Source organism: Nocardia sp. NPDC003979 (assembly GCF_053605015.1).
On the sequence record NZ_JBSGIJ010000009.1, the window covers coordinates 1 to 54,808 of the forward strand.

Genomic DNA, 54,808 nt, shown 5'->3' on the forward strand with positions numbered 1-54,808 from the left:
CTTTTTTGGTTTTTTTTTTGTGCGCTCGGGCGCGCTCGCGCGCGGCCCCTGGGGGGCCGCGCGAACAGCGCTCGAGACTCGCGCCTGCGGCGCATGCGCTTCGAGCGCTGTTCGCGCGGCCGGGCCGCTTCGCCGCTTCGCGGCGGACCCTCCTCGAGGTCGGGTCGTGCGGGGTTGGGAATGCTGTCATGGCGGACTTAAGTGGTGCCGTGCGGCTGGGAAGGCAATAGGTGGCGGACTCGAGTAGTGCCACGCGGGCTGGGAGTGCAATAGGTGGCGGACTCGGGTGGTGCCGTGTGGCCAGGAGCCCGGTAGGTGGCGGACTCGCGAAGTGCCACGCGGGCTGAGAGTGCAATAGGTGGCGGATTCGAGAAGTGCCACCGGGGGGATGGGAGTGCAGTAGGCGGTGGACTTGAGTAGTGCCACGGGGGATGGGAGTGCGGTAGGTGGCGGACTCGGGTGGTGCCGGCGGGCGACGCGCCGGGGGGTGGGGTGAACATGGGCACTCTGGGGGTCGGGGGTGGTGGGGATGCTTGATCATGAAGGTGGCGAGGGCGATTCGGGGTGAGCCGAATTTGTCGGTGGTCTCGCTTAGGGTCGCAGATGTACTCGGCCCGGCACGACGACGGAGTGAGGGTGTGTGAATCGGCTACGGGATCAATATGAGGCCTTGCTGCTCGATCTGGACGGGACGCTGTACCGCGGGCCCGAAGTGATCGATGGCGCACCCGAAGCGCTTGTGCCGCAGGGTGATTCGGCGCAGCGGTTGGTGTATGTGACCAATAACGCGGCGCGTGGGCCCGCGAAGGTCGCGGGGCATCTGGCCGAATTGGGGTATCCGGCGGCTGCCGAGGATGTGGTGACTAGTGCGCAGGCGGCCGCGCGCATGCTCGGTCAGCGGCTGTCGGCGGGTGCGGAGGTGCTGGTTGTCGGCACCGATGATCTCGCGGCCGAGGTCGAGGCGGTCGGGCTGAAGCCGGTTCGCCGGTTCGCGGACGTGCCGCCCGCGGCTGTGGTGCAGGGGCATTCGCCGACCACCGCGTGGCCCGATCTTGCCGAGGCTGCCTACGCCTTGCGTGCGGGGGTGCTGTGGGTGGCTGCCAATACCGACCGGACGCTGCCGAACGAACGGGGGCTCGCGCCCGGCAACGGTTCGATGGTAGCCGCGCTGCGGACCGCGTCCGATCGCGAACCGCTGGTGGCGGGCAAACCCTACGCGCCGCTGATGGAAGACGCCGTCGAGCGGGCGGGGACCCGAAACGCGCTGGTCGTCGGGGACCGGCTCGACACCGACATCGAGGGTGCGAACGGTCTCGGCCTCGATTCGCTGCTGGTGTTGACCGGGGTGAGCACCCTCGACGAGGTGGCCGCCGCGTCGCCCGCACAGGTTCCCACCTACATCGCGCAGTCCCTCGACGCTCTCAACGCCGAGATCGTGCCGGGAGTGGTCGCGCCCGCCGATGTCGCGGATCTGTTGCGGCAGCACCCGGGCAGGGCGGTACGGGTGCGCGCGGTCGATTCGGAAATCCGATAGCGTTGACGTCACGATGAGTACTCCGAGTTCGCCGCCGCCCGGCGCGTCACCGCAACCCCGACCAGGGATCCCGATGCCCGGCAGTCACCTGCCGGGCGCTCAGGCGCATCACGTACCGGCCGACCCGAACCGGATCAGAACCCAGGTCGACGAGTTGCTCGCCGAACTCGGCGAGCGACCCACACCGGGACCGGCGGAGAACACCGAGACCGGGGCCGACATCACCCGCCGCGCGCGCATCCTCGAGCAGGCGCACGAGGTGCTGGTGGACGCCCTGGCGACCGTGGACAAGATCTGAGGTGGCCAGGCGAGCGCGGGTGGATGCCGAACTGGTTCGCCGCGGATTGGCCCGATCGCGGGAACACGCGGTCGAACTGATCGGCGCGGGCCGGGTCTTGATCGCCGGGACTGTCGCGGTGAAGCCGGCTACCGCCGTGGAGGCCGGCACGCCGTTGATCGTGCGGGAGGAACCCGACGAGGTGTCGTGGGCGTCGCGTGGCGCCCACAAGCTGCTGGGTGCCCTCGAGGCGTTCGAGCCGCAGGGGCTCGAGGTCGCCGGTAAGCGGTGCCTGGACGCGGGTGCCTCGACGGGCGGGTTCACCGACGTGCTGCTGAGCAAGGGCGCGCGGGAGGTCGTCGCGGTCGATGTCGGCTACGGACAGCTGATCTGGCGTCTGCAGAACGACGAACGCGTGCGCGTGTTCGACCGTACCAACGTGCGCGGAATCACACCTGAAACCATCGGCGGCACAGTCGAATTGGTCGTCGGCGATCTGTCGTTCATCTCCCTGGGACTGGTGCTGCCCGCGCTGGCGGCCTGCGTGAGCGACGGCGCCGATCTGCTGCCGATGGTGAAGCCGCAATTCGAAGTCGGTAAGGAACGGGTCGGTTCCGGCGGCGTGGTCCGTGACCCGGCGCTGCGGAGCGAAGTGGTGTGCGAGGTCGCGGCGGCGGCGGGCGCGCTCGGTCTGCGCACCCTCGGTGTGGTCGCCAGCCCACTGCCGGGACCGTCGGGCAATGTCGAATATTTTCTGTGGTTGCGCCAGGTCGGACCGTTCGACTACGACGCAGAACAGGTGGCGGCGCTGGTCGCCCAGGCTGTGGAGGAGGGGCCGCAGTGAGTTCGCGTGAGAGCGGCCGCGAAATTCTGCTCGTCGCCCATCCGGGACGTGCGGAGATCATCGAAACGGCGCACCGGGTGGCGAAGATCTTCGCCGCGGCGGGCATCTGCCTGCGCGTGCTGGCCGACGAGGCCGACAGCACCCGGTTCGAGGACGAGCCGGGGGGATACCCGGTGCGCGTCGTCCCGCACAGCCCGTCGGCGGCCAAGGGTTGCGAGATGGTACTCGCGCTCGGCGGCGACGGAACGTTCCTGCGCGCCGCCGAACTCGGCAGGCCGACCGGTGTGCCGGTGCTTGGCATCAACCTGGGCCGCATCGGTTTCCTCACCGAGGCAGAGGCCGAACACCTCGACGAAGCACTCGCCCAGGTGGTCGACCGCGACTACCGGGTCGAGGACCGGCTGACCATCGATGTCACCGTCCGGGTGGACGATGTCGTCACCGAACGTGGTTGGGCGCTGAACGAGGCGAGCATCGAGAACGCACAGCGCATGGGCGTGCTCGAAGTGGTGCTCGAAGTGGATGGGCGCCCGGTATCGGCCTTCGGCTGCGACGGGATTCTCATCGCCACCCCCACCGGTTCGACCGCGTACGCCTTCTCGGCGGGTGGTCCGGTGGTGTGGCCGGAGCTCGAGGCCATGCTGGTGATTCCCAGCAACGCACACGCGCTGTTCGCCCGGCCGCTGGTGACGAGCCCGGAATCGTTGATCGCCGTGGAAGCGGTGGCGACCGGTCACGACGCGATCGTCTTCCTGGACGGGCGGCGCACGCTCGCCTTGCCACGCGGCGGCCGTGCCGAGGTGGTGCGCGGCGAACGACCGGTGCGGTGGGTGCGGCTGGATTCCGCGCCCTTCGCCGACCGGATGGTGCGCAAGTTCCAGCTGCCGGTCACGGGCTGGCGGGGTAGACAGCGAACGGGGAAGGACACCGATGCTGACCGAGATCAGGATTGACGGACTCGGCGTCATCTCGACGGCCACCGCGCAATTCCATGAGGGTCTGACTGTACTCACCGGCGAGACCGGTGCCGGTAAGACGATGGTCGTCACCAGCCTGCACCTGCTCAGCGGCGCCCGCGCGGACGCGGGCCGGGTACGGGTCGGTGCGTCGAAAGCGGTGGTCGAAGGCCGTTTCGTCGTCGACGACGTGAACGACGCGGCCCGCGCCGCGATCGGCGAGGTACTGGAATCGGCCGGTGCCGAGGCCGACGAGGACGGCAGCGTGATCGCCGTGCGCACCGTCAACAGCGATGGGCGTTCCCGAGCCCACCTGGGTGGTCGCGGTGTGCCCGCGGCGGTGCTCGGCGAGTTCACCTCCCGTCTGCTGACCGTGCACGGACAGAACGATCAGCTGCGCCTGCAGCGTCCCGAACAGCAACTCGCCGCGCTCGACCAGTTCGCGGGCGACGGCGTGGCGTCGTTGCTGCGCAAGTACCAGGTGCACCGCCGCACCTGGCTCGACGCGCGCACCGAACTCCTCGAACGCACCGCCCGCAGCCGCGAACTCGCCCTGGAAGCCGACCGGCTCAAGCATTCGCTCGCCGAAATCGACGGCATCGCCCCCGAACCCGGTGAGGACACCCGGTTGGTCGCCGAGATCCGCAGGCTCAGCGACCTCGACTCACTGCGTGAAGCCGCTGCAGGCGCACACGAGGCGCTGTCCGGGCCCGCCGATTCCAGCGCCGACGGCGGCGGGGTGCTCGACCTGCTCGGTGGGGCGCGCGCCCGCCTCGACTCGGCCGACGACCCCGCCCTGACCGCACTCGCTCCGCGCCTCGGTGAGGCGATCGCGGTGGTCGTGGATGTGACGACCGAACTCAGCGGCTACCTGTCCGAACTGCCCTCGGACCCCAGCGCCCTGGACACGATGCTCAACCGCCAGGCCGAACTGAAATCACTCACCCGCAAATACGCCCCCGACATCGACGGCGTGATCGCCTGGGCCGACGAATCCCGCGCCCGCCTCGACTCCCTCGACGTGTCCGAGGAAGCGCTGGCCAAACTGGCTGCCGAGGTCGAGACCGCCGCGGGCAAGGTGCGCGAGGCCGCCCGCAAACTCAGCGCCGCCCGAACGAAGGCCGCGTCCAAACTGGCCGCCGCGGTGAGCACCGAACTCGGTGGGCTGGCAATGGGCAAGGCGCGCTTGGAAGTTCAGGTCCGGCCGCTGCGGGCCAGTGCCCAGGACTCCGCGCCCCTCGACGTCGACGGGACGACCCTGCACGCGGGGTCCAACGGCATCGACGAGGTGGAATTCCGGCTGTCGGCGCACTCGGGCGCACAGTCGTTACCGCTGAGCAAGAGCGCGTCCGGTGGTGAGCTCTCGCGCGTGATGCTCGCGCTGGAAGTGGTGCTGGCCGGCTCGGACCACGGCGCGACCATGGTGTTCGACGAGGTCGACGCGGGCGTCGGCGGTCGGGCCGCGGTGGAGATCGGCAAGCGCCTCGCCCGCCTGGCCCGCACCCATCAGGTGATCGTCGTGACCCACCTACCGCAGGTCGCGGCCTTCGCCGACACCCACCTGGTGGTGAACAAGTCCGACGACGGAAAAGGCAAGGTGGACAGCGGAGTTCGCACCCTCACCGACGAGGAACGCGTGGTGGAACTGGCCCGCATGCTGGCCGGCCTCGACGACACCGAGACCGGCCGGGCACACGCGGAGGAACTGCTGGAGACCGCTCGATCAGAGCGAAGCGTCTCGCTCTGATCAGCGCAGCGCCTTGCGGATGCCGCCGATGAGCTGGTTGGTCAGCTGGCGCAGGCCGAACTCCATGGCCTTGGCCGGGACGGGCAGCGACGGCTCGGATTCCATGGTGTAGACCACGCGGGTGCCGCCCTCGGCGGTGTCGGCGAAGGTGATGATGCCGACGTGGCGCTTGACCGGCGCACCCTTGACGATCTTGTACTCCATGCGCTCGCCGGGGACCAGCGCGGTGATCTCCTCGGTGACGCCGAGCTTGCCGAAGCCGAGCAGGTGCTGGGCGCCGACACCGGTGACGGCGTCGCCCTGCTTGACGAGCTTGACCTGGATAGGCAGGTGGGGGCTCACGCTTTCCCGCTCACTGAAGAGGCGGTAGACGATGTCGCGTGGGGCGTCGAGAACCGTCTCGACAGTGCTGCTCGGCATTGTTTTCTGCTCCTGATCGAAGTATCTGTGACAGGGAGCATACGGGTATCGGGGCGGTCGGTGACTCGGCGCGCCTCCACCAAAGGTTGAGGGTTTGGCTTCATCATCGGGCTCATGAAGATGCCGGCGTTGTTGTCACGGAACACCGAAACGCTGCCCGGTGTCGCCGGGATCGCGCGGGTGGATCGCAATACCCGGCGATTGCTCGGCCGGGTCGGTGCGGGGGATGTCGCGGTCTTGGACGAGACCGATCTGGATCGCCATACCGCCGACCGGCTGGTCGAGGCGGGCGTCGTGGCGGTGATCAACACGTCGCCGTCGATTTCGGGTCGCTATCCGAACCTCGGTCCGGAGGTGCTGGTCGCCAACGGGATCTTGCTCATGGACGCGGTCTCCTCGGATGCGTTCGGCAAGATCAAGGACGGTGCGAAGATCCGCATCGATGCGGGTGTGGTCTATGCCGACAAGCTGACCAAGAAGGAACCCGAGGTTCTGGTCGAGGGCATCGAGTTCGACGAGTCGACGATCGCCGACCGGATGATCGAGGCCCGCAACGGGCTGGCCGATCACCTCGACGCCTTCGCGGGCAACACCACCGAGTTCGTGCGCACCGAGAGTGCGCTGCTGATCGACGGTATCGGCGTGCCCGATATCGAACTGGATCTGCGCAACCGGCATGTGGTCGTGATCGCGGACGGGCCGGGACATCTCGAGGAGTTGCAGCGGCTCAAGCCGTTCATCAAGGAGTACGCGCCGATCCTGATCGGGGTGGGTCGCGGTGCGGATACGTTGCGCAAGCTCAAGTACAAGCCGGATCTGATCGTCGGCGATCCGGACGAGATCAGCACGCCCACCTTGCGTTCCGGCGCGGAGATGATCCTGCCCGCCGACACCGACGGCCATGCCCGTGGGCTGGAACGCATCCAGGACCTAGGTATCGGCGCGACGACGTTCCCCTCGTCGGGGTCACCGACCGATCTGGCGTTGATGCTCGCCGATCACCACGGCGCGTCGCTGATCGTGCTGGCCGGTGCGCACGCGTCGCTGGAGGACTTCTTCGACCGTGGCCGCCGCGACAGCAATCCGGCGACGTTCCTGACCCGGTTGAAGGTCGGCGCGAAGCTGGTGGACGCGAACGCGGTGTCGACGTTGTACCGGCACCGGTCGACCGGTGCGGCGCTGGCGTTCGTGGTGCTGGCGGCGCTGGTGGCGGTGGTCGTGGTGATTCTGGCTTCGCAGAGCGGGTCCGAGGTGTTCGATGTGGCCGCCGGGTATTGGGACCGGCTCGTCGAGTGGGTGCGGGGCCAGTTGTGATCTCACTGCGTCAGCACGCGATATCGATCGCGGCGATCTTCCTGGCTCTCGCTATCGGGGTGGTTCTCGGTTCGCAGACGGTGGCCGCCGATCTGCTGTCGGGTCTGCGTTCGGACAAGGATGATCTCGGCAGCCAGGTCGAGGCATTGAGTGCCGAGAACGCCCAGCTCACCAGTCGTCTGGATGCGACGGACGGGTTCATCGCCGGCGCGTCGGGCCGCATTCTGGCAGGCACCTTGGCCGACCGGCGCGTGCTGGTGTTCACCACTCCCGACGCCGATCCCGCCGATGTCGACGGCGTGCGCAAGGCACTCGAAACGGCGGGCGCCTCGGTGACCGGCCGGCTCGCACTCACCGACGCTTTCGTCGACAGCGGTGAGGGTGATCGCCTGCGATCGGCGCTGACCAATGTCGTCCCCGCGGGCGCGCAGCTGCGCACCGGCGCCGTCGACCAGGGCAGCATGGCGGGCGACCTGCTCGGCCTGACCCTGTTCACCGACCCCGCGACCAACAATCCCCGCGCCACACCCCAGGAACAGGCCCTGCTCCTGGAAACTCTGCGCGGCGGCGGCTTCCTCGCCTACGGCGACACACCGGCCGATCCCGCCCAGATGGCCGTCGTCGTCACCGGCGACGGCATCGCCGACGACTCCGGCCAGGGCGCGACCATCGCCCGCTTCACCGGCGCTGTCCGCGCCCGCACCGCCGCCACCGTCCTGGCAGGCCGCCCCGGCGCCGCCGAAGGCAACGCCCCCATCGCCCACGTCCGCGCCCAGGCCCCCCTCGCCACCACCGTCACCACCGTCGACAACATCGATCGCGAAACAGGCCGCGTGACAACAGCCCTCGCCCTCCCCGAACAACTCAACGGCGTAGCCGGCCGTTACGGAACAGGCCCGTCAGCAACCTCCTTGACCCTCGTAGCCATGCCCCGCTGACTGAGACTCTCACCACCACAAAAGGCGAGATCCCGCGCCAGCGATCCCAACAAAACCGCTGATCTGGCAAGCACATGGGTAACTCACCGGGTACGGGCTAAGTCCTCCCCACCCAACCGCAAGCGGCCGACGCGACAGTTAACCCACCTCGGTTGCGCTTGAAGTTCCGGGGAGGCGGTACTGTGGTGGTCCGTGGGTCATCAACGGAATCAGGCTCGAAATGCCACCAAGCACATCTTCGTGAGCGGTGGCGTCGCCTCCTCTTTGGGTAAGGGTCTCACCGCTTCCAGCCTCGGTCAGTTGCTGACCGCGCGCGGTATGCGGGTGACGATGCAGAAGCTCGACCCGTATCTGAACGTCGATCCGGGCACCATGAACCCGTTCCAGCACGGTGAGGTGTTCGTCACCGAGGACGGCGCCGAGACCGATCTGGATGTCGGCCATTACGAGCGTTTCCTCGATCGCGATCTGTCCGGTGCGGCGAATGTGACGACCGGTCAGATCTATTCGACCGTGATCGCCAAGGAGCGGCGCGGCGAATACCTGGGTGACACCGTGCAGGTGATCCCGCACATCACCGACGAGATCAAGAACCGCATCATGGCGATGACCGGGCCGGATCTGCAGGGTCATGTGCCGGATGTGGTGATCACCGAGATCGGTGGCACCGTCGGTGACATCGAGTCGCAGCCGTTCCTCGAGGCGGCGCGCCAGATCCGTCACGATGTGGGCCGCGACAACGTGTTCTTCCTGCATGTGTCGCTGGTGCCGTACCTGGCGCCCTCGGGTGAGCTCAAGACCAAGCCGACGCAGCATTCGGTGGCGGCGCTGCGCAATATCGGTATCCAGCCCGACGCGCTGATCCTGCGCTGTGACCGTGAGGTGCCGCAGGGTCTGAAGAACAAGATCGCGCTGATGTGCGACGTGGACGTCGAGGCGTGCATCTCCACGCCGGACGCGCCGTCGATCTACGACATCCCGAAGGTGCTGCACAGTGAGGGCCTGGACGCCTACGTCGTGCGCAAGCTGGGGCTGCCGTTCCGCGATGTCGACTGGACGGTGTGGGGCGACCTGCTCGAGCGGGTGCACTCGCCGCGCGAGACCGTCGAGGTGGCGCTGGTCGGCAAGTACGTCGATCTGCCCGATGCCTACCTGTCGGTGACCGAGGCGCTGCGTGCGGGCGGCTTCGCGCATCGTTCGAAGGTGCAGATCCGCTGGGTGCCCTCCGACGAGTGTGAGACCGAGGCGGGCGCGCAGGCCGCGTTGCGTGACGTGGACGCGGTGCTGATCCCCGGCGGTTTCGGTATCCGCGGCATCGAGGGCAAGCTCGGCGCCATCAGCTATGCGCGCAGGCGCGGTATCCCGCTGCTCGGCCTGTGTCTCGGCCTGCAGTGTGTGGTGATCGAGGCGGCCCGTTCGGTGGGCATCGCGGACGCGAACTCCGCGGAGTTCGAGCCCGACACCGAGAACCCCGTGATCTCGACCATGGCCGACCAGGAAGACGTGGTCGCCGGTGAGGCCGATCTGGGCGGCACCATGCGTCTGGGCGCCTACCCGGCCACCCTGCAGAAGGGTTCGGTCGTGGCGCAGGCCTACGGCAGTGAGCACGTGTCCGAGCGGCACCGGCATCGCTTCGAGGTGAACAACGCCTACCGCGACGCGATCGCCAAGAGCGGTCTGGTGTTCTCGGGCACCTCGCCCGACGGGCACCTGGTGGAGTTCGTGGAGTACCCCGCCTCGGTTCACCCGTTCTTCGTCGCGACCCAGGCGCACCCGGAGCTCAAGAGCCGTCCGACCCGGCCGCATCCGCTGTTCGCCGCGCTGATTCACGCCGCGTTGAAATACAAACTGGCCGAACGCCTTCCCGTAGACTTTCCGGAGGAAGAGCTCGCGGAGCAGGCCGCGGAACTCTGAATCGGTGGCAAGGCGGCGATGAGCGAACCCGGTAAGCACGACTTCGAGACGGTATCGAGCCGGGTGCTCTACAGCGGCGCGATCGTGGCCTTGCGCCAAGACCAGGTGGCGATGCCCGACGGGCGGGTCGCCGAGCGTGAGGTCATCGAGCATCACGGTGCGGTGGCGGTCCTCGCGCTCGACGACGAGGGACGGGTGGTGCTCATCCGTCAGTACCGCCATCCCATCCGCACCCGGTTGCTCGAACTGCCCGCCGGGCTGCTCGATATCGACGGCGAGGACCCGCTCACCGCGGCCAAGCGTGAGCTGGCCGAGGAGACGGGCCTGGCCGCCGCCGAGTGGTCGGTGCTGGTGGATGTGGCGTTGTCGCCGGGGTTCACCGATGAGGCGCTGCGCGTGTTCTTCGCGACCGGGCTCACCGAGACCGACCGCCCGGACCCCGAGCACGAGGAAGCCGACCTGGAACTGGTGCGGATGCCGCTCGACGAGGCGGTGCGTGCGGCGTTGGCTGGTGAGATCGTGAACGCCACTGCCGTGGCGGGCGTGCTCGCGTACGCCTCGGCCCAGGCGAACGGGTTGACCCTGCGTTCGGCCGACGCACCGTGGCCCGGTCAGCCGACGGCGTTCCTGCGACGCAAAGCAGCCGAGGCGCGAACCGACGCCCGGTCGTGACGTGACACGGCGTCGCGGTCGCGGATGAGTGTGCTGGCGCGGGAGATCGATGCCTACCTCGACCATCTTGCGGTCGAGCGCGGCGCCGCGCGCAACACGCTCGGCGCCTATCGGCGTGACCTGGCCCGCTACCAGGCTTTTCTCACCACCCGTTGCGTCGACTCTCTGCGGGACGTGGCCCAAGGCGACGTCGCGGAATTCACGATGACGTTGCGGGCGGGCGGCGAAGACCATCCGCCGCTGGCCGCCGGGTCCGTCGCCAGGGCGCTGATCGCGGTGCGCGGGCTCCACCGGTTCGCGGCCGCCGAGGGCATCACCGACACCGATGTGGCTCACGCAGTGAAACCACCAGCACCGGGTCGGCGGTTGCCGAAAGCCCTACCGTACGACCAGGTTCTGCGCTTGCTCGAGGCAGCGGGCGGCGAGGGCGGAGCCGACGACGGCGGACCGCGCGGCCTGCGGGACCGGGCATTGCTGGAACTGCTGTACTCCACCGGCGCACGCATCTCGGAGATGGTCGGCCTCGACGTCGACGACATCGACACCGAACAGCGGTGCGTCGTGCTGCGCGGCAAAGGTGGCAAACAGCGCCTCGTGCCCATCGGCAGGCCCGCGCTCGCCGCCGTCGACGCCTACCTCGTGCGCGGCAGACCTTCGCTCGCCGCGAACGGAAAGGGAAGCGGCGGCGCCCTTTTCCTCAACAACCGGGGCGGCAGGCTGTCACGGCAGAGCGCCTGGCAGGTGTTGCAGACCGCCGCCGAACGCGCGGGCATCGGCGCGACGGTGTCGCCGCACACATTGCGACACTCCTTCGCCACCCACCTGCTCGACGGCGGCGCCGATGTGCGCGTGGTGCAGGAGCTGCTCGGGCACGCCTCGGTGACGACCACCCAGATCTACACCCTCGTGACGGTGAGCACCCTGCGGGAGGTGTGGGCCACCGCGCACCCCCGTGCCCGCTGAACTCCCCACTTCGGGCGAACCGGGTATCGTGCGAACACGCCCGGCGTTGCCATGCCGTACCTGCGCGGTCCGAGCGGTAGCGTCTACCCGGAGCTGGACCGTACGAAAGTGAGGTGGGTGGCGAACCGGCCTCGCTACCCTCGACAGGGGTTACCGGCAAGGAAACGTATAAGGAGCAGCGGATCGTGACGACAGCGGAAACACCGTGGGACGGTGGGCCGGAACAGGTCACCGAGGCCGTCGAGATCGGCCCGACGGGCCGCCCGCTGCGCCTGGTACCCGAACCACCGCAGGTCAAGCAGCACGGCGACGCGCTCGTCGTGGCCATGTGCAACCAGAAGGGCGGGGTGGGCAAGACCACCTCGACCATCAATCTCGGTGCGGCACTGGCCGAATACGGGCGCCGCGTGCTGCTGGTCGACCTCGACCCGCAGGGTGCGCTGTCGGCCGGTCTCGGGGTCGCCCATCACGATCTCGACCTCACCGTGCACAACCTGCTGATCGGCGGCAAGGCCTCGGTCGACGACGTGCTGCAGACCACCAAGGTCGACGGCATGGACCTGCTACCCAGCAACATCGACCTCTCGGCCGCCGAGATCCAGCTGGTCAACGAGGTGGGCCGCGAACAGTCCCTCGGCCGGGCGCTGGCCGCAGTGCGTGATCGCTACGACTACATCCTCATCGACTGCCAGCCCTCGCTCGGACTGCTCACCGTCAACGCGCTCGCCTGCTCCGACGGAGTCATCATCCCGATGGAATGCGAGTACTTCTCGCTGCGCGGGCTCGCCCTGCTCAACGACACCGTGGAGAAGGTGCGCGACCGTCTCAACCCCAGGCTGAGCCTGTACGGCATCGTGGTCACCATGTTCGATGCCCGACTGCTGCATTCGCGTCAGGTGATGTCGCGCGTGGTCGAGGTGTTCGGCGACCTCGTCTACGACACCGCCATCTCGCGCACCGTCCGGTTCCCCGACGCCAGCGTCGCCGGCGAGCCGATCACCACCTGGGCGCCGAAATCGGCGGGCGCGGAAGCGTATCGGGCGATGGCACGCGAGGTCATCCACCGGTCGGGCCGGTGATCGAGGCACAACCTGCGGTGCAAGCAGTACCCGAAGAGGCAGTACCGGCGGAAAACAGCGGATTCCATCTGCGGCTCACCAACTTCGAGGGGCCGTTCGATCTGCTGCTGACGCTGATCAGTTCACGCAAACTCGATGTCACCGAGGTGGCGCTGCACAAGGTCACCGACGAATTCATCGCCTACACCAAGGCATTGACCGCCGAGCTGGCCGAGAACACCAAGCTGCGCGCGGACAAGATTCTCGATCAGACCACCGAATTCCTCGTCGTCGCCGCGACTCTGCTGGACCTGAAAGCCGCGCGGCTGTTGCCGTCGGGGGAGATGACCGACGCCGAGGACCTCGAACTGCTCGAGGCACGCGACCTGCTGTTCGCCCGGCTGCTGCAGTATCGCGCGTTCAAGCAGGTGGCCGAGTTGCTCGCCGAGCTGGAAGCCGCCGCGCTGCGCCGGTATCCGAGGTCGGTGGCGCTGGAAGATCAGTTCGCCGGGCTGCTGCCCGAAGTGACCCTCGGGGTGGATGTCGCCGCGTTCGCCGAGATCGCGGCCGCCGCGTTCCGGCCACGCCCGGTCGCCGAGGTCGGGCTCGGGCATCTGCACATGCACACCATCTCGGTGGCCGAACAGGCCGAGCTGGTGCTGGCCCGGCTCAAGGAACGCGGGCCCGGCGGGTGGACGACCTTCGCCGAGCTGGTGTCCGATTGCACTGTTCCGGTGGAAATCGTGGCCCGGTTCCTGGCGTTGCTCGAGTTGTATCGCGGCAAGACCATCGCCTTCGACCAGCCCGACCCGCTCGGCCCGCTGGCCGTGAGCTGGCTCGGCGAGCTCGACCCCGACGCCGAGGCGGCGGCCTTGACCTTCGAGGAGGATTACGGATGAGCGACCTAGTGGCTGAACTCACTTCTGAGCAGCTCGACGAAGCGGAACTACGGTCCGCGCTCGAGGCCATGCTGCTCGTCGTCGACGCTCCCGCGCCGGTAGAACAGCTGGCCGCCGCCCTGGACGACACCAGCGAACGGGTCGAGGAAACCCTGCGCGCGATGTCGGCGGAACTGACCGCGCGCGGCAGCGGCATCGACCTGCGTTTCGTCGGTGACGGTTGGCGCTTCTATACTCGACAGGAGTACGCGCCCTATGTCGAGCGGGTACTGCTCGACGGGGCCCGGACGAAGCTCACCCGGGCCGCCTTGGAAACCTTGGCGGTGGTCGCCTACCGCCAGCCGGTGACCCGCACCCGGGTCAGCGCGGTTCGCGGGGTGAACGTCGACGGAGTGATGCGCACGCTGCTGGCGCGGGGCTTGATCGCGGAAGCGGGTCAAGACCCGGAAACCAACGGCACGCTCTACCGCACCACCGAGTTGTTCCTCGAACGGATCGGGCTCGCCTCACTGGGCGACCTGCCACCGCTGGCGCCGCTGCTTCCCGGCGTCGATCTGATCGACGAGATCAGCGAGAGCCTGGACACCGATCCCCGGTACACCAGGCTGCAAAAACCCGCCGAGTCCGACATGGATCTCGGCACCGACGATTGACAGGACAGATGAATAATTCCGCTCGCCGAGATGGCACACCGGATCGAAGAAAACGCAGCGACCAGCCCCGTAGTGGCGCGAACCGAACCGCGGCTCCCCGCGGCGGCAGTGCGCGCACCGGTCAGGCCGGTTCCCGCGGCGAGGCCCCCGGCCGCCGCGGCACCAGCGCGGGTGGCTTCCAGCGCGGCAATCAGACAGCGGCCCGGTCGGCCGGCTCCTTCCAGCGTGACGCCGAGTCCGGTGGTCGCCGTGGCTCGACCGGCGGCTACCAGCGCGACGACCGTCGCAACGCCCCGACCGGTGGCGACCGTCGTGGCCCGTCCGCCGGTGGCTACCAGCGCGGCACCGGCGCTGCCAATGGTGGCGGTTACCCGCGTGGTGACGCCGACCGTGGACAGCGTGGCGACACCGCCGGTCAGCGCAGCGGCGCTTCGGCCGGAACGCAGGCCTTCGTGGCGCGTAACAAGAAGTCGGCGAAACCGCAGCGCAAGGTCGTCGCCCCGACGATCCTGAACAACGCCAAGCCTGCCCGTCATCAGCACGCCGACACCGCCGAGGGCCCCAAGAAGCTCCCGTGGGGTGAAGGCGAACGTCTGCAGAAGGTGCTCGCCAAGGCCGGTGTGGCCTCGCGCCGCGCCGCCGAGGAGATGATCGCCCAGGGCCGCGTCGAGGTCGACGGCAAGATCGTGCGCGAGCAGGGTCTGCGCATCGACGCCGAGAACGCCGTCGTGCGCGTGGACGGCACCCGCGTGGTCGTGCGGGACGAACTCGTGCACCTGGTGCTGAACAAGCCCAAGGGCTGGCAGTCCACCATGTCCGACGACCTGGGCCGCCCCTGTGTCGGTGACATCGTGGCCGAGCGGATCGCCGCGGGTCAGCGCCTGTTCCACGTGGGTCGACTCGACGCCGACACCGAGGGCCTGCTGCTGCTCACCAACGACGGCGAGATGGCGCATCGCCTGATGCACCCGTCGTTCGAGGTGCCCAAGACCTACCTGGCCACCGTGTACGGCGAGGTGAACTACCGGCTCGTCGGCAAGCGGCTGCGCGAAGGCGTCGAGCTCGAGGACGGTCCGGCCAAGGTCGACAAGTTCATGGTGCTCGAGTCCTACGAGGGCCGGTCGCTGGTGAAACTGGTGCTGCACGAAGGCCGCAAGCACATCGTGCGCCGCCTGCTCGACGAGGTGGGGCACCCGGTGATCCGCCTGGTCCGCACGCACCTCGGTCCGGTGGCCCTCGGTGATCAGCGTCCCGGCACCCTTCGGGTGCTCGGCCGCGACGAAATCGGCAAACTCTACGAGGCGGTGCAGCTGTGAACGGAGTGGATTTCTCGGTGGAACCTGCCCAGGGCAGGCTCGCGGGCGACGGCACGCTCGTCGTCGCCATGGACGGCCCGTCCGGCACCGGCAAGTCCAGTGTGTCGCGCAAGCTGGCCACCCGTCTGAACGCCCGCTATCTCGACACCGGTGCCATGTACCGGGTGGCGACGCTGCGGGTGCTGCGTGCGGGCGTTGATCTCACCGATGCCGAGGCGATCGCGCAAGCCGTTGCGGCGCTGCCTCTTTCGATCGGTACCGATCCCAGCCACGAGGTCGTCGAACTCGACGGCGACGACGTGTCGGCCGAGATCCGTGGTGACGCGGTGACCAAGGCCGTTTCGGCGGTGTCGGCGGTGGCGCAGGTGCGCGAGCAGCTCGTCGCCCTGCAGCGGGAGATCGCCGCCGTGGCAGGCCGGATCGTGGTCGAGGGCCGCGATATCGGCACCGTCGTGCTCACCGATGCCGACGCCAAGATCTACCTCACCGCCTCCGCGGAGGCGCGCGCCCAGCGGCGCAACGCCCAGAACATCCGCGAGGGACGCGGCGACGACTACCCGGCCGTGCTGGCCGACGTGCAGCGCCGCGACACCCTCGATTCCACCCGCAAGGTCTCGCCGTTGCGCCCCGCCGCCGACGCGGTGCTCGTCGATACCAGCGATCTCACGATGGAACAGACCATCGACGAGCTGTATCGCGTGGTGGCCCAGCAGCTTTCGGCCACGACAGGAGGGTCGCGATGATCGAGGACGTACTCGAGGGCGACGGTATCTGGACCGATGAAACCGACTGGGAGATCACCGATCTCGAAGGTGAGGGCGAGGGTGAGGAACACCTCGCCATGCCGACGGTCGCGGTGGTCGGCCGTCCGAATGTCGGCAAGTCGACCCTGGTGAACCGCATCCTCGGCAGGCGCGAAGCCGTGGTCGAGGACGTTCCCGGCGTTACCCGTGACCGGATCTCGTATGAGGCCAGTTGGGCCGGACGCCGCTTCCTCGTGCAGGACACCGGCGGCTGGGAGCCCGACGCCAAGGGCCTGCAGCAGCATGTGGCCCGGCAGGCCGAGGTGGCGATGGAGACCGCCGACGCGATCCTGCTCGTCGTCGACGCCACCGTCGGCGCGACCGCGACCGACGAGGCGGCGGTGCGCAAGCTGCGCCGCTCCAAGATCCCGGTGATCCTGGTCGCCAACAAGGTCGACGATCAGAAGGTCGAGATCGAGGCCGCGACGCTGTGGTCGCTCGGCCTCGGCGAGCCGCGCATGGTCTCGGCCGCGCACGGGCGCGGTACCGGTGACCTGCTCGACGACGTGCTCGCCGCACTGCCCGAGACCCCGCGTGAAGGCACGGGTGTGGCAGGGCCGCGCCGGGTGGCGCTGGTCGGCAAGCCCAATGTCGGCAAGTCGAGCCTGCTGAACAAGCTGGCGGGCGACGAACGTTCGGTGGTCCACGATGTCGCGGGCACCACCGTCGATCCGGTCGACTCCCTCGTGGAGCTGGGCGGCAAGGTGTGGAAGTTCGTCGACACCGCCGGTCTGCGCCGCAAGGTCTCCAACGCCACCGGCACCGAGTTCTACGCCTCGCTGCGGACCAAGTCGGCGCTGGAGGCATCGGAGGTGGCGATCATGCTGATCGACGCCTCGGTACCGATCACCGAACAGGACCTGCGGGTGATCAGCCTGGTCGCCGACTCCGGTCGCGCGCTGGTGCTGGCGTTCAACAAGTGGGACCTGGTCGACGAGGATCGCCGCTACATGCTCGAGCGCGAGATCGATCGTGATCTCGTGCGGGTGCCGTGGGCGCAGCGGGTGAACATCTCCGCGCACACCGGTCGCGCCGTGGCGAAGCTGGTGCCGCAGATGGAGACCGCGCTCGAGTCCTGGGACAAGCGCATCTCCACCGGCCGGTTGAACACCTGGCTCAAGGAAGTCATCGCGGCCACCCCGCCGCCGATGCGCGGCGGCCGCCAGCCCCGCGTCATGTTCGCCACCCAGGCCGGCACTCGTCCGCCGACGTTCGTGCTGTTCACGACCGGTTTCCTCGAGGCGGGTTACCGTCGCTTCCTGGAACGGCGCCTGCGCGAGGAGTTCGGGTTCGACGGCTCGCCCGTGCGCATCTCGGTGCGCGTGCGCGAGAAGAAGGAACGCAGAAAGTAGTTCGACTCGACAAAGCCCCGGCGAATCCCGCCGGGGCTTTGTCATGCGTCGAAGACACGATCGAGCAGGTGATCCACCAATTGTGTCGCGCGCGTGCCGTAGTCGTCGTTGGTGAGCATGCCCTGCGCGAGTCCGCCGAGGGCGAGCAGGATGACCTCTGCGTCGCCGCGGACCACTGACTCGTCCGCCTCCGGGCCGCGCGAGGCCCGCAGCTGGTCGGCGACCGCGTCCACGATGTAGTTCGGCGCCCCCACGGTGTCGGCGGATCCGATGTCCGGGCCCGTCAGCGCGGCCGCGTGGAAGATCCCGAGGATGACGGCGTTCTGCCTGCTCGGTTCATCGAGGGGGAGTAGTCCGAGCAGGATCGTCCGGACGATGTCGCGTGGTCCGGCGCCAGGCGCGAGCCCCGCCAGTCCCGCGCCCAGCCGAGCGCCGGAATCCGCCACCACCGCCCGATGCGTGGCGAGCAGGAACTCCCGCTTCGTGCCGAAGTAGTACTGCACCGACCGCACCGACACCCCGGCCTCGGCGGCGACGGACTGGAACGTGGCCGCGTCGAGCCCGCCCCGCGCGATCACCCGCCGCGCGGCATCGGTGATCACCCTGCGTCGCTCGTCATGGTCGGCCAAGCGTGGCACCCTGCCTCCTTCGTCTGTACCGGCGAATCTTTATGGTACGCCCATACCATCTATGTGGTACGTTGATACCATCAACGAGGAACAGGGGTGGTCATGGCCAAGATCGGGCGATTCAAGAACGACGCCGCGCGCGAGGAGTATCTGCGGACCTATCGGGAGCTGGAGAAGCAGTGGCCCGTTCCGTCGGAAATGCTCGACATCCCCACCTCCTTCGGCATGACGAAGGTCCGCAAATCCGGTGCGGGGCAGGGCATTCCGCTCGTGCTGATGCACTCGCTCGGGGGGAACAGCCTGATGTGGAGTCACGTGGTGGAGGACTTCGCCCGCGATCACGTGGTGTACGCGCCGGAAATGATCGGGACCCCGGGGCTCAGTGTGCAGACCGCGCCGATCGACGAGACGAAGTTCGGTGCGTGGCTGGGTGAGGTGCTCGACGGACTCGGTGTCGACCGGGTGCATCTCGTCGGCTACTCACAGGGTGCATGGCAGGCGATGGCCGTCGCGACCACGCAGCAGGCGCGACTGGCGAGCCTGAGTGTGGTGGAACCGAGCGGCACCTTGACGAAGATCAAATGGAGCCTGTTGTGGATGATGCTGCGCGTCGGTGCCCGGCCGACGGACAAGAATCTGCGCGCGATGAACGCACGGCTCAATCCGGGCGTCACCCTGACCGACGCCGAATTCGCCGGTGTGAAGGCGGCTCTCGGGTATGTCCCGACGATCGGCTATCCGAAGATGTTCACCGACGAGCGACTCGCGACGATCACGACACCGACCCTGATGCTGCTCGGGTCGGAGTCGTTGGTTGTCGATCCGCAACTGGCCGAGCGACGCCTGCGCGACAACCTCCCCACCTGCGAGGTCGAGATCTTCCCCGGTGTGGGGCACGGGCTCTTCTATCAGATTTCCCGGCAGGTGACCGCGCGCATCCTGGACTTCGCCCGCCGCTACGAACACACCGCCGCACGCCACGCCGAGTAACTGACCTGTCCGGACTGATAGTCCGCTGAGAACGGTGCATAGTGGACACCTTGGGGGCGGCTGAGGCGTTGTTTCGGTAAGAGGTCGACGGTGGCCTCCGGAAGGAGTGCGTCATGAGTCTCATCGGAACCCTGCTCGGGTGGGTACTGACGGTGTTCTTGGTGCTGTTGATCGCGCGGATGGTGGTCGACTGGCTCGACACGCTGGGCAATCGGTCACCGTGGGTGGGGAAGGTCCGGTCGGTGACCCATGCGGCGACAGAACCGGTGATCGCGCCGGTGCGCAAGGTGCTCAAGCCGGTTCGGCTGGGCGAGGTCTCCATCGACCTCGCCTTCACCGTGGTGTTCATCGCCGTGCTGATCCTGCGGGCGGTGGCGTTCAGCCTGTGACCGGCGCACCTTCGACCCGCCACCTGGTGAGCACCGCGCTCACACAGGTGGCGTCGGTGAGGGCGTCGACAGTGTCGGCCAGCGCCGATTCGCGGGCGCGGTGGGTGAGGACGATGAGGTGGGCGTCGTCACCCTGGAGTTCCTGACGCACGCGCTCGATGCTCACCCCGTGGTCGGCGAAGATCGAGGCCACCTGCGCGAGGGCGCCCGCGTGATCGGTGACCCGCAGGTTCAGGTAGTAGCGGGTGGGAATGTCGCCGAACGGCGCGACCGGTAGCTCGGCGTAGTACGAGGCGCGTGGAGCCCGGCCACCGTTCACGCGGTTGCGCGCCGCGCTCACCAGATCACCGAGCAGCGCCGAGGCGGTGGCCCGCGTCGCGTCACGACCGGAGAACATCAGTCGCCCGGCACCCTCGGCGTCCACCGTCACCGCGCTGAACGGCGCATCCACCTGGGCCAGCGGGTACGCGGCAGGCAGCAGTGCGGGATGCACCCGTACCGAGATCCATTCCTTGCCACCGTCTTCGGGCTCACTGATGCGGGTGCATACGGTCAGCTGGCGCAACCGCAACGACAACGCGTCGGCAGCCGCCAGATCGTGTGCCGACGCCACCCCGAACTCCTCGAAATGCACGTCGCCGACCTCCACCCGGGTATGGAAGGCCAAGGTGGCGAGGATCGCCGCCGCGTGCGCGTCGGCCGCGGCGAAGACGCCGAGCACCTCGCGCACGCGATCGCCCGACAGCGACTGTGTGAGCGGTCGAACCACCGGCACCCCGCCCGCCACGGCGGCCTCGAAACACAGATCCGCCCCGAATTCCTCGGCGGCCGACATCAATTCGGCACCGTGTGAAGCGATGAGCGCGGTATTCGCGGTGACCACCGATCGGCCCGCCCGCAACGCGTCGAGGACGGCGCCCAGGCTCTCGGTGGTCGCGGTGGTGTCGACGACGAGGTCGGCCGCGTCCGTGTCGAGGGTCAATCGCGCCCCGGCTCGTGCGCTCAGCTCGTCACCGGATTCGGCGATGATCCGCACCACCTCCCCGGCCTGCGCCCCGGTGCCGAGCACCGCGACACGCAACGAAGGGGAACGAAAGTGCCGAGTAGTCATCCGAATTCGCCTAACGCCGAGAACCGCCGAACATCGGAGCCGGCGCACGCGCGCCACCCCCATGCCGCCAGTATCGCGCCAGAAACGGCACGGCGGCACCACTTTTCGCGTCACAAACCACCCAGCCACGCCCGGATTGCCGGGATACTCGACGGGAGTTACCCGCGAGTACCTCGCGGGCGAGCAGGGAGAGGACAGCGGGATGGCCCTGGTTGTACAGAAATTCGGTGGCTCGTCGGTCGCGACCGCGGAGCGCATCCGCCGGGTCGCCGAGCGGATCGTGGAGACCAAGAAGCAGGGCAACGACGTGGTCGTCGTCTGCTCGGCGATGGGCGACACCACCGACGAATTGCTGGATCTGGCGGGTCAGGTGGCACCGGCACCGCCGCCGAGGGAGATGGACATGCTGCTCACCTCGGGCGAGCGGATCTCGAACGCGTTGGTGGCCATGGCCATTCATTCCCTCGGCGCGGAGGCGCGTTCGCTCACCGGTTCACAGGCCGGGGTGATCACCACGGGCGCGCACGGCAACGCCAAGATCATCGAGGTCGATCCGGGCCGGGTGCGGCGCGCTCTCGACGACGGCGAGATCGTGCTGGTCGCCGGCTTCCAGGGCGTGAGCCAGGACAGCCGTGACGTCACCACACTGGGTCGAGGCGGTTCCGACACCACCGCCGTCGCCTTGGCCGCCGCGCTGCACGCCGACGTGTGCGAGATCTACACCGATGTCGACGGCGTGTTCACCGCCGACCCGCGCATCGTCGGCGACGCCCAGAAACTCGACCAGGTCTCCTACGAGGAGATGCTCGAGATGGCGGCCTGCGGTTCCAAAGTACTCATGCTGCGCTGCGTCGAGTACGCCCGCCGCTATCAGGTCCCGGTGCACGTGCGCTCGTCCTACACCGACACCGTCGGCACCACCGTGTTCGGTTCGATGGTCGACATCCCCGCCGACCAGGCCGTGCTCACCGGCGTCGCGCACGACCGCAACGAGGCCAAGGTGACCGTCGTCGGCGTGCCCGACGAACCCGGCTACGCCGCGCAGGTGTTCCGGGCGGTCGCCGATGCCGAGGTGGGCATCGACATGGTCGTGCAGAACACCGGAACCGGCCGCACCGACATCACCTTCACGCTGCCCGCCGCCGACGGCGACCGCGCGGTCGCGCTGTTGCGCTCGCGTCGCGCCGAGATCGGCTTCGCCGATGTGCGCTACGACGACCGCGTCGGCAAGGTGTCGCTCATCGGTGCGGGCATGCGCAACAACCCCGGTGTCACCGCGACCTTCTGCGAGGCACTGGCGGCGGCGGGCATCAATCTCGACCTGATCGCCACCTCCGAGATCCGCATCTCCGTGCTGGTGCGCGACACCGAGCTCGACGAGGCGGTGCGCATCCTGCACCGCGCCTTCGACCTGGGCGGGGCGGAGGTTGCCGTCGTGCACGGCGGAACGGGACGCTGACCTGGTTCAGCCGATCGAGGCGGTGAGGGCGCGCAACGCCTCGGCGGTGGCCGGGATGAGCGGCGCCCGCCGTTGGGTGGCGCGAGCGGCCAGTTGTTCCATGATCCGCTCGCGCACCCCCGGCCATTCGTCGCGCAGGATCGAATAGAACGCGGTGTCGCGCACCTCGCCGTCGAGCCCACGGGAATGCGCCCGGCGTACACCGTCGCTGACCGCGCCGAGCCGTTCGATGGCCGCCCTGGAGCGCAGGTTGCGGGCGTCGGCCCGCAGGGTCACCCGGCGCACCCGCCACGTGTCGAAGGCGTGGGTGAGCAACAGCAGCTTGGAGTCGAGATTCACCTGGCCCCCGCGCACGGCGGGGGTGAGCCAGGTGTTGCCGATCTCCACGGCGTCGGGAATCGCGCCGCCGGGGGAGGCGGTGACCGGTTCGGCCGACAGCGGCCAGGTGAGCGGACCCTGCCAGTAATTCAGGCGGGTGAAGCGGGTGGCGCCGACCACGCATTCGTCACCGATCATCACGATGGCGAAGGCCAGTGCCGAACCCGCCAGCTGGGCGGCCTCGGCCTGGAAGACATACGTGCGCGCTTCCTGTTCGCCGTGCGGGACAACGGTGAACCCCGGTTGTCCGCGCAGCGCCTGCGCGGCCGCTGCCAGACCGGGAACATGGTGGGGTGCAAGGGGTTCCAGCCGTACGATGCGGCCGTCGAGGATAACGGGTGCGGGCATGGTGACCGGCGTCCTTCGTTTGAGAGGGTCACCGAATCACGAGGCGTGGATCCTCACGCGGCACATGATTCGGCGAAGCGACACGAACGATCCAGCAGCATCGAGAAGAAACTGGATGGACGATAGCCGAACGTGCGCCGTTCAAACACTCGAACGCACCCGTATGTCGCGCGCGTGTGCACGACACGAAATGGGCGCCGATTCCGGTGTCGCCGACTCGGTCCGGTCACAAACCGCGCCGTTGTCTGTCTCGAGGAACGTTTACGCACCTCAGAGGCTATAACGGTTCTATAAATCACATGATTGTCGGCTTGCTGGGCAATTGTCCAGAATTGTCGGACTATTCCAGTTCGAACGCCTATTCCTGGGAAATGTAACAACCGTTATCGCTTCGTGTCGAACACCCATTCGATGTGACCCAGATCACATGGTCTGTTATCCTCCGGTTAGACCTGGCACGCTCGATATTGCTGAACGTTAACCGTTTGTGATCACTGCGTGCGCCACCTGCGTGGTTTGACCTACCGGCTGTGTCGGGACGGCCGTCCGGAAGGGAGCTCGTGACTATGAGCAGCATCTACTTCGAATCGAACAGCAACCTGTCAGTTACCAGACGTGACCGCCGCGTCAGCGACGACGCCATCGCCCCGCTGGCGATCCCGAGCCTTGTGCTCGGCATGTTCCTGGTCGGCCTCGGCCTCATCGCGTTGCTTCGCCTCGGCGACTGGTTCGCCAACTATGGGCCCGAACTGGTCATCTCCGCCTATGCCCTCTACATGGCGGCGTCCGGTTGGCTGGTGGTCTGGAGCGCGGCGACCGTCCGGTCGCAGCGCGGTCACGGACCGGCCGGGTCGTCCTGATCGTCGCGGCCCGCCGCCGCGAGTGCCTCCGACAGTTCCCGGCGCAGACGCTGCGCCGTCGCCTCGTCGCCCGCGTCGGCGGCCGTGGTGATGTCCTGGCGTAGCTGGGCGATGGTGTCCTGCGAAACCATGAGAATCCTCCTTCAGATGTATGCCGACGACGTGGCGGGCGCCAGGTCGTAGACGGCGTATTCGGTGCCGATCACCGGCTGGGCGACATTGCGCACCCGGATTCCGCCCGGGGTGGTGCCGCGTTCGGTGCCCGCGTGGGCGTGACCGTGGACCGCCAGGTCGGCGCCGCACGCATCGATCGCCTCCCCGAGCAGGTAGGAGCCGAGAAACGGGTAGATCTCCGGCGGCTCGCCGTGCAGGGTGTCCGACACGGGCGAGTAGTGGGTGAGCGCGATGGTCACGTCGGTGTCGAGCCTGCTCAGCGCCGTGTGGAGCTGTTCGGCGAGCTCTACTGTGTGGGCCGCGAACTCGCGCATCTGCGGTTCGCCGAACGCGCTCGCGCACTTGCCTGCGAACCCGCCGCCGAAACCCTTGCTTCCGGCGATGCCGAGCGTGCGTTCACCGATGGTGAGCACCGTCGAGGTGCCCTCGAGCACGGTGATGCCGTGCGCGGACAGTAGCGCGCTCATCTCCTGCTCGCGGTCGCTGTGATAGTCGTGATTGCCGAGCACCGCCACGACCGGGACGTCGAGATCGCCGAACTCGCTCGCCACCACCTCCGCCTCTTCGATGGTGCCCAGGCGGGTGAGGTCACCGGCGAGCAGCAACACATCCGCGTGCTCGGGCAGCCGTTCGAACACCGGCCTGCACCGACCACGCGAATCCGCGCCGAGATGCACATCGCCTACCGCCGCTACTCGCATCCCGCTCACCTCAGCACTTCCGGTTCGGCCGGTTCGGCGGGTCTGCGCACCCGCACGTCGTTGTGGACCCGCAGGTCACCGATCCGCTCGTGCAGCACGGCCTCCAGAGCCTGCCTGCTCTGCTCGTCGGCGACCTCGCCGGTGAGTACGACGACATCGGAACGCAGCGTCACGTGCACACTCATGGTCGCGGTCCGTGGATCCTCGGCGAAGGCGCGGCGCAGGTTGGCGACCACGTACTGCGGTGGTTCGGCGGCAGGCGCGCGTGGCACGTGGTAGACGCCGAGGTCGTCGAGCAGTCCCAGAAATGCCCGCGCGTAAGGCGATTCGGCCGTGTCTCGGTACACCTGGGACCAGTCGATCTGCTCGCGCAGGGCGCGGGCGACCTCGAGCAGGCGGGTGAAGTCGAGACGGTGCGCGTCGAGCACCATGAGTTTGTCGACCAGCACGTCGGTGGCGGGCAGCACCGGTGCGGTCGCCGGGCCGACCGACATCGACTCGGCACGGTCGAGCAGCTCGTCGTCGACGGTGCGGTGGTTCGTGCGGAAGATCAGGTCGACGAGGATCTCCCCGTCATAGACCTTGGTCAGCCAGTTCTCCGGCGGGTCGACGGGCCGTAAGCCCGTGGCCGCCAACGCATCCCGTGCGGCATAGGCGTCCTCGGCGCGGAGGAAGATGTCCACATCGTGATCGCTGGCCGGGCCGCCGTGCGCGTACACCGCGCAGCCACCGGCCACCGCGAAGCGAATGCCGTTGTCGTGCAGGGTGTTGACCACTCGGGTCAGCGTCTGCAGCAGGTCGGAGATCTCGGCGGTCATCAGGCCACCACCTTTCGCCGTGGACACCCCGGGCCCGGCATCGTGCCAGGCCCGGGGTCGGTAGCAGAGAGTCAGCGGCCGCCGTGGCTGTGCTGACCGCCCTCGCGCTTGGCCTCGGTGGGCTGCGCCTGGGCGCCCTTGCGGCCTGCCTCGCGCGGGTCGGCGGAATTGCGATCGCCGAAGCTGCCGCTGCTGGCGTGGCCGCCACGGGCCGCCTGCTCCTGGGTGTCGTTTCGGTTGCCGAACTGTCCAGGGTTGTTCGGGTCAGGCATGGATGCCCTCCTCGTGTCGTCTGGTCTTCTGGCATGTGGCCGTTGTTCTCGACCACACCGTCGCACTACCCGGCCGCGCGCCGCTCAATCATGGGTACGCCGGTCGGTGGCGGGATTCGGGCGGTGTGCGCCGGGTATGCGCATCAAGAGGGCGTCGGCCCGGGCGACGAGGAGCGGTGATGGACGGCGATGACACCGACTGGAATCGACGGGTGCGTGGCGAGAACACCATTCAGCGTCTCGACCGCAACTGGGCCTCCTTGCTGCAGGAACTGCGGGTGCTGCAGACCGGTGTGCAGGTGCTCACCGGTATCTTGCTGACCTTGCCGTTCCAGTCCCATTTCGACGCCCTCAGCACGGAATTGCGGGTGGTGTACCTCGTCGTCGTCACTGCATCGATCGCCGCGACCGCCCTGCTGGTCGCCCCGGTGGCGCTGCATCGGCTGTTGTTCCGCAGGCACCGGCTCGATGCCCTGGTCACCGGCGCGCACCGGCTCGCGCTGGGCGGTATCGCCCTGCTCGGGGTGGCGCTCACCGGCATCGCGGTGCTGATCTTCGATGTGGTGGCCGGGACGCCGGCGGGCATCATCGCTGGTGTGGTGGCCTCGATCATCTTCCTCGCGCTGTGGGTGATCCAGCCGCTCGTCTACCGGAAGGGGCCGGAGACGGACTGAACTATTCGCTGCTCTCGCGATCTTCCAGTCCCACGGCGTCGGTCAGTTCCTCGCGTTCCCTGGCCAGGGCCGGATACTCGTTGCTCAGCTCGCCCATCAGCGCGGCGAGACCCGCGGCGAGCGCGTTGAGCTTGTGCTGGGCGGCGTCGTCGTTGCGGGCCTGGGTGTTCTGCAGCAGCGCCACGAGCAGGAAGGTGACGATGGTGGTGGCCGTGTTGATCACCAGTTGCCAGGTGTCGATGCTGGGGAACAGGAACACCGAGGGCGCCCAGATCAGGACCAGCACGAGGCAGGCGGCGAAGAACCACGCCTTGGACGCGAAATTGCTTGCCGCCGTGGCGAAACGGTCGAAGAAGGTCTTGTGGTCGGAGATGTCCGACGGCATCGTCGCATTGTTCGACCTGCTTGCGGACATGTCGACCACCCACCTTCACCGGTTCGGGCAACGAGCTCTGTGATCGGCGAATATCCGTTTCGCAGGATTTCAACCAAAAGGTCGGTTCGGTTCGGCCGCACCGGGTAAACGCCCGCTGTCCACCGATCCGAAAGAGGTGAAGCATGGCCGTCTGTGAGACGTGTGGCAACGACTACGCGCGCGCGTTCACCGTGAGCCGCGACGGGCAGAGCTGGACATTCGACAGCATCGAATGCGCGGCATCGAAGCTGGCCCCCGACTGCGCGCACTGCGGATGCCGGGTTCTCGGCCACGGGGTCGAGGCCGGACAGACCGTCTTCTGTTGCGCCAACTGTGCCCGCCGCGCCGGGCACGACGCCCTCGTCGACAGCGTGTAGGAGGAGCCGTGCACGACGACATGATCTGGGTGCAACTCACCGTGCCCGCCGGAGTGGACGACGTCTTCGCGGTACTCGCCGACGGCTGGTCGTATTCGGGGTGGGTGGTGGGCGCCTCCCACATCCGCCGCGTCGACAAGGGCTGGCCCGCGGTCGGCACCCGCATCCACCACAGCGTCGGGCCGTGGCCGCTCGTCATCGAGGACACCACCGAAGTGCGGGCATCGGAGGCACCACACACCCTCGAACTCGACGCGCGGTTGTGGCCGATGGGCGCGGCCGTCATCCGCTTCGAACTGCACGAGGTCGCCCCGGCAACCACCGAGGTGCGGATGGGCGAACTGGCGGTGCGTGGGCCGGGCAAGCTCGTCCCACGCGCCGCGCAGGAGTTGCTGCTGACCCCACGCAACCGCGAAACCCTCGACCGGCTGTCGGACCTGGCCGTCGGCAAGAGCCGCGCCGCGGCCGGCGGCTGACCGTCAGGGCTCCAGGTCGGTGAGCGCCTTACCGCTCGGGATATCGAGCGGCACCGAGACCTGGTCGTGGGCGATCAACCAGCTGCCACCGACCTTGCGCAGGCACAGCGTCGCGCGCACCCACATGCCGTCGGTGACAGCGCCGTCGCGCAGTGTGCCGCGCAGCCTGCCGAAGCCGTGCCCGTACGCCACGTCGGTACCGGTCGTGAAGGTCAGGTCGCGGAACTCGTAGCTCAGGGTGTCGAACACCTGGAACACTCGCGCCCAGTTCTCCAGCTTCGCCGCCCTGCCCCGGTGTTGCAGGGGCGGCTCGATATCGAACGAGACAGCGTCGTCGGTGTAGAGCGCGCCGATGCCCTCGAGGTCCTTGTTGCGCAGGCGCTCGACCAGCCGGTCGATCTGTGCGCGGATCTCGGCGGTTTCGTCGGTAGGCCACCGCAGCGGCGCCAGGGCTGTTGTCCACGAGACGAGCTGGTCCAGCGTCTTGCGCAACGCGAGGTCGTGGTGCTCACGCGCGACGAAGGTCGTGGCGTTCTCGAAATCGGTGAGTACGCCGATCGAGACCGAATGGCCGATGTCGGCCATCCCCAGCGTCCCGCACACGGTGCGCAACTGCACCACCGAGCGGGCGCCGCCGTTGACGCCGTACCCGACGAAGGCGACGGCCTTGTCGGTCCATTCCGCGAAGGCGTGGTCGAGGGCGTTCTTCAGGACGCCGGGGATGCCGCCGTTGTACTCGGGGGTGACGATGACGAACCCGTCGAACGGCGCGATCCGGGCAGCCCAGGCGCGGGTGTGTTCGTTCTCCGACGGGCCGAACATCGGGGGCGACGTCTCGTCGAAGTGCGGGAGCGGGTGGTCGCGCAGGTCGACGAGCTCGAATTCGGCGTCGCCGCGTCGCGATGCCGAATCCAGCACCCACCGGGCGACCTGGACTCCGTTGCGGTTGGATCGGGTGCTGCCGAGAATGATGCCGATTCTGATCATGTCCTTCCGACGACGCGGACGCCGGAAATGTCAGGCCTCACAGATCGGGGCGCTGTTTCGTCGGTCATGGTGAGGGAACCGACCGCGAGGAGCCGATCATGACCGACCCCCACCTGTCCGAGGTGATGAGTGAGCGCCGCCAGTTGCTCAATCTGGCGTACCGGCTGCTCGGATCGCTGGCCGAGGCCGAGGACGTGGTGCAGGAGACCTATGCGCGCTGGTACGCGATGAGCGAACAGCGCCGCGCCGAGGTGACCACGCCCGGCGCCTGGCTGACGACGGTGGCAGGGCGCATCTGTCTCGACCTGCTCGGCTCCGCCCGCGCCCGCCGGGAACGCTATGTGGGCGAATGGATTCCGGAACCCCTTCCCGGCCGCTCCGACTTTTTCGGCGGTACCGCAGCGCCCGACCCCGCCGACCGGGTGACGCTCGACGAGTCGATCAGCATGGCCTTCCTCGTCGTGCTCGACTCCATGACCCCCGCCGAGCGGGTGGCCTTCGTACTGCACGACGTGTTCCGCTACTCCTTCGCCGAAGTGGCCGAAGTGGTCGGGCGCACCCCGGCCGCGTGCCGTCAGCTCGCCTCGAGCGCCCGCCGCCGCATCGATACCTCGCCTCGCCCACCCGAAACCGCGCGTGCCGAGCTGGTGCGGAACTTCAAACGGGCCTGGGAGGCGGGCGATATCGAGGCGCTCGTCGGGTTGCTCGACCCGGCCGCGGTCGCTACGGCGGACAGCGGTGGGCTGGTTCCCGCGTTCCGGGAGCCGCTGGTCGGCCGCGGCGAGATCGCGACGGCGTGGATCGACATCGCCACGCGGTTGTCGACAGTGGTGCTGGTGGAGCGCATGGTGAACGGGCAGCTCGGTCTGGTCGCCGAGGCCGACGGGAAGGTCGTCTCGGTCTACTCGTTCGACATCGTCGAGGATCGGATCAGCCGGATCTGGGTGATGCGGAATCCGGAGAAACTGCGCGCGTGGACAGGCTAGGGATCGTTGCGGGGAATGCGGCCGTCCACGTCGGTGAATCCGTACTGCTCGGCCAGATCGGCGACCTTCCACGCTTTTCCGGTGCGTGCGAGCCGGTCGGGGTCGGCGGCGAGGGCGACAACGGCCCGGCCGGGGAACCTCGGTGTCTCGGCGGCGTTCAGGTCGAAGGTTCCCTCGCCGGGCAAGGTCACCAGGCGACGGCCCTGGTCGTCGGCGGGAACCATTTGCAGCAGTTCGGTATTCACGATGCCGGGCCAGAGCGATACCGCGGTGGTCGCGGTGCCGTCGAGATCGTGGGCGAGGTCGGCGGTGAGCCGGTCGAGGGCGGTCTTGGCGACCCCGTACACCGCGTTGTGCAGGTAGCGCTGCGAACCGGGGGAGGAGATATTGGCGATCAAACCCTTCGACTCCATCAGCAGGGGCGCCGCGAAAACGCTTGCCGCGTAATGGGAGCGGACGCCGATGTCGAAGGTCTCGTCCCAGGCCGCAGGCGGCACCTCCCAGAATTTGCGGCCGAGCCAGCGGGCGGCGGCGGGGGAGTTGTAGACATTGTTCACCAGCACGTCGAGGCGCCCTTGTTCGGCGCGCACCCGCGTGAACAGTTCCTCGACGGCCCCGTCGTCGCGATGATCGCAGACCACCGCCACGCCGAGCCCGCCGAGGGCGGTCACCTCGGCGGCGGTGTCGTGCACGGTGCCGGGGAGCCTGCCCGCGGTGGTCGTGCGGCCGGTGACGTACACCGTCGCCCCCGCCGCACCGAGTTCCTGGGCAATGCCTTTGCCGATGCCACGGCTGGCTCCGGTCACTACCGCGACCCGTCCGCCGAGAATCCTGGGTGTTCCGCTCATGGCCTCGGGACACTACCTTGAAATAGGAACACGTTCTAGATTTTTGGAGGCGCTGGTGGAACTTCGGCATCGATTCCTGGACGCCGGCGACGTCCGGTTACATGTGACCGAGCAGGGGCAGGGGTATCCGGTGGTGTTCTGCCACGGCTTCCCCCACACCGGCTACATCTGGCACCGCCAGCTCGCGGCCGTCGCCGAGGCGGGCTTCCACGCGATCGCGCCCGATCTGCGCGGCTACGGACGCACACACGCGCCCGACGACGTCGAGGCGTACACGAATGCCGCCGTGATCGGCGATCTGCTCGCCCTGCTCGACGACATCGGCGCGCGGCAGGCGGTTTTCGTCGGCCTCGACTTCGGTGCCCAGCTGGTGTGGGAGTTGTCGTTGCGTGCGCCCGAACGGGTGGCCGCCGCGGTGGTGCTGAACAATCCCTTCGCGCCGCGTCCACCCCGTCCGCCGTCCGATTTCTGGACCAAGGCCGCTCAGCGCCACTTCCTGCACCTGTCCTATTTCCAGGAACCCGGTCGGGCCGACGCCGAACTCGCCGAGCGTCCCCGCGAATTCCTGGCGAGGGTCTACTACTCGCTCTCCGGGGACTACCACTACCTCGACACCTGGAAGAACCCACCGGGGCTCGGCTATCTCGATGTTCTGCCGAAAGCCCCCGACCTGCCGTGGTCCTGGCTCACCGAGTCCGAATTCGACACGCTGGCTACCGAATTCGAGCGCACCGGGTTCACCGGCGGCCTCAACTGGTATCGCAACCTCGACCGCAACTGGTACCTCACCGAGTCGCTGGCCGACCGTCCCGTGACCGTCCCGACCTACTTCCTCTACGGCGAGAACGACCCCGACATGGAGGGCTTCAGCGGCCGCGACCCGCTGGCCACGCTGCGCGCCAATGTGACCGATCTCCGTGCGGTAGTGCAGGTTCCGGGAGCGGGGCACCTGGTCCATCTGGAACGCACGGACCCCGTGAACGAGTTCGTGCTCAGCGCGCTCGGTGACGTGGCGCCGCGGCCGTAGCGGTCGGTTCAGCGTGCGCGGTCGTACACGAGGGCGAGCTCGCCGGATGTACCGGCGGTGTGGCTGGTCAGTGTCCACCGGGAAGCCGGCAGCCCGTCGGTGAAGAACAGCGCGCCGCCCCCGGCGATCTCGGGAACGATCATCAGGTGCAGGCGGTCGATCAGATCGGCGGCGAGCAGGTCGGCCACGATCGTCGGACTGGTGTTGACCAGGATGTCGCCGGTGCCGGAGCTCTTCAATTCGGTGATCACCTCGGCGGCGGGCGCGTTCACGACGCGCGTTCGCTCCCAGGGTGATTCGGTGAGCGTGCTAGACAGCACCACCTTGTCCACGTCGACGAGCCACTTCGCGTAGGCGCGGTCGCGCGGGTCGGCGTTCTCGTCGGCGGCGACGGTCGGCCAGTAGCCGAGGAATCCCTCGGCGTTGCTGCGCCCGGCAACCGCGGTTGTGGCGTCGGTGTGAATTCCGCTGAGGTAGTCGCGGGCGGTTTCGGTGCTCGCGTAGGTGACGATGGCGCCGAGATCGGCCGGGCCGGCCGGTCCGTGGTAGCGGCCGTCGAGGGTGAGGCTGATGTTGGTGGTGACGCGGCGAGTGCTCATGATCGGGCTTTCCTGTCGAGGTTGTCGAGGACCTGGGACCAGCCGGTTTCGATACCGGCGATGAAAGAGGCTGCCGCCACCGTGGTTTCGGCGACGACGAGGTCGAGCCGGAAGCGGGTCCCGGACCCGTCGTGCTCGAAACCGAGGGTGTAGTGGCCGGTGAAGGAGACTTCGCCTGCCGCGTCGAGTACCGACAGGTCGAAGGCGAGGCGGTGGGGTTCGTCGGCCTCGACGACTCGTCCGGCCGACCGGTAACGCCCGCCGTCGTCGTCGCGGTAGTCGAGCACCACCTGACCGCCGGGAAACGGCTCGATCCGGCAGTCGGTGACGGTCATCGACGGCGGCACCCACCACTGGGCGAGCAGATCCGGATCCACCCAGTGCCGCCACAGCATCTCGGGCGCGATCCCGAAGGTCCGCTCGAAGGTGAAGCTGCGCCCGTCGGCCCACCGATCATGCTGTGCTGCAGCGGTTTCGGCTTCGATCGCGGCCAGATAGCGCTCCACCACATCCCGCTCGCCGGCGTGCTCCTCGATGGTCGCGAGCATCGCGCGCAACCGATTGTCGAGCTCCCGCAACGGGCCGGGTTCCACGGCGTAGACCCGGCGCTGCCCGAGCGGGAACACCGAGACGAGGCCCGCTTTGGCGAGCGTTTGGAGGTGCTTGGTCGTCTGCGGCTGACGCAACCCGGTGTGGGTGGCGAGTTCGCCGACCGACCGAGGCCGCTGCGCGAGGAGTTCGACGATGCGCCACCGTGCGCTGTCGCCGAGTGCGGCTGCGATCTCTTCCATGGCCAGAAGTATTCACTATGAAGAATATTCCTGTCAAGGAATACAACTGTGGCCCCCGCTTGTCAGCTGGGGGCCACAGTTCGAAAAGGGGAGCCGGATCAGTCGCGGAAAGCGTCCTTGACCTTCTCGCCGGCATCCTTCAGGTTGGACTTGGCCTGGTCGCCGCGGCCCTCGTTCTGCAGATCGCGGTCGTCGGTGGCCTTGCCGGTCGCTTCCTTGGCCTTGCCGGCCAGCTCTTCGGCCTTGTTCTTCGCCTTGTCTGCCAAGCTCATGGCATTCCTTCCGGACAGAACGCTCGACCACAGGTGATCGATGGGCCATCCTTGGGACCCACGGAGCGTCTACCCGGGGCCACCGAACGCAAACAGGGCCTAGGTGAGAAGGTCGGCCAGATCACCGATCACCACATCGGCGCCCGCCGCACGCAGGGCGGCCGGGCCCGTGCCGCGATCGACCCCGATCACCCGGAAACCGCCGCGACGACCTGCCTCGACGCCCGATACCGCGTCCTCGATGACGATCGTCTCGGTGGGCTCGACACCCAGTGCTCCGGCGGCGGCGAGAAACATCGCCGGATCGGGCTTGCCCGCGAGCCCGTCACGCGCGGCGACGGCGCCGTCGACGATCACCGCGAATCTGTCGAGCAGTCCGGCGGTCTGGAGCACCAGCACCGCGTTGCGCGAGCTGGAAACCACTCCCATCGGTATCCGAAGCGCCGCAAGAGCGTTGACCAGACGCAGCGAGCCGTCGAACACATCGACCCCGTCGCGGTGCACGATCTCGGTGAATCGCCCGTTCTTCCGGTTGCCGAGGCCGTGCACGGTGGCTGCTTCGGGCACGTCGTCGACGGTGCCGTCGGGTAGTCGCAGCCCGCGCGAGGACAGCACCGCCCGCACACCGTCGATCCGTGGTTTGCCGTCGACGAGGTTGTAGTAGTCGTCATCGGTGAACGGCGCGACCTGTGGTGGCAGGAACTCGGTGAACAGCGTGGTCCACGCGCGGCGGTGCACGGCAGCGGTATCGGTCAGTACCCCGTCCAGGTCGAACAGCACGGCGGCGGCCTGCTGTACGGCCACCCGCTCGGTCATGAGACGACGCTTTCGGGCGCACGCACCTCGACGACCTCACCCGGCCACACCTGCACCGGATCTCCCCACACGCTGATGGTTTCGGCGGGTCCGTCACCGATCAGCTCGAACTGGGCGTCGTGGTGACCGAGGTCGGCGCGCACCACTCGCCCGCGCCAGTGCACCGAGAACCGCAACCGCTGCCACGACGAGGGCAGCGCGGGGGCGAACAGCAATCCGTCGCGGGTGGCCTGGAACCCGCCGAACCCGTGCGTGGCGACCTGCCATGTGCCCGCCGCCGACGCGATGTGTATGCCCTCTTCCGTATTGCCCTGATTGTCGTCGAGATCGACGAATGCCGAACGGCCGAAATATCTTTCGGCCGTGTCCGCCTCGCCCACCCGCAAGCCGACGATGGCATGGATGGAGGGGCTCAGCGACGACTTGTGCAGTGTGCGCGCCTCGTAGAACGAGTAGTTCTGCCTGCGCGTCTCCAGCGAGTACTCCTCGGGCAGCAGATGCATGAGCATCACCACGTCGGGCTGTTTGAGCAGTGACGTGTCCTCACAGTTGAAGTGGTCGAAACCCGCCGGGTACCGAGGCATGTCGTTGTCGTCCCATTCGGTGATCGGGACGACAGTGCGCTCGAAATATCCGTCGAACTGCTCGATCACCCCGCAGTCGGGGTCGACCGGCACGCGGATTCGCCGGGCCGCATCGACCCACTGCTCGGCTTCGGCCGCCGACAGCGCCAACGCTTCGGCATGGGCGGCAAGCAGTTCCGGCTGTTCGGCGGCCATCCGCCGATAGACCGCCGCGGCCTGTTCCAGGTGCCAGCGCACCAGCCGGTTGGTGAAGGCGTTGTTGTCGACGTGGGAATGGAATTCGTCCGGCCCCATCACCGTTCGCAATACCAGCGCATCGCCCTCGGGTTCGCATCGCTGTACCCAGTAGCGGGCGGTCTCGAACAGGATCGGCGCGCCCTCGGTGAACAGGTACGTGTCGTCGCCGGTGACCTCGGTGTAGCGGATGACGGCGTACGCGACATCGGCGGTGACGTGCAGTTCCTCCTCCCTGGTGTAGAAGCGGCCCGAGCCGTCGTGGGTGTACTGCGGGCATTCCTCGCGGCCCGTGTCCGCCGATTCCCACGGAAACCGGGCACCGGTGGCGCCGTTGTCGGCGGCGACCGCACGGGCGCCGGGCAGGGTGTGGTGGCGGTAACCGAGCAGGGCACGAGCCGCCCGCGGCTGGGTGAACAGGTAGAACGGCAGCAGCATGATCTCGGTGTCCCAGAAGACGTGGCCGCGATACCCTTCGCCGGACAGGGATTTGGCGCCGATGCTCACCGTGGGGTCGTCGGGGTTGGCGGCGATGAGCAGGTGATAGACGGCGAAGCGCAAGGCCTGGGTGACGTGGTCGTCGCCGACCACCTCGCAGTCCGATTCGGCCCACAACCGTTCCCACGCCGCCGCGTTCGCAGTGCTCGCCTGGTCGAAATCGGTGACCCGTGCGACGGTCGCTCGCGCCCGAACGCCCGGTGCCGCAGCGGTTTCCGGATCGCGACTGGTCGCGACGCCGACGAATTTGTCGACGCCGACCGTCTCGCCCGCCGCCACGGCGAAGTCCACTTCCACCGCGATCGACTCGTGACTGCGCACCTCGACGCGGCGCTGCGGTGTCGTCGGCAGGTCGGTGCGCAACGCGTAGGCCAGGTCGACACCGCTGTCGATCGTCCGGCATTCGAGCATTCCCACGCTCTCGGTGAATCCGGTTCCGGTGGAACGCAAATGGGTGGACAGGGCCCACTTGTCCCACTTGCGGTCGTATCCGAACTCGGTGTCCTCACGGTAGGTGGGCAGTCGTTCGCGGTTGCGCCGGTGCCCGTCGATTCCGGTGCGGATGGTCACCGTGGCCGCGCGATCCAGGGCGGTCACCCGAACCCGCAGGCAGCACAGATCGCGATCGGCCATACTCGCGAAACGTTCGGTGCGCAGCACGAATCGCGCACCGTCGGGCAGCGCGAATACGGTCTCGCGGGTGAGGACTCCGCGGCGCAGGTCGAGCTCGCGGTGATGACGCAGCACCGCCGCCGATTCGGTGTCGAGCCGGGTTCCGTCGGCGAACACCTCGGTGAGCAGCCAGTCCGGCGCATTCACCAGGTCGACGACCGGCGCGTCGAAGGCGTCGTACACCCCGGCCAGAAATGTGCCGGGCAGCGAGCCGGTATGCCGCTCCTCGAGCGAGCCCCTGGTACCGAGGCGGCCGTTACCGACGGTGAAGATGGACTCGAAGTAATTGGCGCGGTGCGGGTCCCATTCGTTCTCGACCACGGTCCACGGGTTCATGGCGGCCCTCCGGGATGGTATCGAAGGTGCGGATCAGGCGGTCGCGGTCGGATGCTGGTAGCCGGTGGCCTCGTCCATGTCCTCGAGCGATTTGCCCTTGGTCTCGGGCACGAACCTGGCGACGAACAACAGCGACAGCAGCGCGAACACCGCGTACATGCCGTAGGCGAAACCCAGTGAGAACGTCTTCAGGCTGGGGAAGCTGACCGTGATCGCCCAGTTGGCCGCCCACTGACCGGCGGCGGCGAGCGAGAGAGCCGCTCCGCGAATGCGATTGGGGAACATCTCGCCGAGCAGCACCCAGACCACCGGACCCCAGCTCATCCCGAAGAACACCACGAACAGATTGGCCGCGACGAGCGCGAGGACACCGGGGACACCGGTCAGGTGCGGTTCGAGTACCCCCTCGGCATTGGGCACCTGCGGCGCGGTCCCGAAGCACACCGCCATGGTGGCCAGGGTGATGGTCATGCCGATGGAACCGGTGAGCAGCAGCGGTCTGCGCCCGACCTTGTCGACCAGCATGATCGCCACGATGGTTGTGGCGATATTGACCACCGAGGTGAACACACTGATCTGGAACGAGCTGGACTCCTCGAAACCCACTGCCTCCCACAGCACGTTCGAGTAGTAGAAGATCACGTTGATGCCGACCGCCTGCTGGAACACCGAGAGCATCAGGCCGATCCAGACGATCGGGTAGATCTTGCCCGCGGGATTCTTCAGATCGCGCCACGACGGTTTGGTCTCACCCTCGAGGCTGTGCTCGATGCGGCCGATGGTGACCTCGAGATTGCGCTGGCCGAACAGCGTCGACAGCACGCTGCGTGCTTCGGGAATCCGATGGGTCGCCACGAGGAAGCGCGGGGATTCGGGGATCGTCGAGGCGAGCAGGCCGTAGACCACGGCCGGAACCGCCATCGACAGGAACATCCACCGCCAGGCTTCGAGCCCGAACCACAGCTGCTCGCCCGCGCCGCCCGCCAGATGCGCCAGGACGTAGTCGACCAGCAGTGACAAGAAGATACCGAGCACGATCGCGAGCTGTTGCAGCGAACCGAGCCGGCCGCGAATGTTGGCGGGGGAGGTCTCGGCGATATAGGCGGGCGCTATCACCGAGGCCACGCCGACGCCGAGCCCGCCGATGACACGGCCGAGCACCAGCACCCACAGGTCGGGGGCGAAAGCCGTGCCGATCGCACTGATCAGGAACAGCAGGGCGGCGATCTTCATGACCTTGATGCGGCCGATGCGGTCGGCGATGCGGCCCGCTGTCATGGCACCGGCCGCGGCGCCGAGCAGTGCCGAGGCGACGGCGAAGCCGAGCGCGGCGTCGGCGACGTCGAATTCGTCCTGAATCGCGGCGACGGCGCCGTTGATCACGGCGCTGTCGTAGCCGAAGAGCAAACCGCCGAGCGCCGCTACCGACGCGATGCGGACGACCTGCCCATTACTCGCGGAGTCGCCGTCCGGTAGGTCCGGCCGGTCGGTTGTCGCGCCACCCTCATGCATCGGTCCGATCCTCTCCGCGGCGAGACGAGTGCCTCGCGGGCCGACCGTGAACGCAGGTCACGGCCAAGCCATCCGAATGGAACTGTGTACAGGCGGAACTCTCCGCCGATTGTCGCACTCCCACCGGCGCACCGGCCGTCACGCGCGCCGCGCCCGGGCGAGCCGTCGTCGTATTCGATCGGCCGAATTCGGGTAAAGCGGGCAACGAGGCCCGGATTGCCGGGCCCTTTGCGAAGGAAAGGCGAACGATGACGCTACGGAGGAAGGCCTGCGCCACGGCGCTCGCCGTGGCCGCGCTCGGCACGCTGGCGGCGGGGTGTGCCGAGGCGGAGAAGGCGGTCAACAAGGGTGGGGACACCCCGTGCAGTGAATTCACCGCGCAGGACACGGAAAAGAAGCGCACCACCGTCACCAAGTTCCTCGAGCAGGAACGGGGCGAGGACGCGCAGATCGATCAGAACACCATCGACTTGTCGATCGGCGCGATCGACCTGATGTGCAGTGCCCAGGCGAACCCGGACACGCCCATCAAGGAGGCCGATCTCACGGGTGCGCTGGTTCCGAAGTAGCCGGATGCGGCACAGCGGCGGGGCCGCAGTGTGATTCAGGGACGATGGCGCTGCTCGTAGGCGGCTCGGTCGGCATCGGCGCGACGACGTTGCGCCGCGAAGGCGAGTTCGGGATCGAACCCGTGGCTGACCAGCCGGTGCCTGCGGTAGACGTACACCAGTGCGACGGTGAAGTAGATCAGCGGCAGATACAGCAGCGCCATCATCGACAACCCGATCCACAGCGGCCCCGGCGTCAACAGGAACAGGCACAGCAGCGGCAGCACCGGAACCAGGATGCGCAGCAGATAGCGTCGCGTCGCGCCGGGGCCGGTGAGGTCGGCCAGCACCCACTCCGACATCGACGGCGGCAAGGTGGCACCGCCGATGTAGCGCAGACGCTGCCAGAGGTTCGGGGTGGTCATCGGTTCTGCCTCGATTCCTCGGCGCGGCGTGCGGCCGTGTTCACCCGGCCCAGCACATCGCGCAGTTCTTCCAGTTCGGCCAGGCTCACGCCGAGTCGTTCCACCACCGCGGGCGGAATGCGTTCGGCCTCGGTACGCAGTGCGCGTCCTGCCGCGGTGAGGTCGATCAGCAGGGTTCGCTCGTTGTTCGGGTCGCGGCGGCGGGTGATGAGCCCGGCGGACTCGAGCCGTTTGAGCAGCGGTGACAGCGTGGCCGAATCGAGCTGGACGGCATCGGCGACGGCCTTGACCGACATCGGCGTCTGGCCCCACAGCGCGAGCATCACCAGGTACTGCGGGTGGGTCAGGCCCATCGGCTCGAGCAGCGGGCGGTAGACGGCAAGGACCGAGCGGTTGGCCACGGCGAGGGCGAAACACACCTGCCGATCCAGCCGCAGCGGGTCGTCGATCTCGGTCACGCAGCCAGGTTAGTCCATGAACAGTTAGTGCACAAAGTATCTGTTGTTTGGCTCACTCACCTGCGGGTATCGTCCCAGCACGCTCGTTCACGCCGGTGGAGGAGGATCGCCGTGGGTAGGCCAGCACAGGTACCGACTGTCGGAGTCGAAGAGGAGTTCCTGCTCACCGACCCCGTCAGCGGCGCGCCCGCACCGAAGAACACCGAGGTCGCCGCCACCGCCGAGAAGGCAGGCATCGATCTGCAGCTCGAGCTGACCAGCTGTCAGGTGGAGACCAGTACCGGCGTACACACCGACATCGGTGAACTGCTCACCGAACTGCGCACCTCGCGCCGGCGGGTCGCCGAATGCGCCGCACAGCACGACGCCTCCCTGCTCGCGGTCGCCGTGCCGCCGACTGTCCCCGAGGGGTACCCGGTCACCGATACGCCGCGCTACCAGCGCATCGCCCACACCTTCGGCATGATCGCCCACGAGCAGGGGCTGTGCGGATGCCATGTGCACGTCGGGGTGCCCGACCGGGCGACGGCGGTGCAGGTGAGCAACCACGTGCGTCCGTGGTTGCCGGTGCTGCTCTCGCTCACCGCGAATTCGGCGATCTATCGTGGCCGCGAGACCGGGTACGCGAGCTGGCGCAGCATTCTGTGGCGGCGCTGGCCGAGCGCGGGACCGCCACCGTATTTCTCTTCCTTGGACGAGTACGAGGCGATCGTGGCGATGATGCTCGCCAGCGGAAGCATCCTCGACAACAAGATGGTGTATTGGGACATCCGTCTGTCGGAATCCTTTCCCACCGTGGAGGTCCGGGTGAGCGACGTGCCCGCAACGGCGGAGGAATCGGCTTTGCTCGCCGCGCTGATCCGGGGGATCGTGAGCACCGGACTGGACGCGATCGCCCACGACGAACCCGCCACGGCCGTGCCGAGCGAAGTACTGCGCGCGGCGTATTGGAACGCCGCGCACTCCGGCTACTTCGGTGACGGGCTCGACCCGATCGAGGGCCGGGTGCTGCCGCATCGCGAATTGCTCGCCGAGCTCGTCGAACGGATCGGTCCCGCGTTGCGCGAGGCGGGCGACTTCGAGTTCGTGACGGGGGCGGTCGCCGCCCTGACCGAGCGAGGCAACGGCGCTTTTCGTCAGATGCGTGCTCTACGCTCTCGACACGAAATCGCCGACGTGGTCACGGAGTCGGCGAAAGCAACCCTGGAAGGATGCCCATGAGCCGCCACGTACAGATCACCTTCGACGCGCACGACCCGCGAGCGCTGTCGATCTTCTGGCGCGAAGTGCTCGGTTACGTGCACCCCGGCCCGCCCGGTGTAGAACTTCCCGAGGGCGCCGACCCGCTCGCCGCGTGGGACGAGTTCCTCACTCGTATCGGAGTGCCTGCCGAGGAACACAATTCGCGCTCGGCGATCGAGGACCCCGACGGGGAAGGCCCGCGTGTGTTCTTCCAGCGGGTGCCCGAGGACAAGGTCGCCAAGAATCGCGTCCACCTCGACGTGCGGGCCGCGCCCGGCCTCCAGGGCGAGCAGCGCATGACCGCCCTGGAAGCCGAATGCGAGCGCCTGGTCGCCCTCGGAGCCACCCGCCTGCGGCGTTTCGAGCCGGAGCCGCCCATGAGCGCCGGGTTCATCGTGATGGCCGATCCCGAGGGCAACGAGTTCTGCCTGGACTGACATGCTCAGACCAGATCGCGGGGTATCCGGCGGTGCCAGTTCTGTGAGTACACCCGGTTGCGCAGCGAGCGCGGGTCGGCGGGAGAGTCCTCCAGTTCGTAGGCGTCGAGCTGGGCGTCGATGACGAATTCGTCGGCGGTGCACCGTAATACGGTGTCGGTGACCACCTCGGTTCGCCAGTCGTCGCGTTCCAGGCGGCGCACTGTGCGGGTCTGCCCGCGCACGGAGGTGACGTCGTTGTCCTGGAAACTGAACCATTCCGTGGTGGCGCGGCGCACCGAGGTCCCGATGTCGTCGAGCACGATCGTGCCCTGGTCGTTCTCGATCTCCAGGGTCGACACCCCACTGGCCAGATCGCGCTGGACCTTCCAATGGTGTTGTCCCGGTTCGACATGCGTCGCGGGCGCGGGTGGCGCGGCCTCCGGTTCCCCGAAGGGGCGAAGGGGCGCGTCCTCGGGTCGCGGCGCACGTTGCGGAAGGGTCAGTGTGCTCGTTCCGGTATTGATCGTGAGCATCACCGGTTCCGGCGAGGGCCAGGCCAGCGGCCAGTACGACGACGACACCGAGAGCCGGATCCGGTGCCCGGGCGGGAACGAATGCGCGATCCCGTTGAGCGGCAGGTGAACCCGATAGGTGTGCCCCGGCTCGAGCGGACGTGGTTCGGCGCTGCCGTCGCGGTGGGTGAGGTTGAGCAGGCCGTAGGTGACCCGGGTCGCCTCGCCGTTGGGCGCCACGTCCGAGAGCCGGGCGGCCAGCATCGCGTTCGGGCGGTCCGCCGAGACCTCGAGGTCCAGGGTCGGCAGGCCGAGGATCTCGCAGGGCTGGTCGAGGGGCTCGGTCTCGAACACCAGTGAGCCACCGTCCTCGTCGCGCTGGTCCGACGGCAGGTCCGGAGTCGCGGCGTAGGACGCCCATTTGCCCGCGAACATGCCGACACTCAGCGGCGACTGCAGGTGCACGTGATGCGTCGGTGCCGGCTCCTCGCCGAGGGCGTAGCGGCCGAGCACGAACCGGCGCGGTTCGATGTTCGGTGAGGGCCAGCTCGGCTCGCCGACCCAGCGGCCGGGGCGGTCCTCGTAGGACGGGTGCGGGGACACGCTGTCCTGCAACCACACTCGCAGCATCGGTTCGTCCATGATGGCGGTGTCGCGGCCCTTGAGCCAGTGATCCCACCACCGCACCATCTCCTGCAGGAACCCGATGGCCGGCCCGGGTACGCCGAGATGGGGATACTTGTGTCCCCACGGGCCGATCAACCCCAGGCGCGGCACATCGAGGTGCTCGAGCAGGCGGAAGATCGCATTGGTGTACCCGTCGGCCCAGCCGCCGACGGCGAGCACCGGACACTGCACAGCGCTGTAGTCCTCGTTCACCGAGGCGCGCTTCCAATAGTCGTCGCGGCGTTGGTGTTCCAGCCACTGCTCGATCCACAGCCCGCTGCCCGCCAGGCGCTCGTGCCACATCTCGCGCCACCGGTCACCGACGATCGCCGGGTCCGGCGGGAGGCTGTTGAAGGCGAACATCACCGTCGCCTCGGACAGGTTGTCCGACAGCAGGCACCCGCCCATGTAGTGCATGTTGTCGACGTAGAGATCCTCCGTCGCCGAGGCACTGACGACGGCTTTGAGCGCCGGTGGGCGGTGCGCTGCGACCTGCAGGCTGTTGAAACCGCCCCACGAGATGCCCATCATGCCCACATTGCCGTCGCACCAGGGCTGTTCGGCCAGCCACGCGATGACGTCGCAGGCGTCGTCGTGCTCGGCGGGCAGGTACTCGTCGTGGAGCACACCGTCGGAGTCGCCGCTGCCGCGCAGATCCACCCGCACCGACACATACCCGTGGCCAGCGAGGTAGGGGTGGTTCAGCGCGTCACGGCCGCGGGTCAGGTCCCGCTTGCGGTACGGGATGTACTCGAACACCGCGGGCAGCGGTTCCTCGGTGACCGGTCGCCAGATGCGGGCCGCCAGTCGGGCGCCGTCGCGCATCGGGATGAAAACGTTCTCGGTGACCCGCACCTCGTACGGGAACGACTCGACCGTGTGCACTCAATCGACCTCCTCGAATTCGAACGGCAGTGCCTCGAGACAGTCCTGGTAGCGCTGCTCCAACTCGTCGTGGTCGGCGGCGCCGAGATAGAGGGTGGCGAGTTTGTAGCGGTAGGGGTCCTGGTTGGGCAGCTCCGAGAGCCGCTCACCCGGGGCCACATCGATGTTCACCACCGTGTCGGGGAACCTGCGGCGCAGGGCCTCGATCTGCGACTCGTCGGGCACGCGGGTGACGACACCGTCCTCGTAGCGCGGCACCATGCATTGGGCGGCGACGGCGAAATGCCCCTTGCGGTGCGGCATTTCGGGGGTGCGCCCGAGTGCTACGTCGATGGCGACGGCGTGGTTGGAGGTGCCGTCGACCTTGACGAACAGGTCGCTGTGCGACTGCGAGATGCGCGTGTTGATCTCGATCAACCACAACTTCCCGGTGTCGGCATCCCACATGAACTCGGAGTTGAAGCAGCCGTTGTCGTAACCGACGTGGCGCAGATAGCGTTCGCTGACCTCGATCATGGTGTCGCGCACCGACTCCGGCACCGTGCGCGCCGGGTAGTCCAGGTGGGCGAAGCTGTGTCCGGTGGCGTCCTTGCGCATGTCGAACACGCCGTGCACCCGGTACTCACCGGCGGCCATCGACCCCTCGGGCGCTGCCTGGGTTCCGGTGACGATCTGCTCGGCCAGGCAGGTGCGACCACCGGCCACGCGCACGTCCTCCGGCACCGTCACCCGGGCGAGGGCCTGGTCGAACGGGTCGGCGATGCGGCCGATCTCGGCGCGGATGGTCTCGGTCGCCGCCGCGAATTCCTCCGGATCGTGTACCTCGAAACCCAGTTGGGAGGAGTGGGCCTTCACCGGTTTGACCCAGAACGGGAAATCGAGATCGATGCTGTCGAGGGCTTTCGGGTCGAAGGGGTCGAACGCGCAGAAGTCCGGAACGCATTCGGGTACCGACTCGCGTTGCAGTATCCGGCTCCACAGTTTGTGCTCCGAGCGCAGCACGCTCTCGAGGCTTGGTGCGGGCAGGCCGCGTTCCGCGGCGAGGATGGGCACGATCACACTCGTGGGGAAATCCCAGTGGGCGATGATGGCGTCCACCGTGCCGTCGAAGGCGTCCAGTTCGGTGCGGGCCCGGTCGAGCAACTCGTCGAAATCGAACTCCTCGGCCTTGACCAGCGAGTCGTAGTCGAGCAGTCCGTGCAGGCGCAGGCCGCCGGGAATCTCGACTGTGCTGATCTCGGCTCGCTGCAACTCGGTCAGACCGGGGACGAAAACATTCTTCATTGGTGGCGTCTAACCGGAACGGGCGGTCCGAAACAGGGCGCGACCCGGCGATCACCGGTCGTTTCCCGGCGGCGGTTCAGGGAACGCGCGAGCAGTGGGATGTGCACGGCGAGGACAGGTGGTCGGTGGATGACGGAAGTGACGATCGGTGTACTCGCCGACCCCGACCTGGCCACGCGGCTCGCCCGCTCGCTGCGCGACGACCTGCCGGACGAACTCGCCCGGGTCGTCGGCGAACAGGTCGAGTGGCGGGTGCTCGTCAACGACGATCCGTTCGAGGCGATGTATCCCGACAGCGTCCACCTGATAGACAAGGCCCGCGAATACGTCCGGGAAACCACCTGGGACCTGGCGTTGTGCGTCACCGACCTGCCGTTGCGCGACGGGCGGTCGGTGCTGGTCGCCGATATCGACCCGGCGAATCAAGTCGCCCTGATCTCGCTACCCGCGCTGGGTGGGCTGCGGCTGCGGCAGCGGTTGCGCGAACTCGCGGTGCGAATCGTCGAAGCCCTGCGCTCGCGTCGCTCGGCCGCGCTTTCGCGACCGAATGCGCGTGGGCTGCGAGTGGTGGAGCAGGGCGGCGACATGCGATTGGTGCGGTCCGTGCGGTTCGGCTCGCTGTTCCTGCTGGCGGGGATGGTGCGCGCGAACCGGCCGTGGCAGCTGGTCGTCGGGTTGTCGTCGGCGCTGGCCGGCGCGATGGCCGGAACGGCGTTCGGGGTGCTGTACTCCTCGATCTGGTTGCTGGCCACGGCGATGGGGCCGCTGCGCTTGACGGGAATCACGGTGTCGGCGCTGGTTGCCTTGTCGGCGTGGATCATCGCCGGGCACGGGTTGTGGGAGCGACGGATCGACGGCCGCGACGATCGGTATCTGGCGTTGCGCAACGCGGGAACCGTGAGCACCGTCGCCGTCGGCACCATCGTGTTCTTCCTCGCGCTGTACACGATCACCCTGGTGGCGGTGACCGTCGTCATCCCGCCGGACTACCTGACCAGCACTCTCGGCCGCCCGAGTGGCCCCTCCGACTACCTGACGATCGCCCTGATGGCGACGGTACTCGGCACGGTGGCAGGCGCGGTCGGCTCGGGCCTCGAAGACGATCTGACCGTACGCAAAGCCACCTACGGCTACCGCGAACAGGAGCGTCGCCGGGTCGCCGAAGACCAGCGTCGAGCCCGAGACCCATAGGCGCACAGCATGATCGGGACTGTTCGGATCACGAGGCAACTGACCGGCCGTGGTCGGGAAGACCACCGGATATCCTCGATACCGGTGGTGGTGAAGGGGCGCCCACCGGGACGGAGCGCTGGCTGATGGGCGTCAGGACAGTGGCACGACGGCTGGTCGTCGCCGTTGCGGCGGTCGTCGTCGTTGCGTCGTGTGCGAACGAGCAGGCGAGTGCGCCGACCTCGCCGATCGCCTCTTCGACCGCGCCGAGCCGGTCCGAGGGCCTACCCGATCTCGGGGTGCCCGAGGTGGTCGCGCAGGGAATCGAGGTGCCGTGGGGACTGGCCTTCCTCCCCGACGGCACCGCATTGGTGGCCGAACGGGACTCCGGGCGGATTCTGCGGGTGGTACCGGGCCGCACACCTGAGCCGTTCTTCGAGGTGCCGGGTGTGGTGGCGCGCGGGGAGGGCGGCCTGCTCGGTCTCGCCGTCCGCGACGACTACGTCTACGCCTACTTCACCGCGTCCGACGACAATCGCATCGTCCGATTCCGGCCGGGGGGACCGGTGGAGGTGGTGTTCAGCGGAATCGCCAAGGCGGGCAACCACAATGGCGGGCGCATCGCCTTCGGGCCCGACGGAATGCTGTATGTGGGCACCGGGGATGCGGGGCAGCCGTCGCGGTCGCAGGATCCCGGCAGTCCGAACGGGAAGATTCTGCGGCTGACGGCCGAGGGTGCGCCCGCGCCGGGAAATCCCACGCCGGGTTCACCGGTGCTGAGCTCGGGGCACCGCAATGTGCAGGGCTTGGCCTGGGACCGGACCGGCACGCTGTACGCGGCGGAGTTCGGGCAGAACCGCCTCGACGAGATCAACCGCATCGAACCCGGCCGCGACTACGGGTGGCCCGACGTCGAAGGCGGGGGCGGCGCCGACCGGGGTTTCACCGATCCGCTGCTCACCTGGTCCACCGACGAGGCCTCACCATCGGGTATCGCCATCGCGGGCGACACCCTCTACGTCGCCGCCCTGCGCGGCGAAAGGCTGTGGACGGCAACCCTTTCCGGTGCAGCCCTGACCGCGCCCCGCGACTACCTGCGCGACACCTACGGCCGCCTGCGCACTGTCGCGGTCGCCCCCGACGGCGCCCTCTGGCTCACCACCTCCAACACCGACGGCCGCGGTGACCTCCGCGACGGCGACGATCGGATCCTGCGCTTCCCGGCCCGCTGAGCGACCCATCGATATTTCGATGTCCGATATCGGCAAGCCTATTGGTCATCGGATGCGGCCCGGCCTACCTTCGGGTGGCGGAACCGTTCGACAGGCGGTCTCCCCACTCAGCCCGAAGGAGCTTCGATGGCTAAATTTCTGTTCGTGATGACCGGCGCGGATCACTGGACCCTGGCCGACGGCACCGAGCACCCCACCGGCTACTGGGCCGAGGAATTCGTGGCACCCTACGAGGCCTTCACGGGGGCGGGCCACCAGATCGTGGTCGCGACCCCGGGTGGTGTCGTACCACCCGTCGACACGGGCAGCCTCGAGGCGGAGGTCAACGGCGGCGCCGCCGGTGCGCAGCGCGTCAGGGAGGTGATCGAGGGCGCGAAGGAGCTGCACGATCCGGTGCGACTGGAAGATGTCGACCTGGCCGAATTCGATGCCGTCTACTATCCGGGGGGCCACGGCCCAATGGAAGACCTTGCGGTGAACAAGGATTCGGGCGCACTCCTCAACGCCGCCCTCTCCTCCGGCAAGCCCCTGGCGGTCGTCTGCCACGCACCCGCCGCGCTGCTGGCCACCACCGGCGACGCGGGCGTCTCGCCGTTCGCCGGGTACCGCCTCACCGGCTTCAGCAACGCCGAGGAATCCCAGGCGGGCCTCGCTGACAAGGCGAAATGGTTGCTCGAGGACCGCCTCGTCGCGCTCGGTACCGACTACACCTCGGGCGAGCCATGGGCGCCGCACGTTGTCACCGACCGCAACCTGTTCACCGGTCAGAACCCCGCCTCGTCGGCCCCGCTGGCCGCCGCGGTCCTCAAAGCTCTCGCCTGAAGCCGTTGCGGCCGTGAACTATTCGTCCACGGCCGCTCGGGTGTCGGCGGTGATGTCCCAGCGGGCCCGCGCCGACATCACCTCGGCGCGGTGCCGCACCGACCATGCGGCGACCACGTCGAAGACCGTCAGCAAGCTGCGTCCGACCGGTGTCAGGGTGTACTCCACCTGCACCGGCACCGTCGGATAGATCCGGCGGGCCACCAGGCCGTCGCGTTCGAGTCGGCGCAGGGTCACCGTGAGCATGCGCTGGGAGATGCCGGGCACGCTCCGGTGCAGTTGCAGAAAGCGCCGTGCCCCACCGATCAGCTCCGTGATCACCAACACCGACCACTTGTCGCCGATCCGGTTCAGCACGTCGCGCACCTCGCACGCCGCGTGGCGCAGATCCGGTGCACTCCGGTCGGCGACCAGCATCGTGCCACCTCCGGTCCGATCGAATTCGTCGTGTCGAAGCATCCAGATTTCCTAACCTCGGGCTGTATCGCACCAGCTTGACGCCGCGAACAGCCCGGAACAACGACGATCTTCTCGCCGCAGCGGTAAGCCGGGCTTACCGATAGGAGGCTGCCTCGGCCGCTGTCGCGGCCTCGAGGACGAGTTCGGTGAACCGTTCCGGATGGATCAGGGGCAGATAGTGTCCGGCGCCGGCGACGACGATCAGGCGGCCGTCGCGGCACTGCCGCAGGAATCGGCGCTCCTGCACGCGGAAGTGATCGTGGCGGCCGTTGACCAAGGATATCGGCCCCGCATAGGAGCCGAGGGCGGCGAGCACGTCGAAGCCGCTCAGTTCGTCGACGACATCGGGGATGACCTCGGTCGCGATACCCGCGGCCTCGACGGCGCGGGCGACGGCCGGTGGAAGGACGCGGTCGAACACGCGTGAACTCGCCCGGTGGCCACCGTCGGGCTGCCGCGAAAGCACTCGATGCATCACAGTGAACGGAGTCATCAGAGTTCGCGTGGGCACGCACGTCGAACCCGCGACCACGAGCCCCGCCACCTTCGCCGGAGCCCTTTCCGCAGTGGCGATACCGACGTAGCCACCCAGCGAATGTCCGACGACCAGGGCGCGGCCGCCGAGGGAATCGATTGCCTCGCAGACTGTTTCGACGGATCCGGCGACGGTGAACCGTTCGCCGCGTCTGCGCCCGTGGCCGGGCAGGTCGACAGCGGTGACAGGGCGCACCCGGCCGACGCGGTCGGCGACCAGCGTCCAGGCCGCCCCGCTCATCCGAATTCCATGGACGAAAACCACCGGTAGACGATCCGGCATAGCTACCCCTCCTCAGATAATGCAACGCAACGTTGCGTTGCAAACGTACCTCTGCCCGCAGTGCAACGCAACGTTGCGTTGTATTGTTGGGCGGGTGACGACCTCGGGCCCGCGAAAAGCCGAAACCATCTACCTCTGTGCTCTGGAGTTGCTGGCCCGGGACGGCTACGACGACCTGACGATGGAGGCGGTCGCCCGGCAGTCCGGTGTCAACAAGACGACGCTCTACCGTTGGTGGCCGTCGAAAGACGCGCTGCTCGCCGCGGCGCTGACTGTTGCCGCGCCCCTGCGCATTTCGATTCCCGACACCGGCACCTTCGAAGGCGACCTCACCGCGCTCGGGCTCGGGATCGGCCGGCTGCTGACCGCCGAGGACACCTCGCCGATCGTCACAGCGGTCCTGTCCGCGTCGGCCTCGCGCCCCGAGCTCGCCGCGGTGGGGCATCGCTTCTTCAGCGATCGGCTCGAACGCGAGCAGGTGATCTTCGACCGCGCCGCCGCACGGGGTGAGATCCCGGCCGGACTCGATCCGGCGGTCGTCGTCGACCTGCTCGCGGGTTCGTTGTGGACGCATCTCGTGCTGCGCGGTGAAGGGTTCAGCGAGTCGTATGTGCGCACGGTCGTTGGCATCATCGTGCGCGGGACGAGCTCGCGTCCGGCGTGACGGGCTCGCTCAGCGGCCGGTGCGCAGCCGTACGTGTGCGGTATCGCCCTCGACCAGCTCTTCGGCCTGCAGGACCGGCTTCTTCATGGGCAGGATGTACGTGCCGCGCTTCTTGTCCGGGAACACCGATGTCGACCAGGTGGTCGCGCCGACAGAGACCGTGACCGGGACGGCGCCGAAACCGGGTCCGGTGCGGGGATGCCGGTCGGCGATATCGTCGGCGACCGGCTCGGGAACCGCGACGAAATGCCAGGTGGCGCCTGGTGCCTGCCAGACCTCGGCGGCGAATTCGTACTCCCACGGCTTCATGCGCGCAGGATAACGCCGGGCACCGACAGGTTCCGGTCGGCAACAGTGTTGTTGCGGGTTCGACTCGGTGTGGACCCGGGGAGGGTGGCTCGGTGGGAGCCGAGCGGCGGCGAAGTACTGTCTCGGGCGTTCATCAGCCCAGCAGGAACGACAGAGGAGACGAATGTTCACCCGATATCGTCTGACCGGAGCCGTTGTTCTCGCCACCGCGTCGATCGGGCTCGTCCCGTTCGCCGCACCGGGCATCGCCGCGCCACCCGGTGCGAACCAGGCGGAGCCGATCATCACCTGCACCCAGAACGGCACCGTCACCTGGGCGGGCGACGGGCTGGGGGAGAAGCCGACCCGCGTCGAATGGTCGGCCACCACCGAGTTCACCGACTGCGCGGGGTCCGCCGTCGACGAGGGTGGGCCCTACCCCGTGAGCATGGCGGAGCAGGGCACCGAGGTGGCCTCCTGCGAGGGGAAGGTGACCGTCCACGAGGGCACCGGCACCATCACCTGGTCCGACGGCACCACGAGCACCACCAGCAGCAAAGCCGCGGGCAACCAGACCAAGTCCAAAGGTGGTGGCCCGGCCACCTTCCCGATCACCATCGACTCCGGCACGCTCGCCGGGCACACCGCGACCGACGACAACACGGTGACCACCGAACAAACCTGTCCCGGGGTCACCGAAGCGACGCTGACCGGCACGTTCAGCGTGCACTGACACCGCGAGCGTCGCCGGAATCCCTCCGGCGACGCTCGTCGGGTATCAGTTCGGGCCGGTGACGATATCGGCCCACTCGCTCAACAGCTGCCATGCTGTTGCCACGTGTTCGAGTCGGGTCGCGCAGCCACCGATCGCCACGCGAAGAGCGAACTGCCCGCGAACCATGGTGTGCGACAACAGGACTTGGCCTGTCGCGTTGACAGCCTCCAGCAGGGCCCGGTTGACGTCGTCGACGGCGCGCAGCCGGAAACAGATCACCGACAGCGGATGCGGCGCGAGCACGTCGAACCGGTCGTCGGCCTCGACCCATGCCGCGAACTGCTGCGCCACCGACACGCTGTAGCGAATGTGCTCGCGCAAACCGGACGCGCCGTACCAGCGGATCACCGCCCACAACTTCAGTGCCCGGAACCGGCGGCCCACCGGCAGTTGCCAATCCCGATAGTCCACCACCGTGCCGGACTCGGTCGCGCTGTTGCGCAGGTATTCCGGCAGCACCGACAGCACGTCCGTCAACGCCGAACGGTCGGCGAGGTAGCAGGCGTCGAATTCCAAGGCGGTGAGCAACCATTTGTGCGGATTGGTCGCGTAGGAATCGGCGAAGTCCGCCACGCCGTCGTTGATCCAGCGCAACTCCGGGCACATCGCGGCCACGCCCGCGTACGCCGCGTCCACGTGCAACCAGGCGCCGAATTCGCGACAGACTGGGCCGATGAGGGGAACCGGGTCGACGGCGCCCGTGGAGGTGGTGCCGACCGTCGCCATCACCAGGACCGGTATCCGGCCGGCCGCGGCGTCGTGCGCCATCGCCCTACGCAGCGCCGTCGGGTCCATCGACAGGTCCGCGCGGGTGTCGACGAAGCGGATCGCATCGGAACCGAGACCCGTTATCCGCGTGGCCTTTTCGAAGCCGCAGTTCGCTTCGTTCGAGGTGTAGACGACGTAGCGGCCACGTTCGACACCCGCACGGGCGACCTGTCCACGCGATGCCCGCTGCAAGGCGGCCAGCAGGGCGATCAGCATCGCGGTGCTCGCGCCGTCCTGCACCACACCGCCACCGCCGCCCGCGAAGGTGAAACGCTCGGGTAGCCCGATCAGGCCGGCCAGCCAGTCGAGAACGAGCTGTTCCAGTTCGGTGCACGCCGGTGCGGTCTGCCAGAGCATGCCCTGCACGCCCAGGCCGGAGATCAGCAGTTCGGCCAGCGCCGATGGACCCGACGCGCCGCTCGGGTAGTAGGCGAGGAAGCCGGGATGCTGCCAGTGTGTCGAGCCGGGCACGACGATCCGATCCATGTCGGCGAGCAGTGCCTCGAACGGTTCGCCGGTCTCGGGCGGCTCGGCAGGCAGTTGTGCGCGGACCTCACCGGGAACGACGCTCGACCGCACCGGCAGCGACTCCACCCGCTCCCAGTAGTCGGCCACCCAGTCCACCACGGCCCGGCCGTGCGCCCGGAATTGGGCAGCCGTCATATGCGGGGGAACGGGTGCGAGAGCATGCGGATGTGCTGGAGCAACGCGCGGGGTGGTCGCCACCGATCAGAGGGTAGAGGTCCGCCGCGCCGATCCACCGCGCTGCGAGGCGTGTCGGCACAGCCGACGCGGCGCTGAAACGGGTTCTCGTCCGGAAACACAGGGATCCGCTCCCGCTCAACGGGTGAGTTGAGACACGAAAGTGGTTGTCGGGCAACAGGATTGCTACACTCCTGCCTGGTGGAGCGAGCGGCGGGAACCGCAGACCTCGACGCTCTCTCCACCTCCGATTGTGCTCCTCGGTCAGCACATTTTCGAGTCGCTCCCGCCCCGTGCGCGGGTCGGTGGAACGCCGGTGTTTCGGTGGTTGCCGACTGGGCAAGCGCACACCATGGCAACTGACGAGCAAAATGGCACCACACCGTCACCTGCGAGCGCGGCCGAGGACTTGGTCACCGTCGACATAGTGCGAGAACTGCTCGGGGCCGACGACGCGCAAGCCTGTCTGGTTCTCGAAGGTGGACGGGTGCGGGTCGCCCCGGGATCAGAGGACCAGCAGAGCGGCATGGTCGTCGCCAGCCGGGCGGAGGTTCAGCGGCGGCTCGGCGCGAACCCGGACCCGACCGCACTGACCGAACAGGCTGCCCTGCTCGACAGCGAAGTCCGCCTACTGGGCGCCTGAACGCTGTCCGAGGCTGGTCGTCGCCCACGCGGCGCCGATGCCCTGCGGATCGGCGCTCAGGCCCGGTACATACCGTCGATCTCATCGGCGAATCGCTCGGCGACCACGTGCCGCTTCACCTTGAGCGTGGCGGTGAGCTCGCCCGACTCCTCGGTCAGGTCGCGATCGAGGACGACGAACTTCTTGATGGATTCGGCATGGGAGACGGTGCTGTTGGCATCGTCGATCGCCTGCTGCACCTCGGCGAGCAGCGCCGGATCCGCACGGAGATCGGCGACGGTCGCCTCGGCCGGTCGATCGGCCGCTTCCTTCCATCCGGTGAACGTCTCGGGGTCGATGGTGATGAGCGCGGTGACGAACGAGCGACCGTCGCCGACCACGACGGCCTGCGAGATCAGCGCGTGGGAACGAATGCGATCCTCCATCGGGCCGGGGGAGACGTTCTTGCCGCCCGCCGTGACGAGGAGGTCCTTCTTGCGTCCGGTGATCGACAGGAACCCGTCGTCGTCGATGGCGCCGAGGTCGCCGGTGCGCAACCACCCGTCGGGCAGCGCGGCGGCGGTAGCTTCCTCGCTGCGCCAGTACCCGGCGAACACGACGCCGCCGGACACCTCGATCTCGCCGTCCTCGGCGATGCGAACAGCGTTGCCGCCCAACGGTTGTCCCACCGTACCGATCTTCACCGCACCCGGCACGTTCACACAGTGCGCGGCGGTGGATTCGGTCAGGCCGTAGCCCTCGTACACCGGAACACCGACACCTCGGAAGAAATGCCCGAGCCGAGGCGTCAACGCGCCCCCGCCGGAGATGACGAACTCGCAATCACCACCCAGCGCGGCCCGCAGCGGGGCGTACACCAGCCGGTCGCACAGCGCGTACTCGGCACGCAACAGCAGCGAGGGCGTGCGCGCGAATCCGCCGGTGTGGTCGAGGTTTTCACTCCACCGGACCGCGGTCTGCTCGGCGAACCGGAAGACGGCCGCCTTGATCCTGCCGCCGTCGCGTGCCTTCTTCTCGGCGCCGTCGCGCACCTTCTCGAACACCCGCGGCACACCGAGGATCGTGTGCGGACGGAAGCGGGTGAACTGACCGGTGATGGTCTTGAAGTCCGCCCAGTGCGCCTGCGTCATCCCGGCTTCGAACGCGGCCAGCGACACCGCCCTGGCCAACACGTGCGCGAGCGGCAGGAAAGTGAGCATCCGCTGGCCCGGGTGGGCGACCTCACCGATACTCGCGGTCAGGATGCCGCGCACCTCCGACAGGAAGTTGCGATGGGTCAGCATGCACCCTTTGGGGCGACCGGTGGTGCCGGAGGTGTACACCAGGGAGGCGAGGCCGTCGGCGCGCAGGCCCTCGAGCCGTTCCCGCAGGCAGTCGTCGGAGCGGTCGGTGCCCTCGGCGATCAGCAGCGCCTCGGCGCCGTCGTCGATGACCAGGGACCGTCGCAGCGTTGCCGGTGCGTTCGCGAGCAGATCCTTGTGCCGCGCGGTCTCCACGATGGCGAGCGCGGCACCGGAATCCTCGAGGATCCACCGCACCTGCTCGGCGGAGGACGAGTCGTAGACGGGAACGGTGACCGCACCGGCGGCCCAGATCGCGAAATCGAACAGCGTCCACTCGAAGCGCGTCGCCGACGCGAGTACCACCCGATCGCCCGCTCGAATACCGTTGGCGATCAAGCCTTTCGCCGCCGCGGACACCAGTCGCGCGAACTCGTCCGCGGTGACGTCGACCCAGCGGTCCCCGACGGGACGGGAGAACAGCACCCGCTGCGGGAACTGTTCGGCCTGGGTGTAGACCGAGCCGACGATGGTCTCGTCCTCGGCGATGGTGAACGTGGCCGGCGTGGTGAACTCACGCATGCTCGCCTCCAAGGGGCTGGTCGGGTCGCTGGAATCGCCGCAAGGCGTGCGCGAAGTCGGTGATGTCGTCGGCAGTCCAGTCGCTCATCCGCTCCTCGAGCAGCATGAGGTCGTGTTCGATCGCGGCTCGATGCGCGCGGCGGCCCGACGCGGTGAGCGTCAGCGGGTAGCCCGCCCGGGAATTTTCCTCGCCCGCCGCCACCCAGCCCGCGTCGACGCAGGTCCGCAGCTGTCGTGACACCGTCGAGCGGTGTACACCGAACGCTTCGGCCAA

General features: G+C 68.1%; 61 protein-coding genes (1 of these 61 cut by a window edge). 34 read left to right on the forward strand and 27 right to left on the reverse strand.

What is annotated here, in order from left to right; translation table 11 throughout:
- The first annotated feature begins 640 nt into the window (after positions 1-640).
- The 5 genes from ACWEVR_RS19555 to recN are packed head-to-tail and all read left to right on the forward strand — an operon-like array spanning position 641 to position 5,358.
- Positions 641-1,534, forward strand: coding sequence for an HAD-IIA family hydrolase (locus ACWEVR_RS19555; protein ID WP_452468086.1), 894 nt, complete (start codon positions 641-643; stop codon positions 1,532-1,534).
- Positions 1,535-1,547: 13 nt separating this feature from the next.
- Positions 1,548-1,832: a hypothetical protein gene (locus ACWEVR_RS19560; protein WP_452468087.1), complete on the forward strand. Its 285-nt coding sequence runs from the start codon at positions 1,548-1,550 to the stop codon at positions 1,830-1,832.
- 1 nt (position 1,833) lies between these two features.
- On the forward strand, positions 1,834-2,655 hold the full coding sequence (locus ACWEVR_RS19565) for a TlyA family RNA methyltransferase (RefSeq protein ID WP_452468088.1): 822 nt from the start codon (positions 1,834-1,836) through the stop codon (positions 2,653-2,655).
- Positions 2,652-3,608 carry an NAD kinase gene (locus tag ACWEVR_RS19570; protein WP_067639869.1) on the forward strand — a complete coding sequence of 319 codons (957 nt, stop codon included), beginning with the start codon at positions 2,652-2,654 and terminating at the stop codon, positions 3,606-3,608. Before ACWEVR_RS19565 ends, ACWEVR_RS19570 begins: the two co-directional genes overlap by 4 nt.
- Complete coding sequence (recN, locus tag ACWEVR_RS19575) at positions 3,586-5,358, forward strand: DNA repair protein RecN (protein WP_452468089.1); 1,773 nt, start codon at positions 3,586-3,588, stop codon at positions 5,356-5,358. The genes ACWEVR_RS19570 and recN overlap by 23 nt, the downstream gene beginning before the upstream one ends.
- Here the strand turns inward: recN and ACWEVR_RS19580 are convergent, their stop codons facing one another.
- Entirely contained in the window at positions 5,359-5,778 is a 420-nt protein-coding gene (locus ACWEVR_RS19580) for an SRPBCC family protein (protein ID WP_067493939.1), read from the reverse strand. It lies immediately after the preceding gene.
- A gap of 114 nt (positions 5,779-5,892) precedes the next feature.
- Here ACWEVR_RS19580 and steA point away from each other — a divergent pair, with 114 nt between their 5' ends.
- The 11 genes from steA to der all read left to right on the forward strand — a co-directional run bounded on the left by steA (position 5,893) and on the right by der (position 17,660).
- Positions 5,893-7,092 (forward strand): putative cytokinetic ring protein SteA, encoded by a 1,200-nt coding sequence (gene steA, locus ACWEVR_RS19585; protein ID WP_452468090.1) that lies wholly within the window; start codon positions 5,893-5,895, stop codon positions 7,090-7,092.
- Positions 7,089-8,030: a copper transporter gene (locus ACWEVR_RS19590; RefSeq protein ID WP_452468091.1), complete on the forward strand. Its 942-nt coding sequence runs from the start codon at positions 7,089-7,091 to the stop codon at positions 8,028-8,030. Before steA ends, ACWEVR_RS19590 begins: the two co-directional genes overlap by 4 nt.
- Positions 8,031-8,222: 192 nt before the next feature.
- Entirely contained in the window at positions 8,223-9,944 is a 1,722-nt protein-coding gene (locus tag ACWEVR_RS19595; RefSeq protein WP_357398830.1) for a CTP synthase, read from the forward strand.
- Between the two features lie 18 nt (positions 9,945-9,962).
- Positions 9,963-10,616, forward strand: coding sequence for an NUDIX domain-containing protein (locus ACWEVR_RS19600; protein WP_452468092.1), 654 nt, complete (start codon positions 9,963-9,965; stop codon positions 10,614-10,616).
- Between the two features lie 24 nt (positions 10,617-10,640).
- Complete coding sequence (gene xerD / locus ACWEVR_RS19605) at positions 10,641-11,579, forward strand: site-specific tyrosine recombinase XerD (protein ID WP_452468093.1); 939 nt, start codon at positions 10,641-10,643, stop codon at positions 11,577-11,579.
- A gap of 185 nt (positions 11,580-11,764) precedes the next feature.
- Entirely contained in the window at positions 11,765-12,658 is an 894-nt protein-coding gene (locus ACWEVR_RS19610) for a ParA family protein (RefSeq protein ID WP_452468094.1), read from the forward strand.
- Complete coding sequence (locus ACWEVR_RS19615) at positions 12,655-13,536, forward strand: segregation and condensation protein A (RefSeq protein ID WP_452468095.1); 882 nt, start codon at positions 12,655-12,657, stop codon at positions 13,534-13,536. The genes ACWEVR_RS19610 and ACWEVR_RS19615 overlap by 4 nt, the downstream gene beginning before the upstream one ends.
- Complete coding sequence (gene scpB / locus ACWEVR_RS19620; protein WP_452468096.1) at positions 13,533-14,189, forward strand: SMC-Scp complex subunit ScpB; 657 nt, start codon at positions 13,533-13,535, stop codon at positions 14,187-14,189. The genes ACWEVR_RS19615 and scpB overlap by 4 nt, the downstream gene beginning before the upstream one ends.
- An 8-nt stretch (positions 14,190-14,197) precedes the next feature.
- A complete protein-coding gene (locus ACWEVR_RS19625) occupies positions 14,198-15,505 on the forward strand; it encodes a pseudouridine synthase (RefSeq protein WP_452468097.1) in 1,308 nt (435 codons plus the stop codon).
- A 68-nt stretch (positions 15,506-15,573) separates the two neighbouring features.
- A complete protein-coding gene (gene cmk, locus ACWEVR_RS19630; protein WP_067494413.1) occupies positions 15,574-16,248 on the forward strand; it encodes a (d)CMP kinase in 675 nt (224 codons plus the stop codon).
- Positions 16,245-17,660, forward strand: coding sequence for a ribosome biogenesis GTPase Der (der, locus tag ACWEVR_RS19635; protein ID WP_452468098.1), 1,416 nt, complete (start codon positions 16,245-16,247; stop codon positions 17,658-17,660). Before cmk ends, der begins: the two co-directional genes overlap by 4 nt.
- 41 nt (positions 17,661-17,701) lie before the next feature.
- Here der and ACWEVR_RS19640 read toward each other — a convergent pair whose 3' ends face one another.
- On the reverse strand, positions 17,702-18,298 hold the full coding sequence (locus ACWEVR_RS19640; protein WP_452468099.1) for a TetR/AcrR family transcriptional regulator: 597 nt from the start codon (positions 18,296-18,298) through the stop codon (positions 17,702-17,704).
- Positions 18,299-18,391: 93 nt separating this feature from the next.
- On the opposite strand from ACWEVR_RS19640, the gene ACWEVR_RS19645 reads away from it, so the two are divergent.
- Complete coding sequence (locus ACWEVR_RS19645) at positions 18,392-19,279, forward strand: alpha/beta fold hydrolase (RefSeq protein ID WP_452468100.1); 888 nt, start codon at positions 18,392-18,394, stop codon at positions 19,277-19,279.
- Positions 19,280-19,392: 113 nt separating this feature from the next.
- Complete coding sequence (locus tag ACWEVR_RS19650; protein ID WP_067493965.1) at positions 19,393-19,668, forward strand: YggT family protein; 276 nt, start codon at positions 19,393-19,395, stop codon at positions 19,666-19,668.
- On the opposite strand, the gene ACWEVR_RS19655 is transcribed toward ACWEVR_RS19650, so the two are convergent.
- Entirely contained in the window at positions 19,658-20,779 is a 1,122-nt protein-coding gene (locus ACWEVR_RS19655; RefSeq protein WP_452468101.1) for an ACT domain-containing protein, read from the reverse strand. The two genes, ACWEVR_RS19650 and ACWEVR_RS19655, sit on opposite strands and share 11 nt — an antisense overlap.
- Before the next feature lie 202 nt (positions 20,780-20,981).
- Here ACWEVR_RS19655 and ACWEVR_RS19660 point away from each other — a divergent pair, with 202 nt between their 5' ends.
- Positions 20,982-22,238 (forward strand): aspartate kinase, encoded by a 1,257-nt coding sequence (locus tag ACWEVR_RS19660; protein ID WP_452468102.1) that lies wholly within the window; start codon positions 20,982-20,984, stop codon positions 22,236-22,238.
- Between the two features lie 6 nt (positions 22,239-22,244).
- On the opposite strand, the gene ACWEVR_RS19665 is transcribed toward ACWEVR_RS19660, so the two are convergent.
- Positions 22,245-22,964 carry a GNAT family N-acetyltransferase gene (locus ACWEVR_RS19665; RefSeq protein ID WP_452468103.1) on the reverse strand — a complete coding sequence of 240 codons (720 nt, stop codon included), beginning with the start codon at positions 22,962-22,964 and terminating at the stop codon, positions 22,245-22,247.
- A gap of 566 nt (positions 22,965-23,530) precedes the next feature.
- On the opposite strand from ACWEVR_RS19665, the gene ACWEVR_RS19670 reads away from it, so the two are divergent.
- Complete coding sequence (locus ACWEVR_RS19670; protein ID WP_452468104.1) at positions 23,531-23,824, forward strand: hypothetical protein; 294 nt, start codon at positions 23,531-23,533, stop codon at positions 23,822-23,824.
- On the opposite strand, the gene ACWEVR_RS19675 is transcribed toward ACWEVR_RS19670, so the two are convergent.
- The 4 genes from ACWEVR_RS19675 to ACWEVR_RS19690 all read right to left on the reverse strand — a co-directional run bounded on the left by ACWEVR_RS19675 (position 23,800) and on the right by ACWEVR_RS19690 (position 25,789).
- Positions 23,800-23,955, reverse strand: coding sequence for a hypothetical protein (locus ACWEVR_RS19675; protein ID WP_157104676.1), 156 nt, complete (start codon positions 23,953-23,955; stop codon positions 23,800-23,802). The genes ACWEVR_RS19670 and ACWEVR_RS19675 overlap by 25 nt on opposite strands.
- A gap of 12 nt (positions 23,956-23,967) precedes the next feature.
- Positions 23,968-24,699 (reverse strand): metallophosphoesterase family protein, encoded by a 732-nt coding sequence (locus ACWEVR_RS19680; RefSeq protein WP_452468105.1) that lies wholly within the window; start codon positions 24,697-24,699, stop codon positions 23,968-23,970.
- 5 nt (positions 24,700-24,704) lie between these two features.
- Positions 24,705-25,517, reverse strand: coding sequence for a nucleotidyltransferase (locus ACWEVR_RS19685; RefSeq protein ID WP_452468106.1), 813 nt, complete (start codon positions 25,515-25,517; stop codon positions 24,705-24,707).
- 71 nt (positions 25,518-25,588) lie between these two features.
- Complete coding sequence (locus ACWEVR_RS19690) at positions 25,589-25,789, reverse strand: hypothetical protein (protein WP_067493983.1); 201 nt, start codon at positions 25,787-25,789, stop codon at positions 25,589-25,591.
- Positions 25,790-25,968: 179 nt separating this feature from the next.
- Between ACWEVR_RS19690 and ACWEVR_RS19695 the strand changes: the two genes are divergently transcribed.
- Entirely contained in the window at positions 25,969-26,463 is a 495-nt protein-coding gene (locus tag ACWEVR_RS19695; protein ID WP_452468107.1) for a DUF6328 family protein, read from the forward strand.
- A gap of 1 nt (position 26,464) precedes the next feature.
- On the opposite strand, the gene ACWEVR_RS19700 is transcribed toward ACWEVR_RS19695, so the two are convergent.
- On the reverse strand, positions 26,465-26,878 hold the full coding sequence (locus ACWEVR_RS19700; protein ID WP_452468108.1) for a low affinity iron permease family protein: 414 nt from the start codon (positions 26,876-26,878) through the stop codon (positions 26,465-26,467).
- A gap of 143 nt (positions 26,879-27,021) precedes the next feature.
- On the opposite strand from ACWEVR_RS19700, the gene ACWEVR_RS19705 reads away from it, so the two are divergent.
- The gene (locus ACWEVR_RS19705) at positions 27,022-27,255 is read left to right on the forward strand and encodes a hypothetical protein (protein ID WP_067493989.1); all 234 of its coding nucleotides are present in this window, start codon (positions 27,022-27,024) and stop codon (positions 27,253-27,255) included.
- An 8-nt stretch (positions 27,256-27,263) separates the two neighbouring features.
- Entirely contained in the window at positions 27,264-27,731 is a 468-nt protein-coding gene (locus tag ACWEVR_RS19710; RefSeq protein ID WP_452468109.1) for an SRPBCC family protein, read from the forward strand.
- Positions 27,732-27,734: 3 nt separating this feature from the next.
- On the opposite strand, the gene ACWEVR_RS19715 is transcribed toward ACWEVR_RS19710, so the two are convergent.
- Positions 27,735-28,718 carry an NAD(P)H-dependent oxidoreductase gene (locus tag ACWEVR_RS19715; RefSeq protein WP_452468110.1) on the reverse strand — a complete coding sequence of 328 codons (984 nt, stop codon included), beginning with the start codon at positions 28,716-28,718 and terminating at the stop codon, positions 27,735-27,737.
- A 98-nt stretch (positions 28,719-28,816) separates the two neighbouring features.
- Between ACWEVR_RS19715 and sigJ the strand changes: the two genes are divergently transcribed.
- On the forward strand, positions 28,817-29,704 hold the full coding sequence (sigJ, locus tag ACWEVR_RS19720) for an RNA polymerase sigma factor SigJ (protein ID WP_452468111.1): 888 nt from the start codon (positions 28,817-28,819) through the stop codon (positions 29,702-29,704).
- Here the strand turns inward: sigJ and ACWEVR_RS19725 are convergent.
- Complete coding sequence (locus ACWEVR_RS19725; RefSeq protein ID WP_452468112.1) at positions 29,701-30,552, reverse strand: SDR family NAD(P)-dependent oxidoreductase; 852 nt, start codon at positions 30,550-30,552, stop codon at positions 29,701-29,703. The genes sigJ and ACWEVR_RS19725 overlap by 4 nt on opposite strands.
- Before the next feature lie 52 nt (positions 30,553-30,604).
- Between ACWEVR_RS19725 and ACWEVR_RS19730 the strand changes: the two genes are divergently transcribed.
- Complete coding sequence (locus ACWEVR_RS19730) at positions 30,605-31,579, forward strand: alpha/beta fold hydrolase (protein WP_452468302.1); 975 nt, start codon at positions 30,605-30,607, stop codon at positions 31,577-31,579.
- A gap of 8 nt (positions 31,580-31,587) precedes the next feature.
- On the opposite strand, the gene ACWEVR_RS19735 is transcribed toward ACWEVR_RS19730, so the two are convergent.
- From ACWEVR_RS19735 to ACWEVR_RS19760, 6 genes are all read right to left on the reverse strand, one after another.
- Positions 31,588-32,178: a dihydrofolate reductase family protein gene (locus ACWEVR_RS19735; protein WP_452468113.1), complete on the reverse strand. Its 591-nt coding sequence runs from the start codon at positions 32,176-32,178 to the stop codon at positions 31,588-31,590.
- Positions 32,175-32,969 (reverse strand): metalloregulator ArsR/SmtB family transcription factor, encoded by a 795-nt coding sequence (locus ACWEVR_RS19740; RefSeq protein WP_452468114.1) that lies wholly within the window; start codon positions 32,967-32,969, stop codon positions 32,175-32,177. The genes ACWEVR_RS19735 and ACWEVR_RS19740 overlap by 4 nt, the downstream gene beginning before the upstream one ends.
- Positions 32,970-33,067: 98 nt before the next feature.
- The gene (locus tag ACWEVR_RS19745) at positions 33,068-33,241 is read right to left on the reverse strand and encodes a CsbD family protein (protein ID WP_067494014.1); all 174 of its coding nucleotides are present in this window, start codon (positions 33,239-33,241) and stop codon (positions 33,068-33,070) included.
- Positions 33,242-33,340: 99 nt separating this feature from the next.
- Positions 33,341-34,057 (reverse strand): HAD family hydrolase, encoded by a 717-nt coding sequence (locus ACWEVR_RS19750; RefSeq protein ID WP_452468115.1) that lies wholly within the window; start codon positions 34,055-34,057, stop codon positions 33,341-33,343.
- Entirely contained in the window at positions 34,054-36,381 is a 2,328-nt protein-coding gene (locus ACWEVR_RS19755) for a glycoside hydrolase family 65 protein (RefSeq protein ID WP_452468116.1), read from the reverse strand. The genes ACWEVR_RS19750 and ACWEVR_RS19755 overlap by 4 nt, the downstream gene beginning before the upstream one ends.
- Before the next feature lie 33 nt (positions 36,382-36,414).
- Complete coding sequence (locus ACWEVR_RS19760) at positions 36,415-37,893, reverse strand: sugar porter family MFS transporter (protein WP_067494021.1); 1,479 nt, start codon at positions 37,891-37,893, stop codon at positions 36,415-36,417.
- A gap of 248 nt (positions 37,894-38,141) precedes the next feature.
- Here ACWEVR_RS19760 and ACWEVR_RS19765 point away from each other — a divergent pair, with 248 nt between their 5' ends.
- A complete protein-coding gene (locus ACWEVR_RS19765) occupies positions 38,142-38,462 on the forward strand; it encodes a hypothetical protein (protein ID WP_067494023.1) in 321 nt (106 codons plus the stop codon).
- A 35-nt stretch (positions 38,463-38,497) separates the two neighbouring features.
- Here ACWEVR_RS19765 and ACWEVR_RS19770 read toward each other — a convergent pair whose 3' ends face one another.
- Positions 38,498-38,866, reverse strand: a complete 369-nt coding sequence (locus ACWEVR_RS19770) for a DUF5313 family protein (protein WP_452468117.1) — start codon at positions 38,864-38,866, stop codon at positions 38,498-38,500.
- A complete protein-coding gene (locus ACWEVR_RS19775) occupies positions 38,863-39,324 on the reverse strand; it encodes a MarR family winged helix-turn-helix transcriptional regulator (RefSeq protein ID WP_452468118.1) in 462 nt (153 codons plus the stop codon). Before ACWEVR_RS19775 ends, ACWEVR_RS19770 begins: the two co-directional genes overlap by 4 nt.
- 111 nt (positions 39,325-39,435) lie before the next feature.
- Between ACWEVR_RS19775 and ACWEVR_RS19780 the strand changes: the two genes are divergently transcribed.
- Both ACWEVR_RS19780 and ACWEVR_RS19785 read left to right on the forward strand, forming a co-directional pair.
- Positions 39,436-40,545 (forward strand): glutamate--cysteine ligase 2, encoded by a 1,110-nt coding sequence (locus ACWEVR_RS19780; RefSeq protein ID WP_452468119.1) that lies wholly within the window; start codon positions 39,436-39,438, stop codon positions 40,543-40,545.
- Positions 40,542-41,003, forward strand: a complete 462-nt coding sequence (locus tag ACWEVR_RS19785) for a VOC family protein (protein ID WP_439268670.1) — start codon at positions 40,542-40,544, stop codon at positions 41,001-41,003. The genes ACWEVR_RS19780 and ACWEVR_RS19785 overlap by 4 nt, the downstream gene beginning before the upstream one ends.
- A gap of 5 nt (positions 41,004-41,008) precedes the next feature.
- On the opposite strand, the gene ACWEVR_RS19790 is transcribed toward ACWEVR_RS19785, so the two are convergent.
- The gene (locus tag ACWEVR_RS19790; RefSeq protein WP_452468120.1) at positions 41,009-43,048 is read right to left on the reverse strand and encodes a CocE/NonD family hydrolase; all 2,040 of its coding nucleotides are present in this window, start codon (positions 43,046-43,048) and stop codon (positions 41,009-41,011) included.
- Complete coding sequence (locus ACWEVR_RS19795) at positions 43,049-44,332, reverse strand: ATP-grasp domain-containing protein (protein WP_452468121.1); 1,284 nt, start codon at positions 44,330-44,332, stop codon at positions 43,049-43,051.
- A 129-nt stretch (positions 44,333-44,461) separates the two neighbouring features.
- On the opposite strand from ACWEVR_RS19795, the gene ACWEVR_RS19800 reads away from it, so the two are divergent.
- The 3 genes from ACWEVR_RS19800 to ACWEVR_RS19810 all read left to right on the forward strand — a co-directional run bounded on the left by ACWEVR_RS19800 (position 44,462) and on the right by ACWEVR_RS19810 (position 47,556).
- Positions 44,462-45,523, forward strand: coding sequence for a hypothetical protein (locus tag ACWEVR_RS19800; RefSeq protein WP_452468122.1), 1,062 nt, complete (start codon positions 44,462-44,464; stop codon positions 45,521-45,523).
- Between the two features lie 125 nt (positions 45,524-45,648).
- On the forward strand, positions 45,649-46,734 hold the full coding sequence (locus ACWEVR_RS19805) for a PQQ-dependent sugar dehydrogenase (RefSeq protein WP_452468123.1): 1,086 nt from the start codon (positions 45,649-45,651) through the stop codon (positions 46,732-46,734).
- 126 nt (positions 46,735-46,860) lie between these two features.
- A complete protein-coding gene (locus ACWEVR_RS19810) occupies positions 46,861-47,556 on the forward strand; it encodes a type 1 glutamine amidotransferase domain-containing protein (RefSeq protein WP_452468124.1) in 696 nt (231 codons plus the stop codon).
- Between the two features lie 18 nt (positions 47,557-47,574).
- Here the strand turns inward: ACWEVR_RS19810 and ACWEVR_RS19815 are convergent, their stop codons facing one another.
- Together ACWEVR_RS19815 and ACWEVR_RS19820 are read right to left on the reverse strand one after the other, a co-directional pair.
- A complete protein-coding gene (locus ACWEVR_RS19815) occupies positions 47,575-48,015 on the reverse strand; it encodes a winged helix-turn-helix transcriptional regulator (RefSeq protein WP_452468125.1) in 441 nt (146 codons plus the stop codon).
- Positions 48,016-48,109: 94 nt separating this feature from the next.
- Positions 48,110-48,832 carry an alpha/beta fold hydrolase gene (locus tag ACWEVR_RS19820; RefSeq protein ID WP_452468126.1) on the reverse strand — a complete coding sequence of 241 codons (723 nt, stop codon included), beginning with the start codon at positions 48,830-48,832 and terminating at the stop codon, positions 48,110-48,112.
- A 94-nt stretch (positions 48,833-48,926) separates the two neighbouring features.
- Here ACWEVR_RS19820 and ACWEVR_RS19825 point away from each other — a divergent pair, with 94 nt between their 5' ends.
- Positions 48,927-49,496, forward strand: coding sequence for a TetR/AcrR family transcriptional regulator (locus ACWEVR_RS19825; RefSeq protein ID WP_452468127.1), 570 nt, complete (start codon positions 48,927-48,929; stop codon positions 49,494-49,496).
- A gap of 9 nt (positions 49,497-49,505) precedes the next feature.
- On the opposite strand, the gene ACWEVR_RS19830 is transcribed toward ACWEVR_RS19825, so the two are convergent.
- On the reverse strand, positions 49,506-49,805 hold the full coding sequence (locus ACWEVR_RS19830; RefSeq protein ID WP_452468128.1) for a DUF1905 domain-containing protein: 300 nt from the start codon (positions 49,803-49,805) through the stop codon (positions 49,506-49,508).
- A 163-nt stretch (positions 49,806-49,968) separates the two neighbouring features.
- Here ACWEVR_RS19830 and ACWEVR_RS19835 point away from each other — a divergent pair, with 163 nt between their 5' ends.
- Positions 49,969-50,517, forward strand: a complete 549-nt coding sequence (locus ACWEVR_RS19835; RefSeq protein ID WP_452468129.1) for a hypothetical protein — start codon at positions 49,969-49,971, stop codon at positions 50,515-50,517.
- Positions 50,518-50,562: 45 nt separating this feature from the next.
- On the opposite strand, the gene ACWEVR_RS19840 is transcribed toward ACWEVR_RS19835, so the two are convergent.
- Entirely contained in the window at positions 50,563-52,053 is a 1,491-nt protein-coding gene (locus tag ACWEVR_RS19840) for an aminotransferase class V-fold PLP-dependent enzyme (protein WP_452468130.1), read from the reverse strand.
- A gap of 328 nt (positions 52,054-52,381) precedes the next feature.
- Here ACWEVR_RS19840 and ACWEVR_RS19845 point away from each other — a divergent pair, with 328 nt between their 5' ends.
- The gene (locus ACWEVR_RS19845; protein ID WP_452468131.1) at positions 52,382-52,672 is read left to right on the forward strand and encodes a hypothetical protein; all 291 of its coding nucleotides are present in this window, start codon (positions 52,382-52,384) and stop codon (positions 52,670-52,672) included.
- Positions 52,673-52,728: 56 nt separating this feature from the next.
- Here ACWEVR_RS19845 and ACWEVR_RS19850 read toward each other — a convergent pair whose 3' ends face one another.
- The gene (locus ACWEVR_RS19850) at positions 52,729-54,534 is read right to left on the reverse strand and encodes an AMP-dependent synthetase/ligase (protein WP_452468132.1); all 1,806 of its coding nucleotides are present in this window, start codon (positions 54,532-54,534) and stop codon (positions 52,729-52,731) included.
- Positions 54,527-54,808, reverse strand: the 3' portion of a protein-coding gene (locus ACWEVR_RS19855; protein ID WP_452468133.1) for a MarR family winged helix-turn-helix transcriptional regulator. The gene runs 174 nt beyond the window's last position; only the last 282 of its 456 coding nucleotides appear in the window; its start codon lies beyond the right edge, outside the window; its stop codon occupies positions 54,527-54,529. Before ACWEVR_RS19855 ends, ACWEVR_RS19850 begins: the two co-directional genes overlap by 8 nt.

Excerpts from the sequence above, each read along its gene's own strand:
- ACWEVR_RS19755 (WP_452468116.1), bottom strand. The coding sequence starts at position 36,381 with ATGAACCCGTGGACCGTGGTCGAGAACGAATGGGACCCGCACCGCGCC.
- ACWEVR_RS19655 (WP_452468101.1), bottom strand. The coding sequence starts at position 20,779 with ATGACTACTCGGCACTTTCGTTCCCCTTCGTTGCGTGTCGCGGTGCTC.
- ACWEVR_RS19580 (WP_067493939.1), bottom strand. The coding sequence starts at position 5,778 with ATGCCGAGCAGCACTGTCGAGACGGTTCTCGACGCCCCACGCGACATC.
- ACWEVR_RS19670 (WP_452468104.1), top strand. The coding sequence starts at position 23,531 with ATGAGCAGCATCTACTTCGAATCGAACAGCAACCTGTCAGTTACCAGA.
- recN (WP_452468089.1), top strand. The coding sequence starts at position 3,586 with ATGCTGACCGAGATCAGGATTGACGGACTCGGCGTCATCTCGACGGCC.
- cmk (WP_067494413.1), top strand. The coding sequence starts at position 15,574 with ATGGACGGCCCGTCCGGCACCGGCAAGTCCAGTGTGTCGCGCAAGCTG.
- ACWEVR_RS19660 (WP_452468102.1), top strand. The coding sequence starts at position 20,982 with ATGGCCCTGGTTGTACAGAAATTCGGTGGCTCGTCGGTCGCGACCGCG.
- ACWEVR_RS19560 (WP_452468087.1), top strand. The coding sequence starts at position 1,548 with ATGAGTACTCCGAGTTCGCCGCCGCCCGGCGCGTCACCGCAACCCCGA.
- sigJ (WP_452468111.1), top strand. The coding sequence starts at position 28,817 with ATGACCGACCCCCACCTGTCCGAGGTGATGAGTGAGCGCCGCCAGTTG.
- ACWEVR_RS19795 (WP_452468121.1), bottom strand. The coding sequence starts at position 44,332 with ATGAAGAATGTTTTCGTCCCCGGTCTGACCGAGTTGCAGCGAGCCGAG.
- ACWEVR_RS19805 (WP_452468123.1), top strand. The coding sequence starts at position 45,649 with ATGGGCGTCAGGACAGTGGCACGACGGCTGGTCGTCGCCGTTGCGGCG.
- ACWEVR_RS19815 (WP_452468125.1), bottom strand. The coding sequence starts at position 48,015 with ATGCTTCGACACGACGAATTCGATCGGACCGGAGGTGGCACGATGCTG.
- ACWEVR_RS19705 (WP_067493989.1), top strand. The coding sequence starts at position 27,022 with ATGGCCGTCTGTGAGACGTGTGGCAACGACTACGCGCGCGCGTTCACC.
- ACWEVR_RS19810 (WP_452468124.1), top strand. The coding sequence starts at position 46,861 with ATGGCTAAATTTCTGTTCGTGATGACCGGCGCGGATCACTGGACCCTG.
- ACWEVR_RS19680 (WP_452468105.1), bottom strand. The coding sequence starts at position 24,699 with ATGCGAGTAGCGGCGGTAGGCGATGTGCATCTCGGCGCGGATTCGCGT.
- ACWEVR_RS19645 (WP_452468100.1), top strand. The coding sequence starts at position 18,392 with ATGGCCAAGATCGGGCGATTCAAGAACGACGCCGCGCGCGAGGAGTAT.
- ACWEVR_RS19725 (WP_452468112.1), bottom strand. The coding sequence starts at position 30,552 with ATGAGCGGAACACCCAGGATTCTCGGCGGACGGGTCGCGGTAGTGACC.
- ACWEVR_RS19820 (WP_452468126.1), bottom strand. The coding sequence starts at position 48,832 with ATGCCGGATCGTCTACCGGTGGTTTTCGTCCATGGAATTCGGATGAGC.
- ACWEVR_RS19685 (WP_452468106.1), bottom strand. The coding sequence starts at position 25,517 with ATGACCGCCGAGATCTCCGACCTGCTGCAGACGCTGACCCGAGTGGTC.
- ACWEVR_RS19785 (WP_439268670.1), top strand. The coding sequence starts at position 40,542 with ATGAGCCGCCACGTACAGATCACCTTCGACGCGCACGACCCGCGAGCG.
- ACWEVR_RS19745 (WP_067494014.1), bottom strand. The coding sequence starts at position 33,241 with ATGAGCTTGGCAGACAAGGCGAAGAACAAGGCCGAAGAGCTGGCCGGC.
- ACWEVR_RS19675 (WP_157104676.1), bottom strand. The coding sequence starts at position 23,955 with ATGGTTTCGCAGGACACCATCGCCCAGCTACGCCAGGACATCACCACG.
- der (WP_452468098.1), top strand. The coding sequence starts at position 16,245 with ATGATCGAGGACGTACTCGAGGGCGACGGTATCTGGACCGATGAAACC.
- ACWEVR_RS19835 (WP_452468129.1), top strand. The coding sequence starts at position 49,969 with ATGTTCACCCGATATCGTCTGACCGGAGCCGTTGTTCTCGCCACCGCG.
- ACWEVR_RS19750 (WP_452468115.1), bottom strand. The coding sequence starts at position 34,057 with ATGACCGAGCGGGTGGCCGTACAGCAGGCCGCCGCCGTGCTGTTCGAC.
- ACWEVR_RS19715 (WP_452468110.1), bottom strand. The coding sequence starts at position 28,718 with ATGATCAGAATCGGCATCATTCTCGGCAGCACCCGATCCAACCGCAAC.
- ACWEVR_RS19765 (WP_067494023.1), top strand. The coding sequence starts at position 38,142 with ATGACGCTACGGAGGAAGGCCTGCGCCACGGCGCTCGCCGTGGCCGCG.
- ACWEVR_RS19650 (WP_067493965.1), top strand. The coding sequence starts at position 19,393 with ATGAGTCTCATCGGAACCCTGCTCGGGTGGGTACTGACGGTGTTCTTG.
- ACWEVR_RS19700 (WP_452468108.1), bottom strand. The coding sequence starts at position 26,878 with ATGTCCGCAAGCAGGTCGAACAATGCGACGATGCCGTCGGACATCTCC.
- ACWEVR_RS19830 (WP_452468128.1), bottom strand. The coding sequence starts at position 49,805 with ATGAAGCCGTGGGAGTACGAATTCGCCGCCGAGGTCTGGCAGGCACCA.
- ACWEVR_RS19695 (WP_452468107.1), top strand. The coding sequence starts at position 25,969 with ATGGACGGCGATGACACCGACTGGAATCGACGGGTGCGTGGCGAGAAC.
- steA (WP_452468090.1), top strand. The coding sequence starts at position 5,893 with ATGAAGATGCCGGCGTTGTTGTCACGGAACACCGAAACGCTGCCCGGT.
- ACWEVR_RS19740 (WP_452468114.1), bottom strand. The coding sequence starts at position 32,969 with ATGGAAGAGATCGCAGCCGCACTCGGCGACAGCGCACGGTGGCGCATC.
- ACWEVR_RS19850 (WP_452468132.1), bottom strand. The coding sequence starts at position 54,534 with ATGCGTGAGTTCACCACGCCGGCCACGTTCACCATCGCCGAGGACGAG.
- ACWEVR_RS19760 (WP_067494021.1), bottom strand. The coding sequence starts at position 37,893 with ATGCATGAGGGTGGCGCGACAACCGACCGGCCGGACCTACCGGACGGC.
- ACWEVR_RS19845 (WP_452468131.1), top strand. The coding sequence starts at position 52,382 with ATGGCAACTGACGAGCAAAATGGCACCACACCGTCACCTGCGAGCGCG.
- ACWEVR_RS19690 (WP_067493983.1), bottom strand. The coding sequence starts at position 25,789 with ATGCCTGACCCGAACAACCCTGGACAGTTCGGCAACCGAAACGACACC.
- ACWEVR_RS19770 (WP_452468117.1), bottom strand. The coding sequence starts at position 38,866 with ATGACCACCCCGAACCTCTGGCAGCGTCTGCGCTACATCGGCGGTGCC.
- ACWEVR_RS19800 (WP_452468122.1), top strand. The coding sequence starts at position 44,462 with ATGACGGAAGTGACGATCGGTGTACTCGCCGACCCCGACCTGGCCACG.
- ACWEVR_RS19625 (WP_452468097.1), top strand. The coding sequence starts at position 14,198 with ATGAATAATTCCGCTCGCCGAGATGGCACACCGGATCGAAGAAAACGC.
- xerD (WP_452468093.1), top strand. The coding sequence starts at position 10,641 with ATGAGTGTGCTGGCGCGGGAGATCGATGCCTACCTCGACCATCTTGCG.
- ACWEVR_RS19600 (WP_452468092.1), top strand. The coding sequence starts at position 9,963 with ATGAGCGAACCCGGTAAGCACGACTTCGAGACGGTATCGAGCCGGGTG.
- ACWEVR_RS19735 (WP_452468113.1), bottom strand. The coding sequence starts at position 32,178 with ATGAGCACTCGCCGCGTCACCACCAACATCAGCCTCACCCTCGACGGC.
- ACWEVR_RS19665 (WP_452468103.1), bottom strand. The coding sequence starts at position 22,964 with ATGCCCGCACCCGTTATCCTCGACGGCCGCATCGTACGGCTGGAACCC.
- scpB (WP_452468096.1), top strand. The coding sequence starts at position 13,533 with ATGAGCGACCTAGTGGCTGAACTCACTTCTGAGCAGCTCGACGAAGCG.